We start from the raw sequence: 42577 nt of genomic DNA on the forward strand, positions 1-42577 counted from the left end.
AGCAACTAACGAACATTAGACAGACGGCACGAACAAGCCGTAAAAACGAAAAAAATCTACACACTTGGTCATTCCATCGTTTAGCACAATTCATCGAGTACAAAGCGACATTAGTTGGCATAAAGGTTGAATATGTGAACCCTTCTTATACAAGTCAAACATGTCCGAAATGTTCTGGAAAGAACAAGGCGCAAGACAGAAAATACAAGTGCCAATGTGGGTTTGAGAAACATCGGGATATCGTTGGGGCGATGAATATTCGCTACGCAACTGTGGTTGGCGGTAATAGTCAATCAGCCTAAGAACCTATAAGGTCTGTCTTAGGAGGGGTGATGGCACACCCTCATCTTGAAGGCTGTTCAAAACAGAAATGGACTGCGAATGTTTAGTCATTCAAGAATCCCATCCGTTACACCGTAAGGTATAGGACTTGCGGCTTTAGCCGTGGGAGTGTCAAACGGGAATTGGTTTTTTGGTGTGTGTTGTTAGCATAATTATTGACGGCCTAAAGGAGGGTTGTTTCTTTGAAGTCAGTATAACTTAAATAAAAAGAAAATTCAAAATAAAATGATGGATCTTTACATATTTTTAAACTTTAACACAAAAATGTAAAGATATGGTTTATGATGAGTGATGAAACACTCTCCTATGTTTCTAGTGATTGTATCTTTTATCTGTTTTTGGTGCGAAATCTGTTGATAGATTTTGCACTTTTTTATTTAATGTTTAATAAGATCAGTGTGATTTTTTTAAGGGGGAAATTAGTATGTTTGGGAATAAAGAAAATGAGATTAAAGAATACCTTATAAAAGAAGGTTATGAGATTAAAGAATATTTAAGAAAAAATGGAGATTGGTACTATTTTAAAGTACATACTTTTTGGTCAGGAACGCACTTAGTAAAAGTAAAAGATGGAGTATTTGGTTTTAGAATAGAAAAAGCGTAAATCTCATAATAAAAAAATGTAACTAGGGGTCACGCCACATCGCTATCAAGCTAAGATTATGCAAAGTCAATTTTAGGCGAGAGTGTTTCTTTTTTCTAAAGGGCAAGTGTAGGAGATTAAAAGATTTGCATACGAAATAAACCCTAACGGTTTTCATTTTTTGAATTAAGCGGCTTGATTATCAGACATGGTACAATTGTAAACGACACCTAATATATCAAAGACCGTTTTTTTCTCATATCGATGAGATTTCCGCCCGTTTTGCTGTAGGAGATTGAACAAGCGAAGTAACACCTTTGATAGCTCTTGGGTGTTTTTTTGTATAGTTTGGAATAAAAGAAGAAAATAGTCTTTGATCATATATATGGCTTTATACTCACTAAGCTCTCGTTTTTTCTTCATTAGGAGCAATTGTCGCATTTGAAACATGATAGAAGAACAGAGTAGAATGGCAATCAATTGACCATATAAATGGCACTCCAGTCGTTCTGGTTTTATCTTTTTACAATGATGAATTTGAAAGAATGACTTCCACGTTTTAAATAAAATTTCGATTTGCCAACGTAAAGAATACCAATCATGTACTTGTCCCGTCGGGACAATATCTGTAGGGGTGTTTGTCATATATACATTGATACCACTGAGTCGTTTACTACGAGGAGAATACTTCATTCCTTTCTTTTTTTCTCTTACAATTTGATCTTGTAATCGTTTTTGTTGCTGTTGTTTTGTTAATCGATGAACAATTACACGAGCTGGCATTTTATCAATCATTCCTACATAAGCATCAGCTATTTCACATGTTTGTCCTGGTTGAAGGGAGTTCATTAACGTCTCCATATCTATCTGTATATACTCTGTATCTTTCTTAATTCTTCCATCTTGAAAATAATCAGGGGTAGGATTTTTTTGATAAATACGTGTATTCGACTTGATACGAGAGATATAGTAGGCCTCCTTATCTTGTATATATTGAAGGTCTTTCAAATGAAAATAACCTAAATCTCGGATACATAAATCATTCGCTGTCACAGTTGGGGCACACAGAGAGCCGTAAGTGCGATCATGTTGTGTACCTGGGCCTGTATGAATATGTAGGAACTGTCCACTTAACAAATCATACTCAAGTTGAATTTTTATTCCAGCTGTATGGCTGCATCCTCCTGCACCTGGATAAACCGATGAAAATACATCTGGGAGTTGAAATGCAGTTGAATCTAAAATACGAACACGCTTGAAAACAGAAGTGTATGGCGAAGAAATCGGCATAGATGCGTCCATTTTTTTGTTTAGTAGTTCAGCTAGTAGGCGTTGTAAAAGTTGGACAGCCGCCTCATTAAACCGTTGATTCAGTCCTTCGGGACTGATGAGCACTTCTGTTGATGCTTCTAAACAGCTACATAACTGAGTTAAAGAGGTTTTTTGCGACATTTTGACTCATCCATACACATAAAGCTACTAAATCTTGTGCTTGATACTTACTTGTTCGCTGTACAAATCCAACATCTCCAGCTAGATTCTGTAAGGTATTTGAGGATAAAAGACTCTTAATCTCCTGTGCAAATAATTGTAAGTCATCAGATACAGAATTAGACATACAAAAAACGCCATCCTTTCCTATAATTCTACAGTAAGAATAACGTCTTTTTTGCTTAATGAACAGTGTGAAACCTTAGCTTTATGGCAATGTGACGGTACCTCATTTAGTCGTCTGATAACATTACATATTTACATAATTTTCGTTATCGAAAGTTACCGTATTCATGTTTTAAAAGAGAATATACCTTAGAATCGCAATACATACCATTGATCATTACACTTTGTCTTAATGTTCCTTCATATGTCATTTTTAGCTTTTGCATAACTCGTTCAGACGCTGTATTCCTTATGTCGCATCTTCCTTCAATACGATTTAAATCTAATTCTTGAAAGCCAAACTTTATTAGTTCTTCTAAAGCTTCAACGATAACTCCTTTTCCCCAATACAGTGGGTTAATAACGGCTCCTAAAGAAGCGCTACTGTGTGATAATTTCCAGATGCCACAGGTGCCAATAGCTTTCTGATCCCCCTTAAAGATAATAGACCATATGAAAGACTTACCTTTCTTAGCTGTATCCATCGTATTTTCTAAAAAAATACGAGTTTCATCTTTATTCTTATGTACCTCTCGAGGTACATATGTAGTTGTTTGAGGATCCGAATAGACTTCAAATAAATCATCTAAATCATGAAAATCTAGTTTTTTTAATAAAAGACGCTTTGTTTCTAATTTTGGGATTTTATATGTATCTTCCATACTCTCACCTCAGTTAATCGTTATTTATATATTATATACCTTATTCATGTAAAGTTTACATAACCTATCATTATAAGTAGTCAACAATCAATAGAATTTTCGTTATGGGGGGATTTTGATTTTTTAGGTTGATAGCGATGGGGTCACCATATCAAAAAAAGATAATTGTGCGTTTAGACATATTTTTCAGCCACTTCCTGTTCGTTAAGGAACTCATTATTTTTTTACAGTTTTTTATTAAGAAATTCTAAATAACTAATTATAATAGGTGAAGAAAACGATCAATAGTTGGGGTACGGAAAGGATTCGGATTTACATTCTTTCTCAATACATATCATGGATAAATAAAGTAAAATATGGGTTGGGGCTATGTCTCATGTTGTGTTAATCCTAACAATAACTAAGGGTACATAATATGCTTTCATACCTTTGAATAATTTTGTTATAGAAGGGATGGAGATTTAACTGGCTCAAATTGTTGGTATTGATAGATACCTTTGTACTGGGGCTTTAATCTATATGCGTGAGGGCCTTTCCCTAAGTCTTTTCAGGAAGTAAGGATCAGTAAGCAAACACTTATACAATATGAATAGAGGAGAGGAATACCTTATGAAAATACGTATTCAAATTACATGTGCAAGTCTGGCCCTTGCAATAGCTGGAAGTTCCCTGTTATATACAACACCAACCTCAATTGTAAAAGCAGAGCCTACTCAAAATGTATCTAGTTCGTTACAAACAAATACTCAACGAGATCGTACTTCCGTCAAGCAAGCAATGCGGGATACATTGCAACTTGGATACCCGGGGATACTTGCTAAAACTTCTGAGGGTGGAAAAACGTGGGGATATGCCGCTGGAATAGCGGATCTGAGAACCAAGAAACCAATGAAAACAGATTTTCGCTTTCGCATTGGGAGTGTGACGAAGACGTTCACCGCAACAGTTGTACTTCAATTAGTTGGAGAGAATCGCCTGAAGCTAGACGACTACATCGAAAAATGGTTACCTGGTGTCATTCAAGGAAATGGATATGATGGTAACAAGATTACTATCCGGCACATATTGAACCATACAAGTGGTATCGCTGAATACTCAAGGTCAAAAGACGCTGATTTTACGGATACAAAAAAATCGTATACGGCTGAAGAGTTAGTGAAGATGGGGGTTTCTCTGCCTCCAGACTTTGCTCCAGGAAAGGGCTGGTCTTATTCAAACACAGGATACGTATTACTGGGCATTCTTATTGAAAAAGTAACTGGAAACAGCTATGCGGAAGAGGTTGAAAATCGAATTATTGAACCACTTGAATTGTCGAATACATTCCTACCAGGCAACTCAAGTGTTATTCCAGGCACTAACCATGCCCGTGGATATGTCCAACCAGACGGAGCAAGTGAGCTAAAAGACGTTACTTATTATAACCCAAGTGCAGGTAGCTCTGCTGGAGATATGATTTCTACTGCTGACGACTTAAACAAATTCTTCTCTTACTTGCTCGGTGGCAAATTACTGAAGGAACAGCAACTAAAACAAATGCTTACTACAGTTCCTACAGGAAAAGAAGGAATCGATGGATATGGTCTTGGAGTCTATGAAACTAAGCTGCCAAGCGGTGTCTCGATATGGGGACACTCAGGTGGCATTCTAGGGTTTACAACTCTAGTTGGAGGTACACTTGGAGGCAATCATACGTTGGTCGTCAATTGGAATAGTTTGGGTAGAACTGGCAGTCCTAATCCTTTTAAAAATATTTTACTTGCTGAATTTAGCAAGTAGGAAAAAAGGAAAAATTTATCGTAGTTTTCATAGTTAAAAATATACTTTTCTGTTTCAAAAGCCCCAACTTATTTTCAAAAAAAATAAGTTGGGGCTTTTTTGTTTTGGTGGCGTTTATTCTTCTTAAGTTGACGGCCATGTGGCGGGACCCCATGCCCATCAACCTAAAGTTTTATTACACCCCCATAACGAAATTTTTAGGATTTCTTGTAACGAAAAAGCTTATTTATCGTTTTGGGGGTGAACTGTTTTCTTAGATTGATGGCAATGGGGTCCCGCCAACAAAACGCGAATTTCGTACGCTAAGGATTTACTAAGTTAAAAAACTTGAGTTTACCGTACGTTAAGAGGGTTCCTTAAACGATATTTAATGTTTGTTATGGTACTTTGTTTTGGGTAATGAGTTTTGGAACTGATTTTTGAACATATTTCTGTTAGTTTCGTTAGAACTCAATAAGGTTCCTTAAACGACCGTTTTTGGTTCTGTTTTATTGAAAATAAAAAAGAGTCTGGATGCAAGACTCTTTTTTTTAACATAGTTTATTAATAGATTGCTTTCGTATTAAAACTACTATTACTCCACCGCATATACATACTCCATAAATAATGCTTGCGATATTTCCGAAGATTTCTAATCCAAAAGGGAGTAAAAATGTAGCAATTCCTACTACATAAGCAAATATACCGAATAATTTAGCTAATTTATTTTTATCACCAACAAAAGTTTCTTCCTGATATCCTGCAATAAGAGATAAGCGTTTTTTTATATGAATTTGGTAACCACTTATCATAATAATTAAACTAAGAATCGTGCAAATCCCTAATCCCACCAACATTTTCACTGTCCTCACCATCCTTTTCATTATTTTACCATATTCAAGTTAGTGTTTTATATGCTTAACGTACGAATTTCGCGTTATGTTGGTGGAACCCCATGCCCATCAAGCTAAAAAGAACGAGTTACCCCAAAACAATAAAAAGCGGGCGAAATGTACACGTTTTTCGTTCTGAGGGTATTATGAGATCTTAAGTTGATGGATGGATGTGTGGCGAGACTATATGAAAGAAAGCTTTGCTCTTTTAACCAAAAACGGTCGTTTATGGTTAGATGAAATACTTACAGCTTTTTATGTGGTGCCCATTTTTTAAGATGTAATAAAAGGTAGAATAGTTGTATCAGGAATTTGCCAAATTCCTTGTATCTGTTGTCCCATATGGAAGAATCTCGTATATTTTTGCAGCAAGTGCCTGAGGAGACTCCCTTGACCCTCTTTTAATCCAATCGGTAACAATATTGAAGATACCGCCTGCTAAAAACAGGATTTGCATTCTGCTCATGTCATGATCGTGTGTAATATCCGCTTGAAAGACCTTTTCCATTGTGTAATTCAAGTAATTAAGCATCATATTAGATATATTTGAATCAATTAACTTTCCTGACGGCTTCTGTGCAGAGACAAATCCCTCTATGATATATTCAATAATTAGCTGCATACTTTCATACGGATCCAAACTATCAACCTCTTTCAAGAATTGTTGAACAATTTCATCCACGGATGCTTGCACGACGTCGTAAACGTTGCGGTAGTATTTATAGAATGTGACTCTGGCAACTCCAGCCTTTTTACAAATAGCTGTTACGGTTATATCTTGCAATTTATGTTCATGCAACAGTGCGCTCAATGCCTCCATAATGTATGTTTGAGAGTGTATACTGTCTTCTCTTGACTTCCTCAAAGCTAACACATCCCTTCATTCTGTTCGTTTTAAGTGTAAATAATCACATATTGCTTGAAAGATGAAAATTCACTGTTATACTTACACTTGTAAGTACAATTGTTAGTGCGGTGATAATTTCATTGTATAAAAGGACATTATCGCTGTCAATGTGTACCATTTTCTTTGTTTTTTACTGGCAATTTGTCGCCATTTTGCAAGCTATAAATAGGGAGGGATATTCAGATACAATCTATAATAAGTATTTTAAAATCTTGTTATATAAATAATATGTAATTTATGCATTTGTACGTTTCTAGATTACAACGTAAGAAGAATAATTTTTGATAAGAATAGGGTGAGATTTAATTGGCAAAACATCTGTATAAGTTAGGATATTGGGCAGTAAATCATAGGAAGAAGGTTGTATTCAGCGCACTCGCAATTCTTATTGCATTAGTGCTTTTTGCAGTCAACATGGGTTCCTCTTTCAAGGACGAGCTGAGTATTCCGAATACACCAGCAGATAAAGCAGGAAAAGTAATTGAAAAAGAGTTTAAAGCGATGCAACCAGCAGGTGCCCAAGTAAAAGTGGCATTTAAAGCACCAAAAAACGAAACCTTGGAGTCAGCGGAAGTACAACAGAAAATTGCAGGAGTTCTTGAAGAGATAAAAAAAGACTCAGCTGTTGATTCTGTGGCAGCACCGATACAACTGCAGAACCTTAGTGAAGATAAGACAATTGGATATGCAGTTGTTACGTACAAAGTAAAAGCAGAAAAGGTTACAGAAGCTTCTAAAGATAAGATTTTAGATAGTATTGAAACAACAAGAGATGCCGGCATTCAAACGGAGTTATCAGGAGGCGATGTTACGTTTTCTGACTCAGAGACTTCAGGTATGACTGAAATTGTCGGAGTTCTTGTTGCCTTCGTAGTCCTGGCATTTACCTTTGTGTCTTTTCTAGTAGCTGGACTGCCGATTCTCACTGCGATAATCGGATTAGCAATTGGAATGCTAGGAATCATGATTGGAACCAATTATGTGGAAATCCAATCAGTTTCCTTATCATTAGCTGCCATGCTGGGACTCGCAGTAGGCATAGACTATGCACTCTTCATTATCAATCGTTTTAGACAGCAGCTTGCACAAGGAGATTCTGTTCCAGAATCTGTTGCCATCGCAACGGGAACAGCGGGAAGTGCCGTAATCTTCGCAGGATTAACTGTTATTATAGGTCTTTTGGGACTGTCTGTTACAAAGATTCCATTCCTGACAGCGATGGGCGTATCAGCTGCCTTTACTGTGCTTGCAGCTGTGTTGGTTTCCGTCATCATATTACCAGCCATTTTGGGACTTGTCGGCCATAAGATTGCCCCATCTAAACAAAATCGATTCTTGCAAAAGATGACTGGGGCAGGTAAGAAACATGCTGGTTCAAATAAATGGGGAGAATTTGTCATAAGACGTCCTCTGATTGTCACGATTTTCGCAATCGGACTACTTGCAGTGATTTCAATTCCGTTTTTCCATATGAACCTTGGCTTGCCTTCTGATGGAACAACAAAGTCCACAGAAACGACAGAAAGAAGAGTATATGATTTGTTGACGGAAGCGTATGGGGAAGGATTTCATGCTTCTTTAATGGTAGTAGCAAAATCAGAAGAAGCAACAGCTGAAACGCAAAATGCTATGAACACCATCGCAAAAGAATTGGGTAACCTACCTGACGTGAAAAGTGTGACACCAGCTATCCCTGGGCCTTCTGGAAAGATTTATATGATTTCTATTACACCAAAAACTGGACCTGACGATACAAAGACAAAGGATTTGGTAAAAGCAATCAGGGACAAATCGAACCAAACCGAGAAAAAAAATGAAATTGAACTAATGGTAACGGGCACAGCAGCGATGAATATTGATATCGTGCAAAAGCTGAGTGACGCCTTGCCAGTTTTTGCTGCCCTTATTGTGGGACTTGCGTATGTACTCTTAGTTCTAGTGTTTAGATCTCTGCTCATTCCATTAAAAGCAGTATTAGGGTTTCTACTTTCTCTTGGCGCTACGTTGGGAGCCGTGGTATTTTTCGTGCAGGATGGACATTTCCAAAATATATTTGGGTTCCCGGCTGCCGGTCCGATCTTAGCCTTCTTGCCTGTCATTCTGATTGGCATCTTGTTCGGACTCGCCATGGACTATGAGGTGTTCCTAGTGAGCAAAATGCGGGAAGTATATACGCATACAGGTGATCCGAAGAGAGCTATTGTAGAAGGAATGCGGGAGAGCGGGAGAGTTGTAGTCGCAGCGGGATTAATTATGATGTCTGTATTTATTGGATTCATGTTGGCGCCTGATACCATCATTAAATCCATAGGCATGGCTCTTACATTCGGTGTTTTCTTTGACGCATTCATCGTGAGAATGACAATCGTACCTGCAGTCATGATTCTCATGGGTAATTCAGCCTGGTACTTGCCAAAATGGCTGGATAAAATTTTGCCTAACATTGATGTTGAAGGAGAAAGCATTATACATCGCGTAGAAAACAAAAATGAAAAAATATATAAACAGAACCGTTAAATTTAATTCATAGTTGTATTCATTAAAAAAACCGCTTCCCTATAAAATAGGAGCGGTTTTTTAGAGAGAGTATGGATACTCCTTCGCTAATTATGTAAATATATAAAAGGAACTAAGGTTTTGCACTATCCATAAAGCAAAAAAGACGTTATCCTTTCTGTATAATTATGGGAAAGGATGGCGTTTCTTTATGAATCTTTCGATTCTTGACGAACTTCAACCGATCGCTGAAGAATTACAACGACATATGTCTCCTCATGTTTTAGAACACCTAGCCAAAGAAAAAGGAACAAACCGAAAAAAGGTTGAAAGAACAAGCCAAAAGAGAAAAAAAGAAAGGTATTATCTACAAAGAACGGAGTAAAAGGCTGAGTGGAATCAACGTGTATATTACGAACATTTCTGCAGAAAATGTTCCAACGGAACATATCCATGACTTCTATTCATTACGTTGGCAAATTGGCGTGTCCAGATAAGGACACATTATCTAGTTGGTGAAAGTCCAATCGGGAGAATAGACTCCACTCCCGTAGCCTGAGAGGCGCCATGAAGTGAAAGCGACATGGCGAAGCCCTCTGACATCACATGCAAAAGGCATGTGGGCAAATCTCCAGGTTGTAACGTACAGTGAACGTAGATGTAGCCTCGTTACACGCAATTCCGGTGGCTGAGACGGTCGATAACGTGCGAAAGCAACAAGAACTGACCGAAACGAGTCTGGAACGGCAGTTCTCACCGGCGGGGTATCAGCGGCGACATGGAGAGAAAGATAATGTGGAAACTGGAGAAGCCCTCGACACCCGATGAAGAAACCTCATCGAGGAGACCGTCTCTATAACCGCGATCGGGAAGTGAGAACGGTAGGTGTCAGGGTGGCGGAACGGATCGTAGTACCAGAGATCTGCGTGCAGCAAAACGCGCGGGGAGGCAAGGGTCCGAACCTGTAAACATTTCGTATGACTAAAGGAGGCAAGGGTGCCATGACAAAAACACCCATCACTTTGCAGGAATTAAGGCAACGAATCTATCGAAAGGCGAAGTCTGAACCTACGCACCGGTTTTGGGGGCTATTTACCCACATTACCAAAATGACAACCCTTCACGAAGCATATCAACAGGCGAGGAAAAACAGCGGTGCTCCAGGCATTGATGGAAAAAGTTTTACTGATATAGAACTAGAAGGAGTTATCCCATTCTTAACGGGTATTCAAGAGGAATTGCAAGCTGGAATATACCGACCACAAGCCAATCGAAAAGTAGAAATCCCAAAGGCAAACGGCAAAATGCGAACTCTGCAAATTCCGTGTATACGAGATCGTGTAGTACAAGGAGCGCTAAAACTCATATTAGAAGCAATTTTTGAAGCTGATTTCTGTCCAAACTCGTATGGGTTTCGGCCGAAACGCTCTCCACATCAGGCATTGGCAGAAGTACGACGCAGTATATTGCGTCGTATGACCATAATAATTGATGTTGATTTGTCGCGCTACTTTGATACAATCCGACACAACATATTATTGGAGAAAATCGCGAAACGTGTCCAAGACCCACAGGTTATGCATCTTGTAAAACAGGTAATTAAGGCAACAGGAAAGATCGGTGTCCCGCAAGGGGGGCCATTTTCTCCACTAGCCGCGAACATTTACCTTAATGAAGTGGATTGGACATTTGATACCATTCGACGCAAAACAGCTGAGGGCAATTACGAAGCTGTAAACTATCACCGTTTTGCCGACGATATAGTTATCGCTGTAAGCGGACACTCCAGTAAAAGTGGATGGGCTGAACTGGTATTACGACGACTGTGGGAACAGTTAAAGCCTTTGGGAGTTGAACTGAATCTGGAGAAGACTCAGATGGTCAATGTTCTAAAAGGAGAATCCTTCGGATTTTTAGGATTTGACCTGAGACGAATACCGAGCCGAAATAAGAATGGATTCTTCGTTTTCATGATCCCGAAGAAGAAAGCTCGCACGACAGTGAAAGCAAAAATTCGCGAACTCATTCAAAACGCAGGAGCGAAGCCAGCACAAGACTTAATAAAACAAATCAATGCCGTACTGACTGGATGGGTGAACTACTTCCGGGTTGGGAACTCTAGTCAAGCTTTCAGTGAAGTACGTGATTATACGGAGATGAAAATTCGCACACTGTTAACGAGAAGGAAACGAAGACGAAAGCGTAGCATCGGATGGCAGAGATGGAGTAACGAATATCTCTATGGTGTACTGGGGCTTTACTGGGACTGGAAAGTCCTTCCCCTGAAAAGTGCAGAGAGTTTCCGATGAAAGTGTCTGCCATTTGATAGGTCTCATAACCCTTTTGATGAAGTTTATGGGGTGAGCTGCTTGAGGGAAAACCTCACGAGCAGTTCTTATGGGGAGAGACTGGAAACGGGTCACAACTGATACCGCGCCAGTCTTTTACCCGACAAATTTTATTTAAAACATGGAAATCTTTCTTTCAAATTGACAGGTGCAAAGGAATCAAGAAAGAACGCTTAGAATGTCATTTATATGGGCAACTCATTAGTATCCTACTCTGTTCATCGACGATGTTCAAAATGCGTCAGTTACTCTTGGATAAGAAAAAGAAAGAGTTAAGTGAATACAAATCCATTTATATGATAAAAAATTATTATCTATTGTTTTATGAAGGATTACAAAAGGACATCCATGAATTATTAAAAGTTTTACTGCGCTTGTTTTATTTTTTAGAGAAAAACGGTAGAAAATCTCATCGGTACGAAAAGAAAACCGTCTTTGATATCTTAGGTGTTGTGTATGATTATACATTGTCACAAAGCTTCAAAGTTGCATAATATTTTTTAAAATACCTATTTAATAGGTTTATTTGTTATGACCACCTTTAGTACAGCCGTAGAAATTTTTAAAAATAACCCTCACATATATCCTCTTAGCGCCCTTAACTTGATGGCGATGTGGTGCTACCCTAATAGGATCAGTTTAATTATTTGAAAGGGGGAAATTAATATGTTTGGGAATAAAGAAAATGAAATTAAAGAATACCTTATACAAGAAGGTTATGAGATTAAAGAATATTTAAGAAAAAATGGAGAGTGGTACTATTTTAAAGTACATACTTTTTGGTCTGAAACACATTTAGTAAAAGCAAAAGATGGAGTATTTGGTTTTAGAATAGAAAAAGTGTAAATAGAGGGATTTATTCTGTATAAGTGCACTTATACAGAATAAATCGCATAATAAAAATACTGTGACTAGCAAAATTAAAGTTTACTTTCATTTCTTTCATCTTTAACCTAATTAGTGCTATAAGGGGTCTTGCAAACAAAACGTGAATTTTGTACGGTAAGGAATTATTCGGTGTCTTTTTTTAATAAATCAATTAATAAAATGAGTTATATAAATAATTTGTTATACTTCCATGTACCCTACTGATATAATATATAAGGAAATTATTGGTTAATTAATAGCGTACATATATTAGGGAGGTACATAAGTCATGGAGTTAATAGTTTCTTCATTTGTATTAGTGGTAATATTCTTTATTCTTTCGATATCTTTAAGTGGTAAAGGTCAGCGAATAGCAAAAGAAGTTTTAAAAGAGCTTATTAATGGTCCTGAGGGAAAAATGTTGGTAGGTTTTTTCGGAACTTTAGCAGTTATAGGAGTAATTTTTATCATCTGGCTTTTATTGAACTAAGCATTCCAGTTACTCAGGCTGATACAAGGTGCAAGAAAATTACTGGATAATTAAAGGTACATATATATTAGGAGGTACATAAGTAATGATAGATATAATATTCTCATTCTTCTTAGTGGTTACTTATTTCATTATTTATCTCTTTTCAAGTGGAGAAAAGAAACAACAAGCAAAAGAAAATCTAAAAGAAGTTATTACAGGTGCGGATGGTAAACTCCTATTAGTTACTGTTATGGGAATTCTAATCATGGTAATCTGGTTATATTTTTATGGTTTAGGTTTATGAATATAAACTAAAATCATATCCAAGTATACGAGATAATGGTTCACCTGGGAAGTATGCGTATTATGGTGGAGAATAGGACACTGGTGGTCTTTTTGGAGAAGCTAAATGTGTTATGAAACTGATGAATCGGATAATAGGTAGTATATAAAGGTCTTATCTTTTTATAGGAAGATAAGGCTTTTTTATGCATAAAGAAAAGACACCCTAAGGTGCCTTTCTCTGACTTGAATCACTTTAATTTTAATAACACCATTTTACAACTACAAATATATCTTTAATCTTTCATATAATATTTTAACATTTTTTTCAGTTAATTGCATGTACTGATGAAAAATAGTCTATTTCTTGTAAACTCCTTTTCTCCATAACCACTCAATAGGACCATAGCGGAAATACTTACTCCAAATTTTGCTGAATATAATTTGTACAAATATAATTAAAAGCCCGAAGGTACATAGTTGCCAGTAATATACGTGTGAGACATCTTTCAAGTACAACGAAAGAATGACAAGAGTTATTATACTTTGGCTAATGTAATTCGTTAAAGCATATTTACCTACGTTCATAAAGGGCTGCAGCCACTCTCTATATTTTTTATTCTCACAAACTCTAAGTAGGGTACAAATATAGAATATAGCTAGCGTTTTCCCTCCAAATAGAATCCATAGTTGTATATCCTGAGAGTAATAGACATTCGCTTTTATAAAGTAGTAGATAATAGGATACGAGAGAAGACATGAAATACATAACGAACTCCACTGTAAAAATCTAATTTGCTGTATTAATTCTGGTACCCTTTTAAAAATATTTTTCTTGCCAGCCCATAAACCAATTAAAAATAACCCTATATATTCCGGAATTCCTATTAGTAGTTGCTGAAATTCCTGGGTCATTAGAAAGAAAAGACGTGTTTTTACTTGATGTGAATAATGTGTAAATAGATTTACCGTGTGATTGGTAGTGTTGCCTGTAAACATATATTGATAGTAGTTTGGCACTTCTGGAATAGAAGAACTTGTTCGTAAAAATACAATAATATGTAATACATAACTAACTAGTAGGAAACTAAAACCAGCTATAAAAATAAGCTTAGTAGATCGCTTATAAAAGAATAATAGAATAAATCCAGCTAAAGCATACGCATGTAAAATATCTCCGTACCATAGAAAGGTGAAGTGGAGTAAACCGAAGACTAGTAAGATACACAGTCTCCGTATAAATAGTCTATACATGGGATACCCTTTTGCTTCTGTATTTTTCATAAAGATGTAAAATCCTACTCCAAATAAGAATGCGAAAATAGTATAGAACTTTGATTGAATAAATAAATCTACTAAAAAGCGAATTACTTTATCTATACCAATATAACCCGCTTGATTAAAGGGATCTAGTCCCGTCATAGTGGGTAGATTCGCAAAAAGGATACATAGTATGGCTATACCTCTTATTATGTCTAAAGAATGAATACGGGCGTTTTGTTGCATGTAAATTCTCCTTTCTTACAAAGAAAAACGAGCACTATACTAGCTAGCGCTCGAATTACGTCTTGCAAAGAATCCATCATATGTAGCAGCTGAAACGGCTCCTTCTAGACGTTCAACTTCTTCACCTCTGTTATAAGCTACAACAACTGGAGTACCTGGAATGTCGAACTCTTGAAAGGCACTTTGATTTTCTGGTGTAGAGATATCAATACGATAAATGGTTCTATCATGCTTTTTCGACATACTATTGATGTCTGGAGCAGCCTTTTTACAATAATGACAGCTTGGTTGATAGTAATACGCAATGAATTCTTCATGGGATTGTATTTTTTGCTTTAATTCATCTTTTGAAATATCTTTTATAATCTCAGGTGATACTTTTGCGTCTGCAGCATATACAATTGTTTTTTCTGGTGTTATAGTTTCTGTTTGGACTGATTCATTCTTAGTTAAAGTAAAAATCGCGATACAAGCAACGCATAAAGTTGTGATAACGGCTCCGATTTTATAGACTTTTTTCATAGTAAATTCCTCCTTAAAATAAAAAAGGACAAACCTCGCCCGAGTTAACAGGGCGTAAGGTTTGTCCTTCACGCTACGTACAATAGAGTATAAACAATGGAAACAAATTTTCTATCTATATTTTAACATAGAATCTATATAAAATACTATACAAATTTAAGGCTGCGAAGAAAAAAATAACAAAACATATTTAAAAATTTCACGTACCGAATGGTTAAATTAAAATCACAAAAAATAAGGACATAGGGGCTTTTAAACTTCTTATTTACTGTTATTATTTATTTGTTTCTGAAACACCCAAGAATTTTGAATATGTGTAAGATCATATTCTTCTTATAGATGTCTCGACGCATCATCCAAGCTAAGGTCTTTGAAGGGAGTTGGACTTTCATAGTTTGATGGGTAGTGGTCTTATTATTACATTGAGTAAAATGGAAGGAGTCTAAGGGCTTTGTTTTTTATATAATTTAAGTATATTAAGTAACTTAAATATATCTATACCAATATGAATATATATATATTACAATGTATTAAGTGAATAAGTAGGAGGTAAGGTGATCGAAACAATTAAAGACGTTGTAGCAATAATCGTTTCAGTGTTCGGAATCATAAACACTGGTTTAGACATCCACTGTAGCGGGAGACATATATCGATATAACTCTTCAGCGAATAAAGATAATTCTTGTTTTTGATTTATATTCATAAAAAGCACGTCACCCTTTCTCATTTACATAAGAAAATAGTAACGTGCTTTTAACTTCAAAAATAGTCTAAAACCTTAAGTTGATGGATGTGTGACGCTACCCCTTTTAGGATGGGAATATCAATGATTGAATATTAATATTCTTTAACTGAGCAACAGTTTCAAAACTGATTTTTAATAGAAAAAAGGGTTACAAGGTTGATTGTAGCCCTTTTTTCAAGTGTTTTTTATTTTATACGAGTCCTATAATGATTACAAAACAGAAGTATGGTTCGAAATAGCGTTGATAATATGAACCCAATCATCGCAATGAATTTCGTGCCCCGATCCTTCTAGGGTTAGTAACAAAGCATGCGGAATTTCATTAACAAGAGCAAGACCATGCTCGTATGGAAGCACTGTATCTTCTGTACCATGGATAACCAAAGTTGGTATATTGATTCCTTTTAACTTCCCCTCATAAGAATCATCGCCTTTAAGAAGGGAGTGATTAAACATACTGAGTAGATTATTTGCTCGTTTTATTTCTTTTTCTACCTGCTTATAAGCCCTCTTCTCATCGAATTTATGCTTTGAACCACAGAGTAATGATGATCCTGTAACCAAGTAATTTGCAACAGATTCTTCATCCGACCAATTTAGTTTGGCCCCATTAGCATGGTAAGCGAGTATCTTCTCGTCAATCGGAGGCAAATTACGGTTGTTGTCTTCAGAACCAAAAATACTTGATGCAATCAAAGTTATACTTAGAACTCTCTGTGGGTTTCTTAAGGCTATAATTTGAGCAATCATTCCACCCAATGACATTCCAACAATGTGTGCTTGGTCAATATGATATGCATCGAGTACCCCAACCGCATCATCAGCCATATCTACCACAGTATAATGGGAACTCCCCGGCTCATAAGTAGTTGACCGTCCGACATCTCTATTATCATAACGAATAACATAACGGCCCTTATCAGCTAATTGTTGACAAAATTCTTCATCCCAATAAACCATTGAACACATGGCTCCCATAATCAGTAGTACTGCTGGATCTTCTGAATTGCCAAAGCTCTCTGTACATATATCAATGTCATTAATTTTAATAATTTTTTCATTCATGATTAAATCCTCATTTCATTCGTATTTAGTTAATAAAAAAGACACACTCAAATAAACCCAAACATCTTGAAATAAATAACTGGGCATAACAAATTGTGTTTAAAATTAACGTAAACGAATGAACTTGATAATCATGTTAAACACTCTCCTATAATAAGTGAATAAGAGTAAAACCCTTATTCACTTATTATAACATACCTCTATCATTTGGAATATTGTCTCGTTGTTTCTTTTTAATAATTGAAAAAATAATTCTTGTTGTATGAATCCGCACTCTTAGTTGAAGAAAAAAAGATGTTTATGTAGTCCGAATCTAGATTTGAAATAAAGTAGTACTGTTTATAAAAAAAGTCCTGCCGTTTTGAAAAAATGGTTTTAATTGTATTTTTTTGAACAGTTGTGCTAAAATATAAACATGAATACAAAAAATAAAACAAACAATCAAAAAGAAAAGTCATTTATTGAAAAAGCCCGGAGGGCTCAAATTATGGAATGTGCAATTGAAACACTTGCTGAAGTAGGTTATGTAAAAGCCTCTTTAGGACAAATCGCTAAACGTGCAAAAATAAGTAAGGGGGTTATTTCTTATTACTTTACAAACAAAGAGGAACTTCTAGAGCAAGTTATAATCGATTATTATATAGCTTGCCAGTCCTTTAGTTGTCCGCAAATTGAAGCTCAAACGACCCCAGAAGGAATGCTCCAAACGTATATTGAATCGAATCTGAAATTTATAGATAAACATCGAAAGCATGTATTCGCTGTTATAGAAATTGTTTCAAATGAAAGGACAGATGAAGGGAAACTTCGGTTTGCAGCAGACCATGATGAAACTATTTTTCTTCCCATTAAAAATATTCTACGTTTAGGGATGCAAGAGGGGGTGTTTCGAGAATTTTCCGAAACAGCCTTAAGGGTGATGGCTTTAACAATCAGGCATGCCATAGACGGATTTAGCCTCGAGCTAATGAGGAACCCCGATTTAAACGTTAAAGATTACACTAAAGAACTTATTACAATCTTTGAGCGGACAACTCAAAAGTAACATATCACCCTGATGAGGGGGAAGGTCATGATATTTTATGAGGTTATTTGTTTTTGCTGTAAAAGTGTATTTCGAGTAAATGAAGGAACTGAAAAATATAAGCAATTCAAGGAAAATCCAAAAGGGAAATATTGCTGTGACGAATGCAGTCATAAAATAAGACTGGAAGCAATTAAAAATTTTTTTAGATAGGGGCACTATCTACTTCTTATTTTTGCTAGTTTATAATGTCTAACATAATTCGACTTAAAATGATTAAATTTTTTTATAAATATTGTTTATATATTCATAAAGGAAAACTCCATTTTAATCAATCTTGTAACAAGAAGCATAAGACGGCCGTTTTGGTCAACTTATGCTTCCAACTGCGGCCAACTTATAGGTAAAGTGACAAATCTTTTGACAAAATGGAGTTTTTTTATTTGTTGTTAGATAAGGATAGGAGGATATTTTTTAATCCATCTTTATTTTAAAGCTACACCGAATCCTTAAGTTGATGGATGTGGGGTACCGCCACATGCCCATCAAGCTAACCAAGTAAATTACTAGGTACGAAATGACCCTTGTTTCAAAACTAGCAAGTGATAAAAAAGTAGGCATGCTAAAGAAGCCTATTAAAACGCGATTTTTTCGCTAGGCAGCTTGTCTATGCTTCAATGTTGTTTTATACACAATCCCTAGAATATCAAAGACGGTCATCTTCTTATGCCTATGACATTTACGATCGTTCTTTTTGAGCAGTTGATAAAGGCGATGCAGAATCTTTAAAAGTTCTTCTGTACCAAAAGCTATCGCCTGAAACAGTAACGGAAAGTAATCTTTAATTATATAAATCGCTTTGTATTCACTCAGTTCCTGGTTTTTCTTTTCAAGCAGAAACTGACGCATTTGAAACATCGTAGAAGAACAGAGGAGAATGCTGATGAGTTGTCCATATAAATGGCACTCTAGGCGTTCTCTTTTTATATTTTTGCATTCATCAATTTCAAAGAATGACTTCCACGTTTTAAATAAAATTTCAATCTGCCAACGCAGTGAATATAATGAATGCACGTAGTTTGTCGGTACTTCTTCTAGCGACGTATTCGTGATATACACATTTATGCCCATTAAACGTTTACTTTTATCCTTCATGACAATGCCTTTCTTCTTTTCACATATCGCTTGATTTTTCAGACGTGTTTGTGTTTGATCATCAGTTAAACGATGGATAATGACACGTGCTGGAAGTTTCTGATTTTGGCCAATGTATGCCTCGTGGATTTCCATCGTTTCACCAGGGATTAGGCCAGACAGCATTTGTGTCATATCGAGTTGGATGTATTCTGTTTGCTTTTTTAACATGCCGTTGTTGAAGTATTCTGGCTCGGGGTTCTTGATATAAATCCGTGTATTCAGCTTCAACCGCGAGATGTAGTAAGCTCCTTTATCATGAATAGTTTGTAAGTCTCCTAAATCGAAGTAACCAAGATCACGTAAACACAAATCGCCCACCTCTACGGCTTCAAGGCAGTTGGTACCGTATGTTTTATCATTATTCTTTCCTGGTCCAAGCTGCACGTTAAGGAATTGATCAGGCAGTTGAAACACTGTTGCATCTAGAATACGAATACGATTGAAAGTAGAGATTATATGTGCAGAAAGTGAGTGATTTGAACAGAGTTTTTGTGTGAGAAGAGAAGTAAAGACTTCTCGAAGAAATGCGACAGCTGTTGGATTAAAGCGTTGATTCAGTCCTTCTGGACTTATGAGTGTAGCTGTATTTGCATAAAGCTGACTACATAATCGAGTAAGAGAATCGCTTGCTACGTGTTGACTAATCCAAATACATAAAGCAGCCAAATCTCGTGCGCCATACTTACTTTTACGTTTTACGAAACCCTTCTCTTGTGCGAGCAGTTGAAGGGTACTTGGAGATAGAAATCGCTGTAGTTCTTCAGCGAATAAATGAAACTCATCTTGAATCGATAGAGTCATACAAAACGCCATCCTTTCTGTATTTTTTTACAAAAAGAATAGCTTTTTTTTCGCTTTATAAATACAATTTCTTTTTCAGTAAAAAATGACAAGGTGTAAATAAATCCTCAAGATAAAAGATCACCCGCTAATTTTAGCGGATGATCTTTTATCTTCCTCGGTGTTTTGCTTTCCGTTTTTGGATTTTCATTTGTCGTTTTTTTTCTTGTAATTCCTCTTTCTTTTGACGCGTAATACATTGTTTCATTTTCTTTTTTTGTTCTAATTCTATTCTCAACACTTCATAGGATTTGTTAGAAACTCCTTGATTTTTCATTTCCTTGGCTGCTAACCTTATCAATCTTTTGGGACTAATAGTCTTATTTTTTCTTTTATCAATAGAGTTTTTAACACCTGATGTACCCTGTAATAGCGGAATCATATCATGAAATATAAAATCTAGTATTTCACTATCTTTTGGTTCAGAACCAAAAGTATGTTTACATACCTTCAATTTGTTGTTTTCATACATTTCTACAATTCCAATCCAAAACTGTCCATCAAAATAAATTGTAAGTTTCATTGAGAATCCCCCTTGTTTAATACATGAGTGATGGACATCCCAGGGGGGAAGGTTACTGACAATAATTATTTAATTATTGCGTCCGGACTACCAACCGAACTGTGTTTTTTCACTCTAAAGTTATTATATTCCAAAATTTTAATTTATAAACATTTTGATAATATCAATTAAGTTAAATTATTTTTTATATTTATTAAAACATATCAAACTACTTATCCTCTAAGAAAATCTTATAATATGCTGAGAATGGAAAATTTGTGACTTTTATATAAATAAAATTCATTTTTAACGTTTTAGGGTAGTGTATTCTTGTTAGCTTGATGGGCATGCTTAGTAACCCCTAATACCGTAACTTTTAATTGACATTTTAGTACGAACGTACTAAAATAGCGTTATGACAAAAACAAAAGATAAAATCATTCAAAAATCAATGGAGTTCATTTCTAAATATGGCTATGCTAATTTTTCAATAGGAAATATTGCCAAAGAGTTACACATAAGCAAAGGAGTTGTTAATTACCATTTTCCTCAAAAGGAGTTGTTACTAAAAATAATAATTACTCAGTTTTATGAAAAAGCAGTCATTTATATGAGCGAGCACATGAAAATGAATACAAACGCAAAAAGCACCTTAGAATCATACATCGAGTCTAACTTGAGATTTGTATCTGAAAATAAATCAGAAACATTGGCCCTAACAGAAATAGTGTTAAATGCAAGAAATGAAGATGGACAATTGATCTTTATGGACGAAGATAAATCCGTGTTCAAGCCATTAATCGAGATATTTGAATATGGTCAAGATGTTGACGGAAGTTTCAGGAAATTCTCTCCTGAAATAATGGCCAGAGCGGTTAGAAGTGTAATCGATAATTTTAGTTCAGTAATTGCAAAAGATGAAATAACTGATGTTGATTCAGTAATAAACGATATAAAAACAATATTTAATAAAGCAACAGAAAAGGGGAATTAAAAATGAATAAAAATGATTTAATCAGACTAGTTGGGGTTATCTTTTTTATTTTTTCAGTTCAAGGGATTTTAAGAGCTTTAATCAATATGATTCTTGGTCACCCATTAGTTTTCAACTTGTTCCATCTTTCTAGTCTCATTTCACTCATAATCTATGTAATTCTTTTCGGATTGGGAATTTTGTTAGTTGTAAAGACAAAACCGTTTAGTAAATAAAAAATTAATACATTTCTATTTCCTCCTGTATACCGTACTCAAATTAAATTAATATACCTATCATTCTTGATAACTAAAAAAGGCTTATTCCTTATCTATTTTTTGATAAAAAGTAAGCCTTTTTTCCATTATTAAATTCTAAATTTATTTACCAAATAGACGACTCCAAAGTGATTTTTTCTGTTCTGAAGCTGCTATTAGACGCTTGCTATCTTGTATTTCTCTTAATACTTGCATTAATTGAATATCTCTTTGTTCTTCTCTTATTACTCGCTGGGCATCAGTTTCCTGTAAAAGTTTACTCTGTTGATCCAATCTTTGAATTAACTCTAAATTAAGTTGTTCTATAGGAAGGATTATGGTAATTAATCAAGTCGCTTGTTTAACAACAGCAACCCTTTTTACGTATGTAAACTTTGGTTAGTTTACGTTGTCATCCGTTTTCGAATCTCATGTCATCAACGCTTACGATAAGATAACTACATGTAGAAGGGGAAAAATTTCGTTTAGGGGATACTTTAAAATCTTAGCTTGAGGGCATGGGGTACCGCCAGCATCTCGGAAAAAAACCACGCTAAGGATTTTTGAACCATTTTAACGCTAATTTAAATTGTGTTGTATTAGGCGCTAGTTAAATTTAAAAGATTTCATTAAAATAAAGTATAATGTAGATTTTAATTTTTTAATGGAGGAAAAATTATGGAACGAGTCGATGTAGTATATGCACTTATTTATGATGATACAAACAGAAAAATTCTTATGGTCGGAAACAAACGTGAAAATGGTAGTGAATGGAGCCTCCCAGGAGGGGCAAGAGAAAATGGAGAAACCTTAGAACAGGCAGTTATCCGTGAGACATTTGAAGAAACAGGGTTAACGGTTGAAATTAAAGATGTATTTGCTATTAATGAAAAGTTTTTTCCACATGCACATGCTGTAATATTCACCTTTGTAGCTAGAATAGTCGGAGGTGAAATATCTATTCAAGACAAAAATGAAATTACTGATATTAGTTGGATAAACATAAAAGAAGCTGAAGAAATTATGTTTTACTTTCTTGATGGCGTTCATAATTTATTAGAAAAAGGACTAGTAGCTCCTTACTACTTCCAAACTAAGTAGAACAAAAAGAGCAATTAAGTAGTTTAAAACATTTAGAAAGCTAATTCTATCTATATATTAAGAAAGAATTAGCTTTTTGGTATTTATTTTTCTTAGCGTGGTTTTTTTCCGAAATGCTGGCGGTACCCCATCGCCATCAAGCTAACAAAATAAGTATCAAGTCGAATACACGTATTTATCAAATAAATCCCAACCCTGATTACTTTCAAAATTCAAAACTAAATCAAAAACAGTATGGTTTAACTTAAGCTAACCATACTGTTTTTGAGTGGTGTTTATTTTTTCGAGAACCCGAGTAAATCTATTGAATCATCTGGTGTAAATAATTCCTTCGAATAATTAAGTAATAAAAGAACTGTACTAATATAAAACTTGTGAATATCAGAATGGAGTTTCCTGTAACAGGTAAATCTACCCCTGCTTTGCGCTGTACTAAATATTGTAATGCCATAAAGGCTACACTACTATGAGTAATTGCAACAATAATAGGAATAAAACATAATATGCTAAGTTGCTGCGTCACAATTCTTTTTAATTCTTTTTGAGTTAATCCTATTTTAGAAAGCATTTCATATTGTTTTTTGTCCCGCTCTAAATCAGTAAATAGACGGAAATATAAAAAGCTTATTGCAAACACAAAGAATACAATCCCCACTAGCACACTGATAGTAGCTAGTATTGCATTAAATCGTTTACTTTCCATCCAATCTAAATATAACGAATGAAAATTGTAAAACACCTTTCCTTTTTGAGTATCAGAATCGATTATTTTCGTAATCTTTTTAGAAATTTCTTCTGTATCAGTCCAATTTTGAATTAAATAACCGTAATTCGTATACCAATCTGCTATATTTTCTTGTAATTGTGATGCCCTTTTTAATTTTTCGTAAACTGAATCAGCAACAACAACGTAAACTCCATTTGTCGGTCTCATTTTATTATTTAACAATAACTTCGAGTTAGAAAGATGAATATGCGTATCTCCTTCTTTCAGTATAGAGGCTTCTTTCTTTAATTCATTCTCAGATTGTTGTTTCATTCTATTTTTAGATGGAAGAATCAAACTATCCTGTTCATTCTTTAAAGTTTCTGTGGGATACCCCAGTATTTTCGCTGTTGCATTAAAATCAGTAAGCTTCATAACCTCAAACCTATTATGTGTTGCAATAATGGTATAAGACGCTAATTTATATGAAAATCCAGTAGCATTTAATTGCTTTTCTATCTCAGAAACATGAGATTTTTCTAAAACATTTCCTTTATAGGATGTATAAGTAAATGCATAAGGACTTTGAGCTAATGCTAATTGTCTACTACCTATAGCAAGACAAACACCAATAGATGTCAAAGTAACTGTTGATAGAATCGCGACTATAAATAGTGTTTTTGCATTATCTGTTATTCGATACGATAATTCTGATATGGTTAACAGATTCGTCTTCTTAAAAAATATGTGCTCACGCTTTTGTAATGTTTTAATCAGATAAAAACTAAGCTGCGTAAATAAAAAGTAGGTTCCTAATACACTAAAGAATACACAAGCTAACAGAGCATAAATATAGTGATTTCCTGTTTTCAACGCAGTATCTAGATAAAATGCTGCAGCATAACCAATACTAATAAACAAAATCGCGAATATAGCTAACCATTTAGATACTTTTGGTTCTGGCTTTGGTTTTTCTTCTGATTTCATCAATTCAATTACCTGAGTTAGTTTAATTATTCTTGTAGTAAAGAACGAAACCAATAAAAATAACAACAAGAATGAAATACTTGTCACAAGGATTGCCTTTGTTGGAAAATAGAATGGCAATCCTCCTTTTAAAACAAATATAGATGCACTTACTAATAAGATTAACTTCCCAAAAATAAGCCCAATTCCAATTCCTACAATAATTGAACTACTCCCAATTAACATGTTTTCAATGAAAATTAACTGTTTTAATTGGAAATTCGTCATGCCATGAAATGTTAAGATACCAAATTCACGTTTTCTCGTCTTCAAGAATGTGCCAACAGAATATAAAATAAAGAAAAAAGAAAAAAATATAATTAAATATTGAGCAATTTTAAATCCTTGTGCACCCAAACCAATCATAGATTCACTTGTTGCTCCAAGCTTTCCACTAAATTGGGGATGAAATGTAAGTAACTCAAACGTGAAAAAAATCATTACAGTAAAAACACTGCTCAGAAAATATCCTAGATATAATCGCTTATTACGAATGACATTATTCCAGGCCAATTGACGAAAACTCATTCTCGGTTCCTCCTAATAGAGACAATTCATCCATAATTTTCTTATAAAAAATTAAGCGATTATCTTCACATCTAATCTCGTTATAAAGCTTTCCGTCTTTAATAAATACTACTCGATCACAGTAACTGGAAACCAATGGATCATGTGTTACTAACACCATAGTTGTTTGGCGCTCCTTATTTAATTTTACTAATAATTGCATTACATCATTTGCAGCTTTTGAATCCAAATTCCCTGTCGGCTCATCTGCAAGAACTAATTGTGGAGAATGGATTAATGCACGAGCAATTGCTGTCCGTTGAGCTTGTCCTCCAGAAATTTCATATAGGCGTTTATGTAAAATCTTTTCTATACCCAATTGTATAGAAATTGATTCTACTCGTTTGTTCATTTCTGACAGATTCACGTTTTCTAACGTAAGTGGAAGAACAATATTTTCTTTCACTGTTAATGTATTCAGAAGGTCAAACGATTGAAAAATAAATCCCAATTCACGACGTCGAAATAATGCTAATTCATCAGCTGGCAATCGATCAGGGGTTTTTTCATTAATTAATACTTCTCCTGAAGTCGGAGTATCAATAGTGGAAATCATATTGAGCAGAGTTGTTTTTCCACTTCCTGATGGCCCCATAATTCCTACAAACTCGCCCTTATTTATTGTTAAATTAATATTTGTAAGTGCTTCATATGATACCTTCCCAGTATAAGTTTTATTTAATTCACGAACCTTTAATGTTTCCATCTAGTAAGTCTCCTTTATATTCTACCTTTTCAAAATAAGTGTAATGCGCATACTTTCTTTTTCATATTGAATAACCTTTCATTTATCTGACAGCGTTGTAATGTTTCTGAAAATAAGGAATATAAAGAACAATATATATCTCCTATGCGATTCTATAGTTGAACAATCAAAATTTTGATACAATTATCCATTGTATGTGTCCAGAAAATTGTACCTTTTGGGAAGGTGTGATTGACTTGATGTTCTGATTGTTTGAAAAAAGGGGTTGCGAAATTAATTGTAGGATACAAAGCGGCGAAATAACATTAAGAATTTTATAGTTGAAATTATCAAAAAAATCAATAAAATCATAGTTTACAATTTTATCCTTTAGTTGGTATCATTTACTTATTAAGGGGGGAGTACATGGTTTTAAACATGTATTTGGGAGAAGTACAAGCTCAAACAGAAAGTATGAATGCTTTTTGTGTAGCCACTATTCAAGGTATGGAACAAGTTATTAATTCAATTGATGATTTTGTGGGCGACACTATTTTGCAAGGGAAAACTTATGATACAGGGAAGACATTCTTTGCACAGACATTTCGTCCTTTAGCTCAAGGAATTATTTATTTGTGTGAAGAATTAATTCGACAGAATAATTCCTTTCCGAACGATTTTAAATCACAAGTCGCTACAACAGATGTCATTGAACAAGAAATACGAGAACAAATTCGAGAAATTGACCGAATGAAAGCAGATATTGAAGGAACTAGTAGTACCCTTCCAGGAATGCAAGTTATGGTGGGAATTTATGATACGATGAAAAAAAAGCTTCAAGAAAAACTAGAGCATTTATATGAATTTAATTATGTTTCTAGTAGTAATTATGATACAGCGCTTCAATTAGCTACGAGAATTGCTCAAGGTCTTGCAGAAGTTCAAAGTGGGAAAGGTTTTAGTCCTGCGAGTGGAACATTCAGTATACAAGATTTAAATATGAATTGGACTGCATCAATTCAAAAAATCACAGAGGAAAAAGCTCGTGAATCTGATAAAATTGTGTATAGCGATTTAAATCAAGAAGAAACAATAAACAATGAAACTTCATTAGAATCAGGAAAAAAAGAATTTGATGGTAATAAATTAGCCAGAGATATTACAGGTGAAATAAGTGGAGAATATGATGTTCGGCGTGCTTGGGAAGGGGTAGATCCGTCTACGGGAGAGAAACTAGGTACTTTCGACAGATTCATAGCTGGAGGTATGGCGGTAGCGGGTATTACACCAATCGGGAAGTTGGTTAAAATCGGTAAAGGTGTAAAGATGTCAGCTAGTGCTGTTAAAACTGTAAAGGGTGCTGAGTCGAATTATGTGCTTTTTAATAAAACGCATATACAATCAATGCCTAAACCAAAAGGGAAAGGTCCAAATGGGGGAAGGTTACAATCTCATCATGGTTTACAAGGAAAATGGGCGGAAGCAAATCTAAGTCAATATGGATATGATCCAAAACTTGCACCAACAGTGACGATTGAAACAGGAAAGGGGTTACCACATACTATTATTACTAATGCGCAGAACTTGAGACGTGATGAACGTGTAGCCTTAGGAAATGGAAAATGGAGCTCTTCTTTACAAGCGGAATTAAAGAATATAGTTTCTGATTTTGAAAAAGCGGGATTTTCTAAAGAAACTATTAGAGGAACTTTAGAACAACAATATAGAATGCTTGATAAGTTAAAAGTAAAATATGAAAGGATTGAGTATTAATGAGTATACTTGAGAACTTAAATGCAATTTTCACTTTAGAAACAGAAGAACCTCCAGCAACTAAAGAAACGATTCGAGAATTACAAGATTTTTCATCAATAGATGTTCCTTCAGATTATCTAGAGATAATTCAACAATGTACAGATGCAGAGATTAATGTAAATAATGAAATATATATCCGTATTTGGAGTCCAGAGGGTTGTATAGAGATGAATGAAGCTCATAATATCCAAAAATATATACCTAACTCACTTGCAATTGGTGATGATGAAGGTGGGAAAGTGCTATTATATGCAAATGGAAAAGAAGGATTTGGATTATATATGGTGGATTTTGGAGATTTAGATATCGAAGAAGCAATTAAAATATCACCTTCTTTGAAACTGCTATTAATGGATGGTGTAGGTGTAGAAAAGTTATTGTTATAATTTTAGGGGTATTTGAAAACTACTGTATTCTGAAGATAGGAGGTCTGCTGAATAAGCAGACCTTTTCATTTGAATTCCGCAAAAAATTTTGTGTCTATAATTCCAAAAGCGACTTTACAGGGAAAAGGATTTTTTCCTCCTGAAGCAGCCTGCATACAAGAAATTACCCAAGATTCCAATTCTAAAGGCAAGCGATATACTTGAACAGTACCATCACTGTTTTTTACAGTTACAATCGGTGCATTTACTCTGGTTGTAGCAAAACCATCCGTAGTTATCATTGCTACTGCATCATTAGCTTGAAAACCGGCGTTTAACACTTCATAAATGATCCCATGTTTCTTATTAATAATCATAGGTATATTTAGAATGGGATAGCTATTAATATTATTATGAATAAATGCTCCTGCGGCGTTCTTTCTTAACTGATTTCCTTGCATTTTTACACTCCTTTTTAATAATCCAAACGTAATTACATTAATTCATTCTATTTAACATCTATTATATTGGAAAATTGTAGCTTCATCTTATTATAAAAAGCATCTGTACATACAACAGCGCTAGTTGACGGGTCAATATCTACAACGGTCATATAACTAGAGAGTAAATAACCGTCTTCAAAATATGTAATTAGTATTTCCTCTTCAGATAATAAGGAACATAATAGCATATTTTCAATTCGTTCTTTTTCTTCAGTTGTTAAAATCGGAAGGGTGACTTTGTGTTGTTCCCTAATGATTTCACGTATCCCATCAAATTGGGGTGTTAATGCGGCGAATGGAGCCCATTTCACCATTCCGCGCCCTTTTGGCATATTAGCGTTGTTCATAATTTGTGTCCTCCTATTAGTGTATTTCTGTATCTAGCTGTGGCGCTATTTGTATACGAAATTCCTCTTAATATGCTGTTCTTACCAAATTTAGTGCGTATTTCGTCCATTACTTTCGTTAGTTTCATTTCTTTTTCTCGTTGTATTACATTATCGAATAGTGAGATTTGTTCTTCGCCTTCATTGATTAAGTTAGTTAAAGAAACATTTATGGATCTAATGGGTTCTCCAGAGTAAAACTCGTGTAAAAAATATGTACAAATCTTATATATATCCATTGTTAAATTGGTCGGTCGGTTCATAGTGTGAGATTTTCTGAAGCCACCAGCATAATTTTTGCTATAACCAATGGAAAAATGGACAGTTTGAGCTAGTTTGTTTTGCCTTCGCATTCGATAACAAACTTCTTCTATATGCTCCAGTAGAATAATTGGAAACTCTTCTATAGTGTAATCACGCATAAGTATTTGGCTTTTACCAATAGAAGTTGTTGCTGGAACGTATTTCTTTGATATACGGCTAAAATCAATGCCGTTGCTATGTAAGTGTAATTCTTCGCCAATAACGCCAAAGCTTTGCTTTAAGTATTTAAGTGGATACTGTGCTAAATCTCCAATTGAGTGAATTCCTTTTCGGTTTAACTTCGCTTCTGTCTTACCCGAAATCCCCCAAAACTTACTAAGTGGTCGTATTGGCCATAATTTTATGGGTACATCTTCGTATTTCCAGTATGCTATACAATCTTTAGTTTTCTTCGCTTCCACATCTAAAGCCACTTTGCTCATTAAAAGGTTAGGACCAATTCCTATTGTGCACTCGATTCGTGTTTTCGCATATATTTCACGTTTGAATTTCAACGAAAACTCATAGGGGTCGTTAGCAAATAAATGAATACTATCCGTAATATCCATGAAGAACTCGTCGATAGAGTATTGGTGAAAATCCTCAATAGGAACGTACTGTAAAGCTAATTTTGTTATGTAGTTAGAGCATTTAATGTATGTTCCCATAATCGGATTTACAACAAGAATGTCTTTTCTTCGAGGAATCTCGTATAATCTGGCCATCTTCTTTACACCCAATGCTTTTAATGGTGGAGTGGCAGCTAGAACGATTGAACCGTTTCTATTTACATCACCGACTACTGCCAATTTTGTATACATAGGATCTAACCCCATTTTGATGCAACTTACTGAAGCGTAAAAGCTACGTAAATCAACACATAAGATGATTCTATTCGGTAAGATAGAATAGTCATACACTGTTATTCCTCCCTAAATCAAAAGAACGTTTGTTCTTATTATATACGAACTTGCGTTCTTTTATAAAGAGTTTTTGTTTAAAAATAATTTTTGCATAAAGAAAAGACACTCTTATATGAGTGTCTTTCAGATATTCTGCTTGTGGGGGTAGAAATTCTAACACCAATCAGTAATAAGAGGGCATAGATATATATCCTCTTATTACTGGTAAAGGCACAAAACATAAAAAAGAGACACTATACAGTGTCTTTTCTTGTTGATATTGCTTTAAGGAAAATGTAGTGATTAATCAAAGAATCTTGGATGCTTCTTGGTTAAACTTAGTATAACATTAATATAAAATTTAAATTTTAATATACGGAAATTAAATTATAAAAATGTTTTTTCTCAAATATTATTAGGGAAATTTTATTTTTTCTATATTTAGACCTAATTTAGTAGATTGGTAAACAAAAAGACTATTATGTAGAATGATAGCTTTTTTTATAGTCATATATTTAAATTCAAATGATCGTAATAGGTGAATCGTTTGTAAAATATATACATTTATAGTTGGCTGTTTTTGCCCAAATCCCCGAAAAGGGAGAATTAGCTAAATTTATTTCAAAAATACAACTTATATTTATTTGAAACATGTCAATTAAACTGTATATGTTTTGACATATTCATTTTTAAAAGAAGTAAAAATCTTTATTTTAAACTAATTTTTGATACTTTTTTTGCTATTTCCCCTTTTCGAGGGGATGGGCAAAGAAACCCTTCTAGGACTTTTTACATTTAAATAAAGAGGTATACCAAATTTCTCAATGTACAATATTACTTAACGTGGTAAAATAATAATTGGATTGGCGTCCAATACATATTATTAAAATTAAAGTGGTTCGAGTCGGAGGAAGGCACCTTAGGGTGTCTTTTCTTTATGCAATATATACTGTATTATTAAAATAAAATGATTTTATTAGGAAGGAAAATGATATGGATTTCCAAATAAATATACCCCATCCATTCCAAGGAGTTCCTGAGAGTGTAGGGATTGTTTTATTAATTTTTATTGTATTATGTGCTGGACTTTCGATTTTCTCAGACTGGATTCGAAGTGTAATTCCTAATCAAACTAGACAATATATTCAACTTGGTATCATGGTACTACTATTTGCATTTATTGTTATATCAATTAAAAACCCTGAATATATTACAGCATTATTTTAAGAGCACTTGTAAAAGTGCTCTTTCTTTATAAAAAAAAATCCCTACACCATGTGCAGAGAACAAAACGTTTTATAACTATATATAAATTTTTTACCAATATAAATACGGAGAAGGAATAAGATAAACTCTAGGATGATAACCACCTGGCCCTGCAGGGTGCAAATACGGATCAGCTGTTACTCCTCCAGGATTGGTTGGCGCGCTAGGGAAAGAAACAAAAGGGGGAGCCGTGAAGGGAGGAGTAACTGTATGAGCTGCTATTCTTAGTTGCCAATTACAAGTAGGAATGCCAGTAGGAGTATACCTAGCCATATGAACATGAGGATTACAAGAGCTACCTGACTGATCAACTGTGCCAATTTGTTGACCTACATATACCTGATCCTTTAATTTAAGACCAGGAAGCGGAGTTACATGGACATATTGAGTAATAAATTTATCACTAAAACTTCTTATCGAAACTAAATTACCCTTATTACACTCGTTTTTACATCCACATGGTTCATTACCAGATGATAACACATTAATATACCCTGCTTCTGCAGCATATACTGGGGTGCCTATTTTAATATTTGGAACCTCCAAATCAAGTGCTCCTGCATGTGCAACCCCACATCCTTGTCTTTGTCTTATTCTTCCCAATAAAGGCACTCCTGGATAAGTATAAAATGGAGTATTAGCTAGTGAACATTCATTACAAATCTTAAAATCAATAACATCCGCCTGAGTTGTATATCCTGGCATAAATAATCACCTCTCTAAATACAAATTAATCAATTCCAATTTTGCTCTGTTATCTTAAAAGTATATTTAAAACTAACATATTTAGAGAATTGTCCATACATAATTAAGTAAACAACCTATAAAAATCTAAACCGACAAAATTTCACGTACTATATCCGATGTATAAAACCAAATCCTACAATAAAGCCTATTCTACAATCTATCCCCTTATCCTCTAACCAAGAAAGTAGTAAATCCTATATTTATTCCTCTATCTTAGTGATTCATTCCCCCAAAAAGTTAAACAATCTCAAGTTTTTCATCTTTTCTTTGTAATTAAGCATGACTGAAGGTCTTGAGGGTTTTTATCATGTGGGAACGATTATGGAACACGGGTGGAAGGCAGATTTATACCCTACTTTGAAAGATCACAAAGTTTTGAGTTTACAATGTTTATCGTAACACAGTTTGGTTACATTCTATGGGGAATCTATAGTATTTATATAAACTTTGGATGATATTTTTTGTTTTATGAAAAAAGGCTATTAAAAAAGGGTTTGAGATAAATATCAAACCCTTTTGACTATATATAATTATTTCACTGCCTCTTTTAATTCTTTTCCAGCCTTAAAAGCAGGTACTTTTGAAGCCGCAATTTGCATTTCTTCACCTGTTTGTGGGTTACGTCCTGTACGTGCAGATCTTTCGCGTACTTCAAATGTACCAAATCCAAGAATTTGTACTTTCTCTTCATTAGCTAGTGCATTTGTTATCGTATCTAATACGGCTTGTGTTGCTGCAGCTGCATCCTTTTGTGTAAGTTCTGCTTTTTCTGCTACTACTTTTGTTAATTCTGTCTTATTCATTTTTTGCACCTCGTTATATGTAATGTGGTGACTATTATAACGTTTGAATAACCAAGATGCAATTAAAAATGTGCATAGAAAAAGCTCTAGCAAGAGCTAGAGATAATTTTTGTATGATAGTAAGAGAGGTTAATAAAACTTCAAAATTTTAGCTTGATAGGCGTGATGCTCCCTCTGTTAGTTATGAATATTTCTTTTTATAGTAGGCCTCCTACCATTACGTTAAAATTTTTGGATTTTGGTTATGTCCCCCTATAAATATCACTATCCATATGATAAGGTTGTGATATTAAAATATAGGAGGTCTATTGCTTGTGGGCTTATTTGGAACAAAAAATCCTAAAACAGTTACAGATACGGAGTTTTCTTGGAAAGATAATAAAATTAAAATTACAGAAAGATATGTAGAAACCTCAGGTTTAATCAACTTTATCCGTGTTCCTAAAAAACACATTGAAACAGTTACATATGAAATTAAGACAGGAAAGGTAGCAATGTCTGTAGATATAAACCTTATTGGAAAAGGTGTAATCCTTGGAACAATTGCTGTAGGTATAGACCTAAAAGATGAAGTGCAAGACTGGTTATTAGAAAAACTGAATTTGTGTTAGATTACTAGAAAAACAACATTTAATCCGCTTGTTCATAGGGGCGTAGTAATTAAAAATAAAAGGATGGTATTAACATGAAATCAACAGGTGTTACACGAAAAATAGATGAATTAGGACGGATTGTTCTTCCAAAAGAGTTAAGAACAACATTAGGAATTGCAGAAAAAGATCCTGTAGAAATATTTGTAGAAGATGAAAAGATTATTTTACAAAAATATAAATCTTACGATGCTTGTGTAGTAACTGGTGATATTTCAGAAAAAAATATATCATTAGCAAATGGACAAATCGTTCTTAGTCCCGAAGGCGCTGAACATTTAATTAAGCAGATTCAACAACAATTAGTTAAGTAGATTCATTATTTTTAGTAAATTACATTAAAGCAAAAGACACCTTAATAGATGTCTTTTGCTTTAACTTGAACCAACATAATTCCATCAATACTACTTTTACAATAGCAAATATATCAGCAACCTTTCATATCATATTCATTTTAGTATAGATCAGACTGTTTTTGAAACATTCAAATATTTAAAAATATAAATTTAAAATTCCTACCTTAAAAGGGGTCCCGCCACACATCCATCAACTTAAGGTATATTTTCAAACAAAATGCGGTCTTTCCATATAGTTTTTTATTATCTTTTGTAGATTTTATAAAAGCGGGCATATCAAATAAACCCTGACGGGTTTCAATTTTTTACTATGCTACCTGATGAGTAGAAGTGGTATACTCATAGACAACACCCAAAATATCAAAGACTGTCTTTTTCTCGTATCGATGAGATTTTCGTCCGTTGTGCTGTAGGAGGTTAAACAGACGAAGGAGAACCTTTGATAATTCTTGGGTGTTTTTGTGTAATGCTTGGTAAAAAAGTGAAAAATAATCCTTAATTATGTACATCGCTTTATATTCACTTAGCTCTTTCTGTTTCTTACGTAATAGGAGTTCTCGCATTTTAAACATAGTAGAAGAACATAATAGAATACTAATGAGTTGCCCATAAAGATGACATTCTAATCGCTCTTGTTTAATAGATTTACAACGATGAATTTGAAACCAAGATTTCCATATTTTAAATAACAGCTCAATTTGCCAACGTAATGAATATAAATCATAGATTTTCTCTTTTGGTACCCATTCCGTAGGAATGTTTGTCATATATACCGTAATACCTTGTAAAAGCTTTGTACGCTCTGTATATGTAATTCCTTTTTTCTTTTCACGAATAGCTCGGTCACGTAGGCGTTTCTGTTTTTGCTCCTCGGTACACCTATAAACTACAATACGAGTAGGCAATTTGTCCTTACTCCCTACATATACATCGTGTAATTCATACACTTGGCCAGGTTGTAGTTGTTTCATAATGTCTTCCAAATGAATTTGTATATATACTGGTTTCAATTGAGAGGGTTTTGTTTTAAATACCACTGTTTCGAACTCTTTTCTATATATTTTAGTTGGTAACTTAAGACGAGATAAATAATACCCCTGCTTGTCTTGAATAGACTTAAAGTCTTGTAGACGAAAATATCCTAAGTCACGAATATACAGCTCATTCTTTTGTATCATGCCTGTTCGAGTCGCACCATACGCCTGATCACTTCGTTTTCCTGGTTCAATTTTCACATCAGAAAATTCCCCACTCAACAAGTCATACTCTAGTTGAATTTTCACACCAGCTTTATGACTACATCCTCCGGCACCAGGATAGGTAGATGCGAATCGATCTGGAACCTGAAAGGTTGTAGAATCAAGGATGCGAATGCGCTCAAAGTAGGAAGAAAGAGAATGAGAAATCTTAGATACGCCTCCAATTTTAGCTTGTAGAAGTGTAGTAAATACAATTCGAAAGAAGGCTACAGAAGCAGAGTTAAATCGCCGATTAAGTCCTTCCGGATTTAATAAAACTCCTGTTGAAGTTTCTAATTGACTACATAGTTGAGTAAGAGAGGTAGTAGTGACTTGTTGATTTAGCCATACACACAAAGATAAGAAATGGTGCCCGTGGCACTTACGTTTTCGTTTCATTCCGCCTGCTTCTATGGCTAATTGATTAAGTGTAGCGGGAGACATATATCGATATAACTCTTCAGCAAATAAAGATAATTCTTGTTTTTGATTCATATTCATAAAAAACACGTCACCCTTTCTCATTAACATAAGAAAATAGTAACGTGCTTTTAACTTCAAAAATAGTCTAAATCCTTAAGTTGATGGATGTGGGGTAGCACTACATCGCTATCAAGTTAAAAAAACAAAATACCTCCTAAAATGAAAAAATACTGTAAAGTAATAATAAAGATTTGATAGTATAATCAAATTATCTAAATGTTTATTTGGAGGTTTTATTAATGAACATTTTAAGTTCGTGGTTATATAATATGAAAATCATAAAATACTTATTGGGAAGGAGTTGATAATTTAAAACTAAAGGAGAGATATTAATGATATATAGAAAAGCAAATCAGAAAGATTATGATACAATTTTGAATATATGGGAAGAGTCGGTTTTAGCTACTCATCATTTTTTAAGAGATACCGATAGAGAAGAGTTTAAAAAAGAAATCCCCTCATATTTCCCACATCTTAATGTCCAGTTATGGTATGAGAAAGAGGATTTAATTGGCTTTTCTGCTATAAATAAACAACACTTAGAAATGTTATTCTTAAAACCTAATAAAATAGGTAAAGGATACGGTAAAGCTATTATTAATTCTTTAATTAAAGACTTTGATATTACAACAGTTGATGTAAATAAAGACAATAAGAGTGCAACTAAATTCTATATTAATAATGGCTTTTTTATAGTAAGTGAAACGGAAACAGATTCTTCTGGACGTCCATACCCTATACTAGAGCTAAAGTTAAAATAAGGTAAAGGTGGAAATCCTCCCTTACCTTTGATTTTTGTACTAAACTGCGCGTTAGTCCAATAAGAATTAAACAACTTTATTGTCACTTAACAAATACGCTATTCTTTTCGTAGAATCATAGGAAAGGATGGCGTATTTTTTCATTTTAGGAAGGGACTTTGTTTTGTTAGGTTCATATGGATAGGACGGGACCTCCTTCTAGTTTTGGATAATCATTTGCTTTATCTATTGTAAATAATTTTGAGTCCGATGGATATCTTATTCTTGGCGTAAAATTAAATCCTAATAAATGAGTAAATCCGAGAATCTATTTTGTGTAACCGACTGTGTCTGTATACAGCAATATGACTTTACTTGGTGTAATAGGTATGATAGGCTCGTTATTCAGAAAAGATTCCGATTGAAAAAAAGCACATCCATAGAGGAGGATTGGTAACCATGAGTGATAAAGTACTTATTGTGGAAGATGAACGCGAAATTGCAGATTTGGTTGAGCTATATTTGAAAAACGAGAATTATACGGTTTTCAAATACTATACCGCCAAAGAAGCACTGGAATGTATAGATAAGAATGTGCTTGACCTTGCAATATTGGATATCATGCTTCCCGACGTAAGTGGTCTCACTATCTGTCAAAAAATAAGGGACAAGCACACCTATCCAATTATCATGTTGACGGCGAAAGATACGGAAGTAGATAAAATTACAGGGCTAACAATTGGTGCGGACGATTATATTACAAAACCCTTTCGCCCACTAGAGTTAATTGCGCGAGTCAAGGCGCAGTTACGCCGATATAAAAAATACAATGGAGTAACGGCACAGAACGAGAATGTTATCGTTCACTCTGGTCTTGTCATTAATATAAGCACGCATGAGTGTTCTCTGAACGAGAAGCCGTTATCTCTCACTCCCACCGAGTTTTCAATCCTGCGTATCCTCTGTGAAAACAAGGGGAATGTGGTTAGCTCTGAGCAGCTGTTTCATGAGATATGGGGTGACGAATATTTCAGCAAGAGCAATAACACTATCACCGTGCATATCCGACATCTGCGAGAAAAGATGAACGACACGGTTGATAATCCGAAGTATATAAAAACGGTATGGGGGATCGGCTATAAAATTGAAAAATAAAAATAAGAATAAAAAAATCGATTATTCAAAATTAAAACGAAAACTCTACCAATATATCCTTACGATTGTCATGGCAGCAGTTGTATTTGTGCTGTTTGTGCGTCTATTTATCCAAGGGACACTGGGGGAGTGGATCGTACGTTTTTTGGAAAACAGTTATCATTTAGAGCGTTGGGACGCAATGATAATATATCAGTATACTATACGGAACAATATAGAAATTTTTATTTATGTGGCGGTTGCCATTAGTATTCTTATTCTATGCCGAGTTATGCTTTTAAAATTTGTAAAATACTTTGAAGAGATAAATACCGGTATTGATATACTTATTCAGAACGAAGATAAACAAATTGAGCTTTCTGCGGAAATGGAGTTCATGGAACAGAAGCTCAACACATTAAAGCGAACCCTTGAAAAGCGAGAGCATGATGCAAAGGTGGCCGAACAAAGGAAAAATGAAGTTGTTATGTACTTGGCACATGATATTAAAACGCCTCTTACATCAGTTATCGGTTATCTGATCCTGCTTGACGAGGCACCAGACATGCCAAGAGAGCAAAAGGCAAAGTACGTGCATATCACGTTAGACAAAGCGTATCGCCTGGAACAGCTAATCGACGAGTTTTTTGAGATTACGCGATATAACCTTCAAACGATTACGCTCACGAAAAAGCACATAGACCTATACTATATGCTGGTGCAAATGACTGATGAATTTTATCCCCAGCTTGCTGCGAAGGGGAAACAGGTGGTACTCCATGCTTCTGAAGATTTGACCGTATTTGGTGACCCTGATAAGCTAGCGAGGGTCTTTAACAATATTTTGAAAAACGCCGCTGCATACAGCGAGAACGACAGTGTAATTGACATTACGGCGGAACTCTCCGATGATGTGGTATCCATCGTTTTTGAGAACGCCGGAAACATCCCGAAAGATAAACTCGCTACCATATTTGAAAAGTTTTACAGATTGGATGATGCCCGTTCTTCTGATACGGGCGGCGTGGGACTTGGATTGGCGATTGCAAAAGAAATCATTGTTCAGCATGGCGGACAGATTTACGCGGAAAGTAATGATAACTCTACGACTTTCACGGTAGAACTTCCAGTCTTCCAAGACTCGGTTGATAAAGGGGATTCTTAGAAAATAATCATTATTTCTTAAGAAATTCTTAAAGTTATCTCTACTTTTTCTTAGGAAATTAACAATTTAATATTAAAAAATGGTTCGTTCTTATGCGGTAGATTTAAACCATAAGAACGAGCTTTTTTTATTTCGTCAAAGAAAGATATGATAACTTATGCGTGGATTAAAATAGCTCAAATGTTTAGAAAAAGAGTGACACAAATATTTCTTTTCTTTTTAGCGAATTGTGCCAAATGAGCAATCTACTGTTTTGGATGTTCCTGCACACCACTGAACAGAGTATACACATCTAGATATAGCATCGCTTTGCAGAAAGTAATCGTTAAGAGTTTCATATCCGAAATCTTCAGCGTTTGAATCAGCGTGACATTATCATCAAGTCATTTACCTAAGGAGGAAGCTGAAAATGAAGAAGTGGTGTTTTTTTATTGTTATTTTTCTTAGGTTTTGCTTTCATGAATAAAGCACTGTTTTTTCAGAATAAAGTAGAGGTTCAAAAATATGATCAAAATCACAAAGATAACATAGATAATACAGGGACTACCTCAATTATTCAAAAGAAAGAGATTGTAAAAGAACACATCTATCAAGGGAATCTGCTCTTAATTAACAGTAAATATCCTATGCGCCAAGTGGACTTTACCATGAGATGGAGGCTGATTATGCCTTACCAGCAGGTTATAGTGAACATAATTCAGGTTTATCACTTGATGTAGGATCAGGCTTAACGCAAATGGACCGAGCACCTGAAGGGAAGTAGATAGAAAAAAATGCTTGGAAATACGGCTTTATCTTACGCTATCCCTCGGATAAAACGGATGTTACAGGTATTGAATATGAACCTTGGCATATTCGCTATGTCGGTTTGCCTCACAGTACGATTATGCAAAAAATGAATTTAGCCTTGGAAGAATACCTGGATTATTTAAAAGAAGAAGAGAGCATTTCAGCAAGTATTGAGGGGGAAAAATATACGATGTCATATTATCCCTTTTTTCAAAGCAAGACAATTGATGTTGAAATACCTGTAAAAGATATGGGTGGGGTGATTATGACCACCCGTTCTTGAATTATATTCTAAAATGACAAAGTTATAGATTACAATGTAAAGTTAGGAGATTTTAAATGCATTCAGGAGTTTTGATTAATTATTTATATACTTATTTTTTTACTATTATTTTTTGTATAATGTTTCAAATTGGATTTTATTTTAAAACGAAAAAAAATATATCTATTCAGCATTTTCTATGGGTGTATGTTTTTCTATTCTACCTTTCACTAGTGTATAAGGTGACGCAGATAGGGACTATATGGGACATAGGTAGATACGAAACATTAATTCGTGCAAATCAAATTAACTTGATTCCATTTGCTTCTGAAGGTATGACTACTTATGTCTTAAACATTTTACTGTTTATGCCATTAGGTTTTTTATTGCCGGCTATTTGGCCGCAGTTTAGAAGAGTGAAAAGTACTGCCTATGCTGGATTCGGTTTTTCATTGGCTATTGAGTTAGGTCAATTGCTAGATAATAGAATTACAGATATTGATGATTTATCTATGAACACCCTGGGAGCAATTATTGGGTATTTATTATATAGAGTATTATTCAAAATGTTATATAAAAGAGATGAAAAAAAGATTGATAATAATATTTCTCTAGTAATAAAATACGAGGCTATTTTTTATTTGGTTTGCTCATTTGTAGGTATGATGTTAATTTATTATCCAGTTTTATTTAGACGGCCTCTAATCCTTCAATAAGGTGATTAAGATGCTGTCAGTTAATTATATACATATAGTAAATTGATTCTTAAATAATAGGATATTACAAATACCCATTTATATTAAATTCTCATAGAAATCTTTCAAAACTACTCTTATTGAAGGTTGAGTGGTTATTGAATTGATTTCTATTGCCCCCGTTTTATATCATAGTACCAGCCTTTAATTAACAATTATATCCATTGCGAAAAAATAAGATAGGCTTTAATATTTACCAGTATTTAAATGCCAAAAATTGTTTAAGGCATTTCAACCAAAATTTAAGAGGAGCATACAATGAACAAACTAAAAAGGTTATTGAAACGTAAAACGACTTGGATAATTCTTATCCTATTCGTATTTGTTTATGTAAATAACAGTTCTTTTTTTGCTAAGAGGGATGATGGAACTCCTCTTCTTCTTGCTCACCGAGGACTTTCGCAAACATTTAGCATGGAAGAGATTGAGAGCGATACATGTACAGCAGAACGTATAAATAAACCTGAACATTCTTATTTAGAAAATACAATTCCATCTATGGAAGCGGCATTTAAAGCTGGAGCTGATCTAGTAGAGTTTGATGTTCAACCAACTAAAGATAATAATTTTGTTATTTTTCATGACTGGACTCTTGATTGCCGTACTAATGGTAAAGGTGTTACAAGAGATTTTACAACAAAAGAACTACAAGCACTTGATATTGGTTACGGTTATACAGCTGATGGAGGTAAAACATTCCCGTTTCGTGGTAAAGGGATTAATCTTATGCCAACACTTGATGAAGTACTTAACCATTTTCCAGATCGTTCTTTTCTTATTCATATTAAAAGTGATGACGAAAATGAAGGAATCCAATTGGCTGCTCACCTTAAGAAATTACCAGCGAAACGCCTTGATCAACTAACTATATATGGTGGCGATAAACCAATTGCTGCGATAAAAGAGCGCATCCCTAGTTTACGAACAATGTCAAAAGCGACCATGAAAAAAGATCTTATTACTTATATGGCATTAGGGTGGACTGGCTACATACCTTCAAGCCTGAAGCATGGAGAGTTACATATACCAGACAAAGTAGCTCCTTGGCTTTGGGGATGGCCAAATCGTTTTCTTAATCGAATGGATAAAGCAGATACTCGAGTTATCGTTGTAGGAGGAAATGGGTTTGGATTTTCAAGTGGATTTGACTCATCTGAAGATATAAAACGCCTTCCTGACGATTATACAGGTGGAATTTGGACAAATCAAATTGATAAAATAGCACCTTTATTTAAGAAATAAGGGACAATATAATAATCGAAGTTTTTCATCTGTTTAACCATCTATATTTTAAAAGAAGACTTATTAATAATGTTGAAGTTTTATATACTGAAAAACACCCCTAATTTCCTATACATAATGGAAATCAGGGGTGTTTTTGGATAAATGGGACTTACTTTATTTATATTCAAACAGAAGTACAACAACTATCAAAGAATAAACCGCTAGATGTATAAAATGAGCTGATGTAGATAAGTAAATTTTTCGTTTGGGGGTACCTTCAAGATCTTAAGCTTGATGGGCATGGGGTAGCACCACATCGCTATCAAGTTAAGCCCATACAACGTTAATTATAGTAGAGGTTGTTTCTTTTTTTTAAAGCTACGTGTAGGGAATTTAAAGATTTGCATACGAAATAAACCCTAATGGGTTTCAATTTTTTGATTTAAGCCGCTTGATTATCAAAAATGGTACAATTGTAAATGACACCTAATATATCAAAGACTGTTTTCTTCTCATATCGATGAGATTTTCTCCCGTTTTGCTGTAGGAGGTTGAACAGGCGAAGTAATACCTTTGATAGCTCTTGGGTGTCTTTCTTACGATTAGTCAACCTATATTTTTAGGTTTTTACTGGAGTGAATCTCAGAATGAACAAGTACTAGTTATCATGCATACCAAAGAACCCTAATATATACTCGTTTTTTACTA

Annotated in this window: 40 protein-coding genes and 7 pseudogenes; 27 read left to right on the forward strand and 20 right to left on the reverse strand. The window is 34.5% G+C overall.

The window, feature by feature from the left end:
• Together D1166_RS26650 and D1166_RS26660 are read left to right on the forward strand one after the other, a co-directional pair.
• On the forward strand, positions 1–302 hold a 302-nt coding region (locus D1166_RS26650), incomplete at its 5' end, for an RNA-guided endonuclease TnpB family protein (RefSeq protein WP_133300471.1).
• 464 nt (positions 303–766) lie between these two features.
• On the forward strand, positions 767–946 hold the full coding sequence (locus D1166_RS26660; RefSeq protein ID WP_097842882.1) for a hypothetical protein: 180 nt from the start codon (positions 767–769) through the stop codon (positions 944–946).
• A 165-nt stretch (positions 947–1111) separates the two neighbouring features.
• On the opposite strand, the pseudogene D1166_RS26665 reads toward D1166_RS26660, so the two are convergent.
• Both D1166_RS26665 and D1166_RS26670 read right to left on the reverse strand, forming a co-directional pair.
• Positions 1112–2543: pseudogene (locus tag D1166_RS26665) on the reverse strand (IS4 family transposase).
• Positions 2544–2688: 145 nt separating this feature from the next.
• Positions 2689–3243: a GNAT family N-acetyltransferase gene (locus D1166_RS26670; protein WP_063549430.1), complete on the reverse strand. Its 555-nt coding sequence runs from the start codon at positions 3241–3243 to the stop codon at positions 2689–2691.
• Positions 3244–3852: 609 nt separating this feature from the next.
• Between D1166_RS26670 and D1166_RS26675 the strand changes: the two genes are divergently transcribed.
• Complete coding sequence (locus tag D1166_RS26675) at positions 3853–5022, forward strand: serine hydrolase domain-containing protein (protein ID WP_118043488.1); 1170 nt, start codon at positions 3853–3855, stop codon at positions 5020–5022.
• Positions 5023–5552: 530 nt separating this feature from the next.
• Here D1166_RS26675 and D1166_RS26680 read toward each other — a convergent pair.
• Both D1166_RS26680 and D1166_RS26685 read right to left on the reverse strand, forming a co-directional pair.
• The gene (locus D1166_RS26680) at positions 5553–5858 is read right to left on the reverse strand and encodes a DUF3784 domain-containing protein (RefSeq protein ID WP_084065987.1); all 306 of its coding nucleotides are present in this window, start codon (positions 5856–5858) and stop codon (positions 5553–5555) included.
• Positions 5859–6198: 340 nt separating this feature from the next.
• Entirely contained in the window at positions 6199–6714 is a 516-nt protein-coding gene (locus tag D1166_RS26685) for a TetR/AcrR family transcriptional regulator (protein WP_097842892.1), read from the reverse strand.
• Positions 6715–7107: 393 nt separating this feature from the next.
• On the opposite strand from D1166_RS26685, the gene D1166_RS26690 reads away from it, so the two are divergent.
• From D1166_RS26690 to D1166_RS26730, 8 genes and pseudogenes are all read left to right on the forward strand, one after another.
• The gene (locus D1166_RS26690) at positions 7108–9318 is read left to right on the forward strand and encodes an MMPL family transporter (protein ID WP_165851677.1); all 2211 of its coding nucleotides are present in this window, start codon (positions 7108–7110) and stop codon (positions 9316–9318) included.
• Between the two features lie 190 nt (positions 9319–9508).
• Positions 9509–9682 carry a hypothetical protein gene (locus D1166_RS31405; RefSeq protein ID WP_165851678.1) on the forward strand — a complete coding sequence of 58 codons (174 nt, stop codon included), beginning with the start codon at positions 9509–9511 and terminating at the stop codon, positions 9680–9682.
• Positions 9603–9785 (forward strand): annotated as a pseudogene (locus D1166_RS26695) (IS4 family transposase); the annotation flags it as partial. The gene D1166_RS31405 and the pseudogene D1166_RS26695, both read left to right, overlap by 80 nt.
• 513 nt (positions 9786–10298) lie before the next feature.
• A complete protein-coding gene (gene ltrA / locus D1166_RS26710; protein ID WP_097856535.1) occupies positions 10299–11606 on the forward strand; it encodes a group II intron reverse transcriptase/maturase in 1308 nt (435 codons plus the stop codon).
• 143 nt (positions 11607–11749) lie between these two features.
• Positions 11750–12139, forward strand: a pseudogene (locus tag D1166_RS26715) (IS4 family transposase); the annotation flags it as partial.
• 172 nt (positions 12140–12311) lie between these two features.
• Positions 12312–12491, forward strand: coding sequence for a hypothetical protein (locus tag D1166_RS26720; RefSeq protein ID WP_097846267.1), 180 nt, complete (start codon positions 12312–12314; stop codon positions 12489–12491).
• 310 nt (positions 12492–12801) lie between these two features.
• Complete coding sequence (locus tag D1166_RS26725) at positions 12802–13002, forward strand: hypothetical protein (RefSeq protein WP_097846268.1); 201 nt, start codon at positions 12802–12804, stop codon at positions 13000–13002.
• A gap of 85 nt (positions 13003–13087) precedes the next feature.
• Positions 13088–13288, forward strand: a complete 201-nt coding sequence (locus tag D1166_RS26730) for a hypothetical protein (protein ID WP_000565399.1) — start codon at positions 13088–13090, stop codon at positions 13286–13288.
• A gap of 338 nt (positions 13289–13626) precedes the next feature.
• Here D1166_RS26730 and D1166_RS26735 read toward each other — a convergent pair whose 3' ends face one another.
• The 3 genes from D1166_RS26735 to mle form a co-directional block, all read right to left on the reverse strand.
• Positions 13627–14772 (reverse strand): DUF418 domain-containing protein, encoded by a 1146-nt coding sequence (locus D1166_RS26735; protein WP_097856534.1) that lies wholly within the window; start codon positions 14770–14772, stop codon positions 13627–13629.
• Between the two features lie 39 nt (positions 14773–14811).
• Complete coding sequence (locus D1166_RS26740) at positions 14812–15294, reverse strand: thioredoxin family protein (RefSeq protein WP_097846270.1); 483 nt, start codon at positions 15292–15294, stop codon at positions 14812–14814.
• Positions 15295–16250: 956 nt separating this feature from the next.
• The gene (gene mle, locus D1166_RS26745; protein WP_097842640.1) at positions 16251–17105 is read right to left on the reverse strand and encodes an alpha/beta fold macrolide esterase; all 855 of its coding nucleotides are present in this window, start codon (positions 17103–17105) and stop codon (positions 16251–16253) included.
• A 415-nt stretch (positions 17106–17520) separates the two neighbouring features.
• On the opposite strand from mle, the gene D1166_RS26750 reads away from it, so the two are divergent.
• Together D1166_RS26750 and D1166_RS26755 are read left to right on the forward strand one after the other, a co-directional pair.
• Complete coding sequence (locus D1166_RS26750) at positions 17521–18150, forward strand: TetR/AcrR family transcriptional regulator (RefSeq protein ID WP_073540908.1); 630 nt, start codon at positions 17521–17523, stop codon at positions 18148–18150.
• A 27-nt stretch (positions 18151–18177) separates the two neighbouring features.
• Entirely contained in the window at positions 18178–18342 is a 165-nt protein-coding gene (locus D1166_RS26755) for a DUF2197 domain-containing protein (protein ID WP_069355893.1), read from the forward strand.
• Positions 18343–18783: 441 nt separating this feature from the next.
• On the opposite strand, the gene D1166_RS26760 is transcribed toward D1166_RS26755, so the two are convergent.
• Entirely contained in the window at positions 18784–20127 is a 1344-nt protein-coding gene (locus tag D1166_RS26760) for an IS4 family transposase (protein WP_118043489.1), read from the reverse strand.
• Positions 20128–20275: 148 nt separating this feature from the next.
• A complete protein-coding gene (locus D1166_RS26765) occupies positions 20276–20689 on the reverse strand; it encodes a YjdF family protein (protein WP_097842642.1) in 414 nt (137 codons plus the stop codon).
• 394 nt (positions 20690–21083) lie between these two features.
• Here D1166_RS26765 and D1166_RS26770 point away from each other — a divergent pair, with 394 nt between their 5' ends.
• Both D1166_RS26770 and D1166_RS26775 read left to right on the forward strand, forming a co-directional pair.
• Positions 21084–21662: a TetR/AcrR family transcriptional regulator gene (locus D1166_RS26770; RefSeq protein ID WP_097842643.1), complete on the forward strand. Its 579-nt coding sequence runs from the start codon at positions 21084–21086 to the stop codon at positions 21660–21662.
• Between the two features lie 2 nt (positions 21663–21664).
• Complete coding sequence (locus tag D1166_RS26775; protein WP_097842644.1) at positions 21665–21877, forward strand: hypothetical protein; 213 nt, start codon at positions 21665–21667, stop codon at positions 21875–21877.
• Positions 21878–22021: 144 nt separating this feature from the next.
• Here D1166_RS26775 and D1166_RS26780 read toward each other — a convergent pair.
• A pseudogene (locus D1166_RS26780) lies at positions 22022–22225 on the reverse strand (DUF3967 domain-containing protein); the annotation flags it as partial.
• 351 nt (positions 22226–22576) lie between these two features.
• On the opposite strand from D1166_RS26780, the gene D1166_RS26785 reads away from it, so the two are divergent.
• Positions 22577–22999, forward strand: a complete 423-nt coding sequence (locus D1166_RS26785; RefSeq protein ID WP_118043490.1) for an NUDIX hydrolase — start codon at positions 22577–22579, stop codon at positions 22997–22999.
• 301 nt (positions 23000–23300) lie between these two features.
• Here the strand turns inward: D1166_RS26785 and D1166_RS26790 are convergent, their stop codons facing one another.
• The gene (locus tag D1166_RS26790) at positions 23301–25259 is read right to left on the reverse strand and encodes an FtsX-like permease family protein (protein ID WP_097842646.1); all 1959 of its coding nucleotides are present in this window, start codon (positions 25257–25259) and stop codon (positions 23301–23303) included.
• Positions 25231–26004 (reverse strand): ABC transporter ATP-binding protein, encoded by a 774-nt coding sequence (locus tag D1166_RS26795; RefSeq protein WP_097842647.1) that lies wholly within the window; start codon positions 26002–26004, stop codon positions 25231–25233. The genes D1166_RS26790 and D1166_RS26795 overlap by 29 nt, the downstream gene beginning before the upstream one ends.
• Before the next feature lie 405 nt (positions 26005–26409).
• Between D1166_RS26795 and D1166_RS26800 the strand changes: the two genes are divergently transcribed.
• The gene (locus D1166_RS26800; protein WP_118043491.1) at positions 26410–27756 is read left to right on the forward strand and encodes a pre-toxin TG domain-containing protein; all 1347 of its coding nucleotides are present in this window, start codon (positions 26410–26412) and stop codon (positions 27754–27756) included.
• Positions 27756–28184: an SMI1/KNR4 family protein gene (locus tag D1166_RS26805; RefSeq protein WP_052943651.1), complete on the forward strand. Its 429-nt coding sequence runs from the start codon at positions 27756–27758 to the stop codon at positions 28182–28184. Before D1166_RS26800 ends, D1166_RS26805 begins: the two co-directional genes overlap by 1 nt.
• A gap of 65 nt (positions 28185–28249) precedes the next feature.
• Here D1166_RS26805 and D1166_RS26810 read toward each other — a convergent pair whose 3' ends face one another.
• The 3 genes from D1166_RS26810 to D1166_RS26820 are packed head-to-tail and all read right to left on the reverse strand — an operon-like array spanning position 28250 to position 30275.
• Positions 28250–28624: a hypothetical protein gene (locus tag D1166_RS26810; protein ID WP_097842648.1), complete on the reverse strand. Its 375-nt coding sequence runs from the start codon at positions 28622–28624 to the stop codon at positions 28250–28252.
• A 47-nt stretch (positions 28625–28671) separates the two neighbouring features.
• Positions 28672–29013, reverse strand: coding sequence for a YolD-like family protein (locus tag D1166_RS26815; RefSeq protein WP_097842649.1), 342 nt, complete (start codon positions 29011–29013; stop codon positions 28672–28674).
• A complete protein-coding gene (locus tag D1166_RS26820; RefSeq protein WP_097842650.1) occupies positions 29010–30275 on the reverse strand; it encodes a Y-family DNA polymerase in 1266 nt (421 codons plus the stop codon). The genes D1166_RS26815 and D1166_RS26820 overlap by 4 nt, the downstream gene beginning before the upstream one ends.
• A gap of 975 nt (positions 30276–31250) precedes the next feature.
• Here D1166_RS26820 and D1166_RS26825 point away from each other — a divergent pair.
• On the forward strand, positions 31251–31484 hold the full coding sequence (locus tag D1166_RS26825; protein ID WP_097842651.1) for a hypothetical protein: 234 nt from the start codon (positions 31251–31253) through the stop codon (positions 31482–31484).
• Between the two features lie 90 nt (positions 31485–31574).
• Here the strand turns inward: D1166_RS26825 and D1166_RS26830 are convergent, their stop codons facing one another.
• Positions 31575–32135, reverse strand: coding sequence for a M23 family metallopeptidase (locus D1166_RS26830; RefSeq protein WP_240523744.1), 561 nt, complete (start codon positions 32133–32135; stop codon positions 31575–31577).
• Positions 32136–32800: 665 nt separating this feature from the next.
• Positions 32801–33073: an HU family DNA-binding protein gene (locus D1166_RS26835; protein WP_097846274.1), complete on the reverse strand. Its 273-nt coding sequence runs from the start codon at positions 33071–33073 to the stop codon at positions 32801–32803.
• A 314-nt stretch (positions 33074–33387) separates the two neighbouring features.
• On the opposite strand from D1166_RS26835, the gene D1166_RS26840 reads away from it, so the two are divergent.
• Both D1166_RS26840 and D1166_RS26845 read left to right on the forward strand, forming a co-directional pair.
• Positions 33388–33684, forward strand: coding sequence for a hypothetical protein (locus D1166_RS26840; RefSeq protein WP_000522371.1), 297 nt, complete (start codon positions 33388–33390; stop codon positions 33682–33684).
• Positions 33685–33758: 74 nt separating this feature from the next.
• A complete protein-coding gene (locus D1166_RS26845; protein ID WP_097842654.1) occupies positions 33759–34037 on the forward strand; it encodes an AbrB/MazE/SpoVT family DNA-binding domain-containing protein in 279 nt (92 codons plus the stop codon).
• Between the two features lie 350 nt (positions 34038–34387).
• On the opposite strand, the gene D1166_RS26850 is transcribed toward D1166_RS26845, so the two are convergent.
• On the reverse strand, positions 34388–35818 hold the full coding sequence (locus tag D1166_RS26850; protein WP_118043492.1) for an IS4 family transposase: 1431 nt from the start codon (positions 35816–35818) through the stop codon (positions 34388–34390).
• A gap of 314 nt (positions 35819–36132) precedes the next feature.
• Between D1166_RS26850 and D1166_RS26855 the strand changes: the two genes are divergently transcribed.
• A complete protein-coding gene (locus D1166_RS26855; RefSeq protein WP_000640391.1) occupies positions 36133–36561 on the forward strand; it encodes a GNAT family N-acetyltransferase in 429 nt (142 codons plus the stop codon).
• A gap of 196 nt (positions 36562–36757) precedes the next feature.
• Here the strand turns inward: D1166_RS26855 and D1166_RS32435 are convergent.
• Positions 36758–36898: pseudogene (locus D1166_RS32435) on the reverse strand (Tn3 family transposase); the annotation flags it as partial.
• A 101-nt stretch (positions 36899–36999) separates the two neighbouring features.
• On the opposite strand from D1166_RS32435, the gene vanR-A reads away from it, so the two are divergent.
• The 5 genes and pseudogenes from vanR-A (at position 37000) to D1166_RS26890 (ending at position 41887) form a co-directional block, all read left to right on the forward strand.
• Positions 37000–37695, forward strand: coding sequence for a vancomycin resistance response regulator transcription factor VanR-A (vanR-A, locus tag D1166_RS26865; RefSeq protein WP_001281108.1), 696 nt, complete (start codon positions 37000–37002; stop codon positions 37693–37695).
• The gene (gene vanS, locus D1166_RS26870; protein ID WP_044585209.1) at positions 37685–38839 is read left to right on the forward strand and encodes a vancomycin resistance histidine kinase VanS; all 1155 of its coding nucleotides are present in this window, start codon (positions 37685–37687) and stop codon (positions 38837–38839) included. The genes vanR-A and vanS overlap by 11 nt, the downstream gene beginning before the upstream one ends.
• A gap of 784 nt (positions 38840–39623) precedes the next feature.
• Positions 39624–39911, forward strand: a pseudogene (locus D1166_RS32440) (M15 family metallopeptidase); the annotation flags it as partial.
• A 56-nt stretch (positions 39912–39967) separates the two neighbouring features.
• Entirely contained in the window at positions 39968–40606 is a 639-nt protein-coding gene (locus tag D1166_RS26885; RefSeq protein ID WP_000555583.1) for a VanZ family protein, read from the forward strand.
• A 297-nt stretch (positions 40607–40903) separates the two neighbouring features.
• The gene (locus D1166_RS26890; protein ID WP_097842537.1) at positions 40904–41887 is read left to right on the forward strand and encodes a glycerophosphodiester phosphodiesterase family protein; all 984 of its coding nucleotides are present in this window, start codon (positions 40904–40906) and stop codon (positions 41885–41887) included.
• Positions 41888–42311: 424 nt separating this feature from the next.
• On the opposite strand, the pseudogene D1166_RS26895 reads toward D1166_RS26890, so the two are convergent.
• A pseudogene (locus D1166_RS26895) lies at positions 42312–42467 on the reverse strand (IS4 family transposase); the annotation flags it as partial.
• Positions 42468–42577 lie beyond the last annotated feature (110 nt).

The sequence above is a fragment of the Bacillus sp. ISO11 genome (genome assembly GCF_003458115.1).
In the GTDB taxonomy this organism is placed as follows: domain Bacteria; phylum Bacillota; class Bacilli; order Bacillales; family Bacillaceae_G; genus Bacillus_A; species Bacillus_A cereus.

Coding starts and splice junctions, on each gene's coding strand:
- D1166_RS26660 (WP_097842882.1), top strand. CDS start 767: ATGTTTGGGAATAAAGAAAATGAGATTAAAGAATACCTTATAAAAGAA.
- D1166_RS26670 (WP_063549430.1), bottom strand. CDS start 3,243: ATGGAAGATACATATAAAATCCCAAAATTAGAAACAAAGCGTCTTTTA.
- D1166_RS26675 (WP_118043488.1), top strand. CDS start 3,853: ATGAAAATACGTATTCAAATTACATGTGCAAGTCTGGCCCTTGCAATA.
- D1166_RS26680 (WP_084065987.1), bottom strand. CDS start 5,858: ATGTTGGTGGGATTAGGGATTTGCACGATTCTTAGTTTAATTATTATG.
- D1166_RS26685 (WP_097842892.1), bottom strand. CDS start 6,714: ATGGAGGCATTGAGCGCACTGTTGCATGAACATAAATTGCAAGATATA.
- D1166_RS31405 (WP_165851678.1), top strand. CDS start 9,509: ATGAATCTTTCGATTCTTGACGAACTTCAACCGATCGCTGAAGAATTA.
- ltrA (WP_097856535.1), top strand. CDS start 10,299: ATGACAAAAACACCCATCACTTTGCAGGAATTAAGGCAACGAATCTAT.
- D1166_RS26720 (WP_097846267.1), top strand. CDS start 12,312: ATGTTTGGGAATAAAGAAAATGAAATTAAAGAATACCTTATACAAGAA.
- D1166_RS26725 (WP_097846268.1), top strand. CDS start 12,802: ATGGAGTTAATAGTTTCTTCATTTGTATTAGTGGTAATATTCTTTATT.
- D1166_RS26730 (WP_000565399.1), top strand. CDS start 13,088: ATGATAGATATAATATTCTCATTCTTCTTAGTGGTTACTTATTTCATT.
- D1166_RS26735 (WP_097856534.1), bottom strand. CDS start 14,772: ATGCAACAAAACGCCCGTATTCATTCTTTAGACATAATAAGAGGTATA.
- D1166_RS26740 (WP_097846270.1), bottom strand. CDS start 15,294: ATGAAAAAAGTCTATAAAATCGGAGCCGTTATCACAACTTTATGCGTT.
- mle (WP_097842640.1), bottom strand. CDS start 17,105: ATGAATGAAAAAATTATTAAAATTAATGACATTGATATATGTACAGAG.
- D1166_RS26750 (WP_073540908.1), top strand. CDS start 17,521: ATGAATACAAAAAATAAAACAAACAATCAAAAAGAAAAGTCATTTATT.
- D1166_RS26755 (WP_069355893.1), top strand. CDS start 18,178: ATGATATTTTATGAGGTTATTTGTTTTTGCTGTAAAAGTGTATTTCGA.
- D1166_RS26760 (WP_118043489.1), bottom strand. CDS start 20,127: ATGACTCTATCGATTCAAGATGAGTTTCATTTATTCGCTGAAGAACTA.
- D1166_RS26765 (WP_097842642.1), bottom strand. CDS start 20,689: ATGAAACTTACAATTTATTTTGATGGACAGTTTTGGATTGGAATTGTA.
- D1166_RS26770 (WP_097842643.1), top strand. CDS start 21,084: ATGACAAAAACAAAAGATAAAATCATTCAAAAATCAATGGAGTTCATT.
- D1166_RS26775 (WP_097842644.1), top strand. CDS start 21,665: ATGAATAAAAATGATTTAATCAGACTAGTTGGGGTTATCTTTTTTATT.
- D1166_RS26785 (WP_118043490.1), top strand. CDS start 22,577: ATGGAACGAGTCGATGTAGTATATGCACTTATTTATGATGATACAAAC.
- D1166_RS26790 (WP_097842646.1), bottom strand. CDS start 25,259: ATGAGTTTTCGTCAATTGGCCTGGAATAATGTCATTCGTAATAAGCGA.
- D1166_RS26795 (WP_097842647.1), bottom strand. CDS start 26,004: ATGGAAACATTAAAGGTTCGTGAATTAAATAAAACTTATACTGGGAAG.
- D1166_RS26800 (WP_118043491.1), top strand. CDS start 26,410: ATGGTTTTAAACATGTATTTGGGAGAAGTACAAGCTCAAACAGAAAGT.
- D1166_RS26805 (WP_052943651.1), top strand. CDS start 27,756: ATGAGTATACTTGAGAACTTAAATGCAATTTTCACTTTAGAAACAGAA.
- D1166_RS26810 (WP_097842648.1), bottom strand. CDS start 28,624: ATGCAAGGAAATCAGTTAAGAAAGAACGCCGCAGGAGCATTTATTCAT.
- D1166_RS26815 (WP_097842649.1), bottom strand. CDS start 29,013: ATGAACAACGCTAATATGCCAAAAGGGCGCGGAATGGTGAAATGGGCT.
- D1166_RS26825 (WP_097842651.1), top strand. CDS start 31,251: ATGGATTTCCAAATAAATATACCCCATCCATTCCAAGGAGTTCCTGAG.
- D1166_RS26835 (WP_097846274.1), bottom strand. CDS start 33,073: ATGAATAAGACAGAATTAACAAAAGTAGTAGCAGAAAAAGCAGAACTT.
- D1166_RS26845 (WP_097842654.1), top strand. CDS start 33,759: ATGAAATCAACAGGTGTTACACGAAAAATAGATGAATTAGGACGGATT.
- D1166_RS26850 (WP_118043492.1), bottom strand. CDS start 35,818: ATGAATATGAATCAAAAACAAGAATTATCTTTATTTGCTGAAGAGTTA.
- D1166_RS26855 (WP_000640391.1), top strand. CDS start 36,133: ATGATATATAGAAAAGCAAATCAGAAAGATTATGATACAATTTTGAAT.
- vanR-A (WP_001281108.1), top strand. CDS start 37,000: ATGAGTGATAAAGTACTTATTGTGGAAGATGAACGCGAAATTGCAGAT.
- D1166_RS26885 (WP_000555583.1), top strand. CDS start 39,968: ATGCATTCAGGAGTTTTGATTAATTATTTATATACTTATTTTTTTACT.
- D1166_RS26890 (WP_097842537.1), top strand. CDS start 40,904: ATGAACAAACTAAAAAGGTTATTGAAACGTAAAACGACTTGGATAATT.